The following is a 57,671-nucleotide window of genomic DNA, read 5'->3' on the forward strand; positions in this document are numbered from 1 at the left end:
TCAGAAACAGGCCTACCTGACCGCCGTCTGGTTCGCAGGCGAAGCTCATTTTCTCAGCGCTTAGTTCAAACGCGTTATCCACCATTTTGAAGGCAAAACGTTCAGGGTTCCCCATCCGTTGACGAAAGGCGACGACCTGATGGTATTGCAACTTCGGCGCACTAGCTGTGAGCTCCATCACCAGCGGAAAGTCATCGAGTGCGCCGTGGGCTGTAAAAATCATCTCCATAGGCTCATGTTCTGGTGAACCAGACATCTCTAGTGCAATGTCGGAAAAATAAGATTTCAGAACGTCATTGGCTTTATCAAAACGATCCCGGGTAGAGAGGCCTTTAAGAGAGGGTTCAAGCTGTACGAAGTCGCGCCAGAACTGGTTAACCGCGTCAATGTTATCCGTTATGCCTAATGCCATTTTTTAGTTTAACTCCATTTTTTAGAGCGCCCATCTCAGCGCCATTAACGCGACAAAGAATAATAACGAGAGGGTGCAATCTTCATCAACCGGATTTTGTCGGTTTTCTGTTATTTTGAAAGGAAAAAATGAGATGGATAGATAGTGTAAAGAGAACCGAAAGGCGAGGTGTATGGTTGAACATATTCCCGCCGTAGCGGGAGTGTTTTCGCTTGAGCCGCCAAAAAACACCAAAAAGGCGGCATTTCACCATTCCATGAACGCCGCCTTTATTGACTACTTATTGACTACTTATTGACTACTTAATTGATTACTTAATTGATTACTTAATTGATTACTTGTGCCTTTCCCTCAGTCGCCCAATTACCGCGCTTAGGTCCAGCTCCTGATCCTGTAGCAGAACCAGTAAGTGATACATTAAATCGGCGGCTTCATTAGTCAGCTCTTCGCGGTCGTGTACGGTCGCGGCCAGCGCGGTTTCGACGCCTTCTTCCCCCACTTTTTGCGCAATGCGCTTGGTGCCGCTGGCGTAGAGCCGAGCGGTGTAGGAGCTTTCCGGTGAGGCGCTCTTACGGGAGGCGAGAAGCTGCTCCAGCTTGTAGAGGAACGTCCAGTCCGGCTCTGCGGGGGCAAAGCAGCTGTCGGTACCGTTGTGACAGGTCGGACCCTGCGGATTCACCAGGATGAGTAGGGTATCGTTATCGCAGTCCGGCGTAATGCTGACAACGTTAAGAAAGTGGCCCGAGCTTTCACCCTTGGTCCACAGCCGCTGCTTAGTACGGGAAAAGAAGGTCACTTTTCCACTTTGCTCGGTAGTGTGGAGAGCCTCCTGATTCATATAGCCCATCATCAGAACTTCACCGGAGACAGCGTGCTGCACAATAGCGGGCATCATGCCTTCGGTTTTTTCCCAGTCGAGCTGCTGGCGCTGTTCCTGCGTTAATGGCGTTAACATAGACGAATCTCCACTTGCCTATCGGCCAGATAGCGCTTTAGCTCGCCGATATTGATAATCTGTTTGTGAAATACGGATGCTGCCAGCGCGCCGTCGACGTTGGCGTCGTGGAAGGCATCATAGAAATGCTCCATAGTACCCGCGCCGCCGGAGGCGATAAGTGGCACGCGGCATACGCTTCGCACCTGCTTTAGCTGCTTCAGGTCATAGCCGTTACGCACGCCGTCCTGATTCATCATATTTAGCACAATTTCGCCCGCGCCGCGCGACTGGACTTCCTGAACCCAGTCGAGAGTGTGCCAAGCGGTTGCCTTAGTGCGAGCTTCGTCGCCGGTGAACTGATAAACCTGATAGCTTTCCTGCTCGGCGTTGTACCAAGTATCGATGCCGACCACCACGCACTGAACGCCGAAGCGATCGGCAAGCTGAGTAATCAGCGACGGATTAGCCAGCGCCGGGGAGTTGATGGAAATTTTATCCGCACCGAAGGCGAGAATTTGCCCAGCGTCCTCAACGCTTTTGATACCGCCTGCAACGCAGAAGGGGATATCTATCACTTCTGCGACCTTGGAGACCCAGCTTTTGTCTACCACGCGCCCATCGGAGGAGGCGGTAATATCATAGAACACTAGCTCGTCGGCGCCTTCTTCTGCGTAGCGCTTGGCCAGCGGCACGATGTCGCCAATGATCTCGTGGTTGCGAAACTGGACGCCTTTTACGACTTGGCCGTCTCTAACGTCCAGACAGGGAATTATCCGTTTTGCCAGCATGCGATAGCCTCCTCTACGGTGAACTTGCCTTCCAGCAGAGCACGCCCGACGATGACTCCGGCCACGCCGCTGCCGCGAAGCGCGGCAATATCATCCAAGCCGCCGATGCCGCCGGAGGACTGAAAGGCAATGTCTGGGTAGCGGGCGCAGACTTCGCGATACAGCGCGACGTTAGAGCCTGCCAGCGTGCCGTCCCGTGAAATGTCGGTACACAGTACGTGCTTAAGCCCATAGGGGCGATAGCGTTCGATAACTTCTTCCAGCGTCTGGTCAGAATTTTCCTGCCAGCCGCTGACGGCAACGCGCTTTTTGCCGTCTTCACCGATGCGCACGTCCAGCGCCAGCACCAGTGCATCTGCGCCGAAGCGTTCAAACCAGCCGCTGACCAGCTCCGGCTGTTTCACTGCCGTGGAGCCAATAACGACGCGGGTGGCACCTGCATCAAGCAGAGCGCTGACATCTTCTTGGCTGCGAACGCCGCCGCCGACCTGTACAGGGACGCTGACGCCTGCCAGCAGCTTGCGCAGCAAGAGAATTTGCCGAGCCTGGGGATCTTTGGCACCGGTCAGATCGACTAAGTGAAGCAGTTCGGCGCCCTGTTGCTGATAGTTTTGCAGACGCGGCAGCGGATCGTTGCCGTAGTCGCGTTTCTGTCCGTAATCACCCTGATGCAGGCGCACAACGGTGCCGTCAATCAGGTCTAGTGCGGGTATGATCATTTGGGCTTACATCTCCAAAAAGTTTTTCAGCAGCTGAGCGCCTGCCTTACCGGAGCGCTCTGGGTGAAACTGAACGCCGAAGAAATTGTCCTGCTCGACGGCGGCGGTAAACGGGCTGCCGTAGTCGCTTTGTGCGATTGTCGCCGCGCAAATCGGCATGGCGAAGCTGTGGACGAAGTAAAAGTAGGCGTCGTCATCAATGCCGCGAAACAGGCGATGCCCTGCCAAAGGCGTCACTCGGTTCCAGCCCATGTGGGGCAGAGGAAGCTCGCCGGTCTTCATCTGGTTAATGGGCGCGTCGATAATGCCAAGGGTATCAACGTTGCCTTCTTCGCTGTGCTTTGCCAGCAGCTGCATGCCGAGACAGATACCCAATACAGGCTGAGTACAGGCCTTAATTAACGTAATCAAGTCACGTTCTTGCAGCATGTTCATGGCGGCAGGTGCAGAGCCAACGCCGGGAAGAAACAGCTTGTCGGCACGCAGAACAACCTCCGGTTCGCGGCTGACGACCGGCTCATAGCCCAGACGTTTGATGGCGTAGGCGACAGAAGCTAAGTTGGCGCAGCCGGTGTCCAGAATGGCAACGTTCATTACAGCACTCCTTTTGAACTCGGCAGCGTATTGCCTTCAATACGAATGGCTTGACGCAGTGTACGACCAAAGGCTTTGAACAGGCTTTCGACTCGATGATGGTCGTTTTTGCCTTTGGTTTTCAAGTGCAGCGTTACTGCCATGGAGTAGGCCAGCGAGTGGAAGAAGTGCTCGACCATCTCGGTACTCATATCGCCAACGCGCTGATGCTTAAACTCGGCGTTGTATTCCAGCCACGGGCGGCCGGAGATATCCAGCGCACAGCGCGCCAAGCACTCGTCCATAGGCAAGAAGAAGCCAAAACGGCCGATACCGCGCTTGTCGCCCAGCGCCTTTTTCAGCGCTTCGCCCAGCGCCAGGCCGGTATCCTCAATGGTGTGGTGATCGTCAATAATCAGGTCGCCCTTCACGTTGACGTTCATGCGAAATCCGCCGTGAGTGGCGATTTGATCCAGCATGTGGTCAAAGAAGCCGATACCGGTATTGATTTGGCTACCGCCTTCGCGGTCTAGCCACACTTCCACGTCAACCGAGGTTTCTTTGGTGGTGCGAATGACGTGGGCGTGGCGGTCTGGCTGGGTGAGCTGTGTGACGATCTGATTCCAGCCCATATCATCGCGCTGATAGCGAATGCCGCCAATGCCCATATTGGCAGCCAGCTGTAGGTCAGTTTCCCGATCGCCGATAACCCAGGAGTTGCTGTAGTCCATTACCGTGTCGTTTAGATATTTCTCAACCAGCTTGGTTTTAGGCTTGCGGCAGTCGCAGCCGTCGGCAGGCATGTGCGGGCAAATAAGCACGTCGTCAAAGCGGATGCCCTGTGACTCGAAGATTTGCATCATCAGGCTGTGGGGCGGCAGGAAGTCCTCTTTGGGGAAACTAGCAGTGCCAAGCCCGTCCTGATTGGTGATCATGACAAGCTGAAAGCCCGCTTCTTGCAGCTTCAGGAGAGCGGGAATGGCGAACGGTTCTAGAGCCAGCTTGTCCAGCCTGTCGACCTGAAAATCGACAGGGGGTTCGGCAATTAGCGTGCCGTCGCGGTCAATAAAAAGGAACTTTGTACTCATTGGCGCTTTTCCTTACAGGGCTTTCAGGGCGTCGATGACGGCGTCGCATTCAGGCTGCGTACCGATGGAGATGCGCAGGCATCCTTGCAGACCCGGCTGTTTGTTTTGATCTCTGAGTATAATCCCCTTATCCCATAGCGCTTTAAATGCGCGTTCGGAATCTGTGAGTTTAAACAGCAGATAGTTGGTTTCGCTGTTGTAGGTCGCTGTGACGATGGAGCATTCAGCGAGCTGTTGCACCAGCAGGTCACGTCGAGCGTTGAGAGACTCGACGCGCTTTCTCATGGTGGAAATACCCGCTTCGGTTAGCGCCTGTGCTGCGATGTCTGCCACCGGCGTGGAAAGCGGGTAGGGGGCAATAACTTTTTGCAGCAGGCCGATGACTTCTTCGCTTGCCAGCGTAAATCCACAGCGCAGTCCCGCAAGAGCAAAGGCCTTAGAGAGCGTACGCAGAACCACTAGGTTAGGATACTGTTTTAACCAGCTTACGACGCTGGCCTGTGGGCAGAACTCAATATAGGCCTCATCAACCACCACCAGTGCACGCCCAGAAGTCATATCCAGAAGCGTGCGAATATCGTCTGGATTGATCAGGTTGCCCGTCGGGTTGTTGGGGCTACAGACGTAAACCAGCTTCACACCGTCAAGGGAGCGCTCAATAGCCGGAATGTCTAGCTGCCAGTCTGTAGTCGCAGGCACAGTGCGGCGCTCGACGCCCAGCGTTTCTGCGCTGACGCTGTACATGCCGTAGGTCGGCGGGCAGTAGAGAACTGCGTCTTTCCCCGGCTCGCAGAAGGCGCGCATCAAAAGTTCGATCCCTTCGTCAGCGCCGCGGCTAACCAGCACCTGCTGTGGCTTAACGCCCGCATAGGCGGCATAGCGCTCAATCACTTTGACAGGCTGGCATTCAGGGTAGCGGTTAAGGGTTTGCTCTGTTAACTGATAGGATGTCGCTTCCGGGTATTCATTGGCGTTAAGCCACACGTCACCCTTACCGCCGATTCGACGAGCGGACTGATAGGGCGTCAGTTTTCTGACGTTATCGCGGGCCAGCTGTTCCACACTTATGGTGATAGTTTCAGTCATACTCACGGTTACGCCTCCTGATTAATCTGATTGAATTTTTCTACCCGCAGAGAAACGGCTCGGCGGTGGGCGGTAAGCTGTTCCGCCTGCGCTAGCGTTTCGATGGTCGGCGCCAGCGCCATCAGTCCGTCGGCAGTGAGCTGCTGAACGGTCATGCGCTTTTGAAAATCTGCCAGACCGAGGCTGGAATAGGTGGCGGTATAGCCATAAGTCGGCAGCACGTGGTTGGTGCCGGAAGCGTAGTCACCCGCAGATTCTGGCGACCAGTCGCCAAGAAATACCGAGCCTGCACTGGTGATGCGGTCGACCAGCGCTTCGGGATCGCGAGTTTGCAGAATAAGGTGCTCTGGCCCGTAGCGATTGCTGATGTCGACACACTGATCCAGACTGTCTGCCACGATAAGGCGGCTTTCCGCCAGTGCCTGAATAGCGATGTCTCTTCGTGACAGTGTAACCAATTGTTTGTCCAGCTCATCAGAAACCGCCTGCGCGATGCTTTCATCAGGCGTTAGCAGGATAACCTGTGAGTCTGCACCGTGTTCCGCCTGTGACAGCAAATCGGCAGCGATGAAAGAAGGGGTTGCGCCCGCGTCGGCAATCACCAGCACTTCCGACGGTCCGGCGGGCATATCGATAGCCGCGCCGCCGACGGCCTGACTGACCTGACGCTTGGCTTCGGTCACATAGGCGTTGCCGGGGCCGAAGATCTTGTCGACTTTCGGAACGCTTTCGCTGCCGAAGGCCATTGCAGCGATGGCCTGAGCGCCGCCGATCTGAAAGATGTTCTCAATGCCGCACAGCTTTGCCGCGTATAGGATTTCGTCGGCAATGGGTGGCGGCGAGCAGAGAACCACTTTACGGCAGCCCGCCAAGCGGGAAGGAATGCCGAGCATCAGTACGGTTGACAGCAGCGGAGCCGTGCCGCCGGGAATATATAGACCAACAGCGTCGATAGGGCGTGTCACCTGCCGGCAGCGCACGCCGGGCTGCGTTTCAACGGCAACTTCTGGCAGCGTCTGAGCGCGGTGAAAGGTGTCGATATTACGCGTCGCGATGGCCATCGCCTGCTTGATGTCGTCGCCGAGGCGCGCTGCGGCAGCGTCAATTTCTTCTGGGGTAATCTGCAGGCTGTCGATCTGTACTTTGTCGAAGCGGGCGCTCAGCTCGCGCAGGGCGCGATCGCCCCCGGCTCTGACCTGCTCAATGATGCCGCTGACGGCCTCATTGATGCGCGCTGACGCATTGACCGCCGGGCGTGACAGCAGCGTTTGCTGCTGCTGTGAACTGCACTGCTGCCAGTATGTCAGTTGCATATCGTTACTCCATCATCTTTTCGATTGGCAGCACCAGAATAGAGCTGGCGCCGAGGCTCTTCAGTCGTTCCATGGTCTCCCAGAACAGGGTTTCGCTGCTGACCATGTGCATCGCTACGCGGTTTTGGTCGCCTGCCAGCGGCAGAATGGTAGGGCGCTCGGCGCCGGGCAGCAGGGCGACGATTTCATCCAGACGATCGCTTGGCGCGTGCAGCATGATGTATTTAGACTCTCTGGCCTGAATAACGCCCTGAATGCGCGTCAGCAGCTTGTTAATCAGCTCCTGTTTGTCGCTGGACATTTCGCCGTCACGTTGGATGAGCGTTGCTTTAGAGCGATAGATAACCTCGACTTCACGCAGGCCGTTGGCTTCCAGCGTTGCGCCAGTAGACACCAGATCGCAGATGGCATCGGCTAGCCCAGCGCGCGGGGCAACTTCCACAGAACCGTTCAGCAAGCAGGACTTGAAGCGGACGTTTTGTTCATCCAGATAGCGCTTCATCAAGTGTGGGTAAGAGGTGGCGATACGCATATTTTGCAGGCTTTGCGGGCCGGTATATTCTGCGTCCAGCGGCATGGCGATAGAGAGACGGCAGCCGCCGAAGTCCAGACGGCGCAGAGTGTTGTAGCGAGGATCTTCACCCTGAGCGCGGCGGTCAAGCAGCTCTTCTTCCAGCACGTTCTCGCCGACGATCCCTAGGTCGACCACACCGTCCATCACCAGCCCGGGAATATCGTCATCGCGCACGCGGAGGATATCCATCGGCATATTTTCTGCAAAGGCGATCAGGCGCTGTTCCTGAAGGTTGATTTTGATACCGCAGTTGGCAAACAGCTTTTGTGATTCTTCGCTTAAGCGACCTGACTTCTGAATGGCTATCCGTAAACGACTTTTGTCTAACATGGTGATCCTCTTCTTCATTCTTTATTTGACGTTGCGATGTTAAAAACGGCGGACATAAAAAAACCCTCGGAAGGATTCTTCCGAGGGCTCTCTTTAATTAACGCTTTGTCCGCCGCTGGAAGAATCTAGACTGTCTTCCAGCACCAAGCGCCTGAAAGACTAGTCAGGGTGATGGTGATGATGGTGGTTGAACAAAACGTTAAACATAATTTGCTGCGCCTTTAAAAGTTATGACTGGGTTAATAATCATGCACTAGGAGTTAACCTACTCCATACTGACCCACAATGGCAACCGTTTTTTTCATTCTTTTTACTTTTTCCCGCGATTCTTAAAAGAGGGCAGAGGAAACGTTTGCGTCGCTTCCTGACAAAATGACAGTGTAAAACAGCTTTACGCTGTCACTCTGTTCTATATTGTAGGGGAGCAGACGCACAGTTTAGGTTAAAAATACGGTGGTCATACATAATGAAAAAGATTTCCATTGTTGGTTTGGGCTGGCTAGGCATGCCGCTGGCGCTTACGCTGCTGGGGCAAGGGTATCGAGTCGTTGGCAGCAAAACGACACAGGACGGCGTGGAGGCTGCGCGCCTGACCGGTATTGAAGCCTACCCGCTGGTGATGACTCCCCAACCTGAGTGCGAGGAAGAAGACTGGCAGCAGCTAACAGAATGCGATGTGCTTATCATTACGCTCCCCGCCGCCAGAGATGAGCTGGGGGCTGAACGCTACCGTCAGTCTGTTCAGCTGCTGGTGGACAGCGCACTGAGCAGCCGCGTAGGCAGAATTATTTTTATCAGTTCGACTTCGGTATACGGTCGTGACGAAGGTGAAGTCACAGAGACGTCACCGCGGCTACCACAAACGGCCAGTGGGCGAGTGCTGGTATCACTGGAGGATTGGCTGCACGATTTACCCCATACCTCCGTCGATATCCTTCGCCCTGCGGGACTAGTAGGGCCACAGCGCCATCCCGGACGATTTATGGCAGGCAAGCAGGAGCTGCCTGAAGGTAATTGTGGGGTAAATCTGGTGCATCAGGAAGACGTGATTGCGGCCATTAAGCTACTACTCAGTCAGGAACGCGGTGGGCGAATCTATAACCTTTGTGCGCCAGAGCACCCGCGCAAGCGTGACTTTTATCCTGCTGCGGCGCAAAGCATGGGGCTGGCAATGCCGACGTTTACACCGACGGACAGAGCCTCCCTTGGACGCATCGTTAATGGGCAGGCTATTTGCCGCGATCTGGGATTTGAATACCGCTTTACCGATCCGATGCGCATGCTGAGTATATGATTTTTGACGGTTAGCCAGTGAGGGTTAGCCAGTGAGGGTTAGCCAGAGAGTTGCCAGATAAGAAAAAGCCCGGCATAGCCGGGCTTAGTCGAATAAGTGGAAATGAAAATCAGCTATCTTTAACCTCTAATGGCCATGAACTAAACAAATAGCCGTCAAAGTTAATATCATCCACGTTGGACAGTTCCAGAAGTCGATTTTTTACATTTTCAAGATGCTGCCACATGGCCATTTTGGCTGCTTTGGCGTCTTTCTTAATCAGTGCGGCAAGAATAACTTTATGATCGACCAGCCACTCTTTTCGATACTGAGTGTCTTTTAAATGAGCGTGAAGCTGGATCCACATGGGATTGTTTACGCGCCATTGCCACGACTGTTTGAAAAGCTCAACGAGCATCGTGTTATGCGTCGCTTCTGCAACCGCAATATGGAATTCCATATCGCCTGTTTCATGGTTACCGGACTCCAGATCTTCTTCCTGCATGAGCAGTGCCCGGCGCATTTTAATAATGTCTTCACGCGTGGCCTGCAGGGCGGCAAATTCAGCAATGTTGCTTTCCAGTAGCTGGCGGGCTTGAAGGATCTCAAAAGGACCTGCGTCATTGTCTTCCATTGTCTCAATGACGTTGGATTTTACGGGTTCGTCGTACGGCATTTTCATCACAAAAATACCCGCACCTCTCCTCACTTCAAGGATACCTTCAATTTCAAGCATGATGAGAGCTTCGCGAATAACTGTACGGCTGACGTTCAGTATCTCTGCAATTTCTCTTTCAGGAGGTAAGCGCGTTCCTGCCGAGTATCCACGCTCGACAATTAATGAACGAAGCATCTTACCGACTTCCTGATATGGGCGCTGTTGCGAAGCTATCTCTTTCATGGAACTAGTGGTTTTCAACTGAGGATTTAAAGAAAGTCATATTATATCATAGTTTATGTATCGACCATACCTGCACCGCAGGGATTTGGATATGTTCAAATTATTCTTAAAAAAAACGGCTAAAAGTTAATTAGCCGTTTAAATATTTATATCGTTAATGAAGTTTAAGAATATTTAACCGAAAAACTGTCGGGCATTGTTATAGCAAATATCCTTGACCATATTGCCCAGCATGGTTTCATCGGCAGGGATTTCTCCATCTTCAGCCCATTGTCCAATCAGGTTACAAAGCAGGCGACGGAAATATTCATGCCTGGTATAAGACAAGAAGCTGCGGGAATCCGTTAACATGCCGACAAACTGGCTGAGAAGCCCCATTTGAGCATGCTGTTCGAGTTGCCGCAGCATGCCGTCTTTCTGATCGTTAAACCACCATCCTGAGCCAAACTGAACTTTCCCAGCGATACCGCCGCCTTGGAAATTTCCTATCATTGTTGCCAATACTTCGTTGTCCCTTGGATTCAGACAATAAAGGATAGTTTTCGGCAGTTCGTTGGTGATATCCATGCTGTCAAGCAGCCGTGAAAGCGCCCAACTAATGTTGTTATCGCCAATAGAGTCAAAGCCGCTATCCGGCCCCAGCAGACGGAACATCCGGGTATTGTTGTTACGGATGGCCCCAATATGAAGCTGCATGACCCAGCCTCGAGCGGCGTACTGTCGGCCTAGCCACACCAGTACGGCAGTGGAGAACTGTGCAATTTCCGTTTCGCTGAGTTCAGCGCCGTTGAGGCGCTTGCTCAGAATATTATCAAGCTGTTTATCATCTGGAACTGGGGCAAAGCGCAGGACTTCAATGCCGTGATCGGATGCGCGGCAGCCGTGAGCGGCAAAGTGATCGAGCCGACGGGTTAATGCAGTACGTAAGTCCTCGAAGCGAGAAATTGCGATGTCTGCTGCACCTTCCAGTTTCCGCAAATAATCGACAAATCCTTCCAGCTCGATTTTGAATACTTTATCGGGGCGCCAGCTGGGAGCTACTTCAATATCAAAGCTGCCGTCTTCGGCTATCTGGCGATGGTATTCCAGAGTATCAATAGGGTCATCTGTGGTGCCTACTGCTCTGACGTTCATCTGGCGCATAATGCCTCGTGCAGAAAATTCTGGCATAGCGAGTTTTTCATTACATTCTGCCCAGATTTTTTCTGCCGTTTTGGCGTTAAGCTGCACGTTGGCTATAGCAAACGGGCGACGCAGCTCCAGATGTGTCCAGTGATAGAGCGGATTACCGAGAGTTTTCGGTACGGTGTTTGCCCAGGCGACAAACTTCTCATAGTCGCTGGCATCGCCGGTAATTAACGTCTCGTCAACCCCTGCGGAGCGTAAAGCTCGCCATTTATAGTGGTCGCCTTCCAACCAGATTTTTGTCAGGTTCTCAAACTGCCGATTTTGGGCAATTTCTTTTGGATTCAGGTGACAGTGGAAATCATAGATGGGCATGTCGGCTGCCCAGCTGTGGTAGAGCTTACGTCCCATCTCATTTTTAAGTAAAAAATCTTCCGTCATAAATGCCGTCATTTCTCATCCCCTTAAGCGTTCAGCATGCTAATGGTCTTGCGAGCGCCATTTTCTATCAGTTGACTATAGGCAGTCGTTACTGTGTCCAGAAAGGCGGTATTCTCTGGTAAGTCATGACCAAAAATGGCGCTGAGACTCATCAACTGGCGAACGCGATCGGCTGGCTCCGTATATTCACGATGAATAGCCTGATACTGTGAAACCAACGGGTCAACCACATCAATCGCATTGCCTTTTTCATCGAGTCCGCCAACGTAGCGCATCCATCCTGCAATTCCCATCGCCAGATAGCGATAGCTATGCCCCTGAGCAAGATGCAAGCGAACAGGATCAAGCAGTCTCTGCGGAAGCTTTTGGCTGCCATCCATGGCAATTTGCCAAGTGCGGTGCTTTAACGAGGGATTACTGAAGCGTTCGATCAACAGCTGCGCATAGGCTTTCAGATCTGTGCCTTCAGGCATAGAAAGGGTAGGAGCTTGTTCATCAAGCATTAACGCTAGCGCAGCTGCACGATAGTCAGGGTTAGTCATGGTTTCAGCGATGGTGTCATAACCGCCGAGGTAGCCCAAGTAGGCCAGAAACGAGTGACTGCCGTTAAGCATACGCAGTTTCATCATTTCGAAAGGAACCACGTCTTCCACAAACTGAGCGCCAACTTTATCCCAGGCCGGTCGGCCGTTAACGAAATTGTCCTCAATGACCCACTGGCGGAATGGTTCACAGGCGATGGCACACGGGTCATACACGCCCAGTTGAGCGGCGATGTCCTGTAGTGTTTCAGGCGTGGCGGCAGGCACGATACGGTCAACCATTGTGCAGGGAAACGTCACATTGGCTTCAATCCACTGAGCCAGTTCAGGGTCGCGAGCCACAGCCAGATCCAGAACGGCAGCTTTTGCGACATGGCCATTCTCTCGCACGTTATCACAGGAAAGAACCGTAAAGCCCGGTAGCCCGAGCTGGCGACGCATGTTAAGCGCTTCGACAATATATCCCGGCGCTGATTTTGGCTGCTGTGGGTTTGCCAGATCGTTTTGAATCAGCGCATTGTTGATATCAAGCCGCCCCGTCGCCGCCTGCGTGCAGTAGCCTTTCTCGGTAATAGTCAGTGAGACAATAGCCGTTTCTGGGCGAGCCATCGCGTCAAGAATACCGGCAATGCCGTCAAATTCAGGGTGAAGCGCCTCTTTAACCGAGCCGATAATTTTGAGCTCTGTTGAGAGCGCACCGCGTTCCGCAACGGTATAAAGTAAATTCTGTTCTTTTAGGGACGAAATTAGTCGGGCATCGTTACCCGGCATCAGGTTGACTTCACAAATTCCCCAGTCACTGTCGCTGCATTCCAGCAGGTGGTGGGTAAACAGCGCCTGATGCGCTCGGTGGAATGCCCCACAGCCTAAATGCACAATACGTGACGTCAGGCGTGACGCGTTCCAGTTCGGTTTAGCGACCGTCACTGAACCTGTAGCAATATTTTTTTCCATAACCGTTTCCTGTTGTTTGGTACTACGGGCAGGTGCAGCCCATTATATTCATGAGACTGGTAAGCAGGTAATCAGCGGTATAATCGGCTTCAGGCTGTGGACATCCTCTAGAAGCCATGATGGCGGTTTTTACCCTCTCCATGTTAAGGAGAGGGTACCCGTCGCGCTTCGTTTAGCGTTGTCAGCAGTGTGAAGTGATATAAGCGACGCTATTTATTTGCTAAAGAAGGCTCGTTGGATAGCGACCTCAAGCCCTCTCACCTCTGCGAGTCCTTTCAGTCGACCAATGGCGGAATAGCCTGGGTTGGTTTTCTTTTTCAAGTCATCCAGCATCTGATGTCCATGATCTGGACGCATCGGTATCAGATCGCAACCACCTTCAGTCTCGCGTCGGTGCTCTTCTTCCACGATTGCTTTTACTACAGCGTACATATCTACATCGCCGTAAAGATGTGCGGCTTCATGGAAAGTCTTAGGATTTTCTTCACGCAGGGTTGAGCGCAGGTGAGTGAAATAGATGCGAGGAGCAAACTGCTTAATCATTGTCACCAGATCGTTATCGCCGCGCACGCCGTAAGAACCCGTACACATCGTAAAGCCATTCGCCATACTGTTGACGGTATCAACCATCCACTGCATGTCTTCGATAGTGGAAACAATCCGTGGTAGGCCGAGAATAGGGCGCGGCGGATCGTCCGGGTGTACCGCCATACGAACGCCCACTTCTTCGGCTACCGGAATGATGCCCCGTAGGAAGTATGCAAAGTTTTCACGCAGTCGGGCTTTATCAATATTGTCGTAAGTTGCTAAATGCGCTTTGAACTGCTCCAGAGTGTAACCTTCTTCCGCTCCCGGAAGACCCGCGATGATGTTGCGGGTCAAACGCGCTTTGTCTTCATCACTCATCGTTGAGAAACGTTCGTTTGCCTGAGCGATTTCTTCTGCGGTATATTCCGCTTCAGCGCCTGAGCGCTTGAGGATATGCAATTCAAACGCAGCAAATTCAATTTGATCGAAACGCAGTGCTTTTGAGCCGTCGGGGAGAACGTATTCTAGGTCAGTACGTGTCCAGTCCAATACCGGCATAAAGTTGTAACACACGGTTCTGATGCCGCATTGAGCTAGGTTTCTTAACGTTTGCTGATAGTTTTCGATCCACAGGTTATATTGGCCCGTATGTGTCTTGATATCCTCATGAATCGGCACGCTTTCCACGACAGACCACTCTAATCCGGCATCTTCAATTGTGGCCTTTCTTTTAAGGATTTCATCAATGGACCAGATTTCACCATTAGGGATATGGTGAAGTGCCGTTACTATGCCGGTTGCGCCCGCCTGGTGTATATCAGAAAGAGTCACAGGGTCGTTAGGGCCGTACCAGCGCCAAGTTTGCTTCATTTTCTCTCCTTGTGGTGACGATGGTTTCATTTAAATACACCATCAGGTCAACCAATTTATCTAATCAAACACATTCTCTGTTTTTCTTGAATGTGAAACCATCAACGTACGGACATATTGGCAAATAAAATTGAGAATTGATACACCTTGCTGTTATTTTGGTTAACCAAATCACATTTAAAACAATATATAGCTCAACCAATTTACTTTTTTTGATCAACCTCACATAAATTAATCAACCAGTATGCAAAATCGTTGAGGTTAGTTCAGTACGGTCAGAGACAAAATTTGAACGCTTTATATGGTGAGTCATTGGCAAGGAAGGAAAAGGCTTTGCCCAATATCCGCCTCTTAAAAAGATGCTATGTGCAAAACGTGCACTCAAAATAGGCAAAATATGAAAAAACTCAAAAACTTAAGATGGTATATGATACTTCTGGTTTGTTTCATTACTATCATCAACTATCTGGATAGAACCGCGCTTGGTGTTGCCGCACCAACCATTATGGAAACGACAGGAATCACTAAAGAACAGTATTCATGGATTGTGAGTGCCTTCCAATTGGCCTATACCGTTGGCCAACCGATTATGGGATTCTTTATTGATACTGTTGGACTGAAACTCGGATTTGCTATTTGTGCGGTTATCTGGGGCTTGGCTACGATGGGGCACGCGCTAACGGGCTCTTGGCAGGGATTGGCTGCTATGCGCGCCATTATGGGATTCAGTGAGGCTTCCGCTATTCCTGCCGGTGTAAAAACGGCTTCAATATGGTTCCCGGCAAAAGAGAGGGGTATTGCTGCCGGGGTCTTTAACATGGGGACATCGTTTGGCGCAATGCTTGCTCCGCCTCTGATCGCCTGGTGTATTCTCTTCCATAGCTGGCAGTTCGCTTTTATCGTTTCAGGTAGTCTTGCTTTGATTGCCGCCGTTATTTGGTATTTTTGCTACAAAGATCCAAAAGATGCTAAGCGTCTTTCAGAAGAAGAACGCATTTATATTGAATCTGGGCAGGAAACTCATCTAAAAGTAGAGAAGCGTGAAAAAACCTCCATCAAAAATATTCTTAAACAGCGTAATTTTTGGGGTGTAGGCATTGCGCGTTTTCTGGCTGATCCAGCATGGGGTACCATTAACTTCTGGGTTCCTATTTTCTTTGTTGAAACGCTTCATTTTAGCCTCAAGGAAATTGCCATGTTTGTCTGGCTGCCATTCCTGATGGCTGACTTAGGCTGTCTGGCAAGTGGATTTGTTGCGAAATTCTTTAACGACCGCGGTATCACGCTGATTAACTCACGAAGGATCACATTCACTATCGGTGCTGTCATTATGACCACGATAGGGTTTGTCAGCATTGTTGAAAATCCCTATGTTGCGGTTCTTTTGATTAGCATTGGTGGTTTTGCCCATCAGTTGCTCTCTACCGTTGCGTCAACGCTGGGTGCCGACCTGTTTAAAAAGAATGAAGTCGCTACCGCTGTTGGCATGGCTGGTGCTTGTGCCTGGACTGGACAGCTTATTTTTAACATCTTCATCGGGGCATTTGTTGGAATTATTGGATTTGGGCCTTTCTTTATCGCCCTGGCTGTTTTTGATTTGGTTGGTGCTATTGTGCTTTGGATATTCATTAAGGAAGATACTAATGAAATCAACAATGAGCCAGCGGCGTTAACCCACTAAAAAGAGAGTTCAACGCTCATTGTAAAACCACCTCCTAATGGAGGTGGTTGAGATTGCTGACAAAGGTCTTAAATAAAGTCTGCAAAGTCAAACGGAGGGAGAGTCTTCCGTTGGGGTCGACTTGGCGTAAGCCAACGAAGTGCCCGTAGGAAGGCTATGCCCGACGCACTCCCAAAGCTAATACAGGCGCCCTTCCGGCCGAGCACAATGGTGATATAAGTAAGTTGTATATACGGCCGGAATATCCTCAGAAGCTAATTAAGCGGGTTTGTCAGCAGTCTGAACCACCTCCTAATGGAGGTGGTTCTTTTTACGGATGAGACAGATAAGACAGGGGACTTCTTACTTAACGCTGTTCAAACGCCAGCGCCTTCTTCTCAACCATTCTCATCATCAGCGTCAGTAGGCCGTTGACGCACAGGTAGATAATCCCCGCCGCGCCGTAAACCATCACGTCGTAGGTGCGACCGTACATCAATTGGCTATAGCCCATCACGTCCATCATAGTAATGGTGAACGCTAGCGAGGTACTTTTAAACACTAACACTACTTCGTTAGAGTAGGACGACAGCGCACGCTTAAAGGCGTAAGGCAGCAGAATGCGCAGCGTTTGTCCTTGAGACATGCCGAGAGATTGGCACGACTGCCACTGACCGTCAGGAATCGCCTTAAGCGCTCCGTGAAACAGCAAGGTAGAATACGCTGCGCTGTTAAGAGCCAGCGCGGCGATCGCACAAAGCCAAGGCTGAGAGATCAGATTCCACAGCGCTGGGTATTTTTGCAGGCTTTCAAACTGGCCGGGGCCATAGTAAATCAGAAAGATCTGCACCAGCAGCGGAGTACCGGTAAACAGCGTAATATAGCCTTTCACCAGTTGGGTAATGACCGGCGTTTTCAGCGTGAGCACGACAGTGAACAGAAGCGCCAAAAACAGGGCAATAATTAATGAAATCAGCGTTAACAGCAGGCTGACGTGCAGCCCCTGCATCACATCGGGCAAGTAGTCCAGCACGATCATGCCCTCCGCTCAAAGCGGGTGATCCGCTGTTCGATATAGGCCAGCAGGCGCTGGCTTATCAGCGTGATAACCAGATAAATAAGCATCGCGATGATAAACCAGTTAAAAGGCTCCTGCGTGCGGATAGCAATGCTTTTAGTCTGCATCATCAGGTCGTTCACGCTGATAAGGGATACCAGAGCCGTATCTTTCAGCAGCACCAGCCACTGGTTGCCCAGTCCGGGCAGGGCGTGGCGCCACATTTGCGGCATAATCAGGCGAAAGAAGATCGCCGCTTTACCAAGACCAAGCGCTTGACCTGACTCCCATTGCCCGCGAGGAACGGCTTTCAGTGCGCCGCGTAGGGTCTGAGAGCCGTAGGCGGCGTACAGCAGGGAAAGGGCGATGACGCCGCACAGGAATGGACTGACATCGAAGTTTTCAATGTTAAGCTGAATGACAACGCCAAACAGGGTAAAGCCGTCAGCCAGCGTAATTAAAAGCTGTGAAGCGCCGAAGTAGATAAACAGCACCACTAGAATTTCTGGTAACCCCCGCAGCACGGTAACAACCAGCGTTCCAATAAACGCCACGGCGCGAAGGCGCACGGATTCCCAAACGGCGAACAGCATAGCCAGCACCAGCCCGAGAGCCAGTGAGCAAACGGCAAGGCTAACCGTCATCAGGGTAGCGCTTGCCAGAGGAAATATCTCATTCATCGATGGGTTTACTTACTTTTGAAACCACTTGTCATAAACGGCCTGATAGGCGCCGTTTTGCTTAATCTTTTCCAGCGCAGCGTTTAGCCTGTCGCGCAGATCGGTATTCTTTTGGTTGACCGCAATAGCGAAGCCGGTGCCGAAATAGGCATCGTCATTGATCTTGTCGCCAACAGTGGTCAAGTCGTCGTTTTTCTTCAGCCATTCAGCCACAACCGCGGTATCACCGAAGACGGCGTTAATGCGGCCGCTTTTCAGATCGAGGATCGCGTTCTGGTAGCTGTCATAGGCGACAGGCTTCATGTCTGCGTGCTTATCCAACAGGAACTTCTGGTGAGTAGTACCGTTTTGCATGCCGACACGCTGGCCTTTCAGAGCGTTAAGATCGGCAACTTTACCCTTGATAGCGATAAACTGGGCAGAGTTGTCGTAGTAGGTATTGGTAAAAGCAACCTGCTGCTGGCGCTCTGGCGTCACGTCCATCGCGGCGATAGCGGCATCAAAGCGGCGGAACTTCAGGCCGGGAACCAAACTGTCAAAGCCTTGGTGAGAGAAAGTACACTCGGCCTGCATCTCTTTACACAGTGCATTAGCCAAGTCGATATCAAAGCCCTGGATTTGGTTGTTAGCGTCCATAAACTCAAACGGAGGGTAGGAGGCTTCGGTCGCAAAGCGGATTTTTTCTGCCGCAGCGGCGGACAGGCTCATTCCGGCGATTAGCGAGGCGATCAGCAGTTTTTTCATAACGTGCTCCAGAGAATTTAGTGAGAAAGATAGCCGGCAAACGCTTCGGTTTGCGGCTGGGTAAACGCCTGAGCGTCGCCGTATTCGACGATGCGCCCCTGCTCCATATAAACGACGCGGCTGGCGGTTTTCTTAGCGAAGTCCACTTCGTGGGTCACGATAACCTGCGTAATGCCGGTATCGGCCAGCTCGCGAATAATGCCGACAACTTGGGCGGTGATTTCAGGATCCAGTGCAGCAGTCGGCTCATCAAACAGCAGAATTTGCGGTTCCATCATGAGCGCTCGGGCAATAGCCACCCGCTGCTGCTGCCCACCGGAAAGGTGCAGCGGATAGCGAGCGCTGAACTCACCCAGCCTCAGGCGCGCCAGCAGCTTTTCTGCACGGGCAACAGCCGCCTCTCTTGATAGACCAAGCACGCGACAGGGGGCTTCAGTCAGATTTTGCATTACCGTCAGATGAGGCCACAGGTTGTACTGTTGAAACACCATGCCAACGTTACGGCGTAACTCACGCACGGCCCCTTCGGAAGGGGGAACGCTAAAGTCAAAATTGTTACCGGCAATGGAAAGCTGGCCAGAACGCGGCATTTCCAGCAGGTTGAGCACCCGGATCAGTGAGCTTTTACCTGCGCCGCTGGGGCCCAGCAGCACCAGCGTCTCGCCGCTTGGGCAGTCCAGTGAGATATCAAACAGCGCCTGATGCGTGCCGTAAAAGCAGTTAATGTTTTTTAAGTGAATACTCATGCGACATTAATGAATAGTAATGAATGTTGTAATGGTATCGTTGACAGGGTGGGGATGCAATGCAAGCCGGAGAAATTTTATCTTTGTATGATGAAGTTTGAACAACGGTGGACAGTATCTGAGGTTTAGTTAAAGAGGAAAGTGGCAGTGAGAAAACGGCGGCCGATAGCACGGCCGCCGGGGAAATGCGTTACATAATCAAGCAGTGTATCTCATAGGCTACCCAACCCAGTACCGCGCCTGCGGGCAGGTCGAGAAGGTAGTGCTGCTTGGTAAAGGTACAGGAAAGGGCGATCAGTACAGGGAATAAGAAGACCCACGGGCCCAGAGTGCTGTAGGCCAACAGCGCTGTCAGCGTAGCGACAGAGACGTGCATGCTGGGGAAGCAGTTGGATGAATCATCAAACTTCTGTACAAATAGCAGGAATTTCTCAGACCAGCTCTTGCCCGTATTGATTGTCCGCCAGTGCTTAGGCGTGGAAACGGGGAACAGAGAGAAGAACGTCATTTGCATCACCAGAAGGATGATGTAGCTAAAGACGATCATGATGAAGTGGCGAGAGTCTTCCACAATCCAGTTGATGTACAGAATCGCCGGGTAGTAGAGAAAGCTGTAAATCCAAGACCACCATGGCCAAAAGGGGATTTTTTCGTCAATCGCCGAATTGAATTCGCGCGGTTTGACCAGCATGTGACGCTGGGTAAAAAAGTAGAACTGATAAACGCCAACAATAAGAATGCCGCTAAGAATCAGGTGAATAGCATAGTCAATGGGACTCACGGGTTATTCCTTTAACTTGAGGTGATTTATTATTACAAAGCCGAATTAGTCCACAGATGGTATAGAAAAGTTCGGGACTTGGGTATTAAAATCCCGTAAAGCGTTTAAGAAAGAAACTTATCATTTGTTTCAAAGTGTGAAAAATGTGTATCTTTACAATAAGTTAATTGTTTGTAAATGAATTGGACTCTGTGAGAACGTTTGTATGCCTATAGCGTAAAGCTTGTCTCGACGGTCTGGAGCGCAAAGGCTATGATATCTGTCACTTTATGGCCTTTCCCTCAGCGAGAGGAACGATATGCAGCGCATTACTATCTCTATAGACGACGATCTGATGGAAGAAATCGATAGTATTATCAAGAAGAAAAACTATCAGAATCGTTCCGAAGCCATTCGGGATTTGGCGCGGGCGGGCATTCAGAATTCGTCTTTTGCGGTAGAGGGAAATCCCCCCTGTGTAGGGGCTCTGGTTTATGTGTACGATCACGATTCCAGAGAGCTTTCCAAACGCCTGACGCGCACGTTTCACGAACAGCACGATCTGACATTGGCCAGCCTGCACGTACACCTCGATCACGGCAGCTGCATGGAAGTCTCTATGCTGAAAGGGGAGGCCGACAGGGTTAGCCAGCTGGCGGAACAGGTGATTACTGAGCGCGGCGTCAGGTACGGCAAGCTGATTTTGGTGCCGGATAATACCGCTGGCCACGACCATCACCACGAACATTCTCATCATCACGACGAGTCTGATTCTCACGACTAAACGGACTTTGCCGATTCTATAAGGACTGTAGACCCATGATGCTTTTCTCCTTTTTGACACCGCGCCGCATCGGGCGAGTAACGGCAGCTTTGACGCTGCTCAGTGCGTCGCTAAGCTTTTGCGCATTCGCAGAAGATTCCCTGAAAACTCTACAGCAGCAGGCTGAACAGGGCGATCCGGTGGCGCAGTATCAATTGGCGCTGAAGTATCGCCACGGCAAAGGCGTTGAACAAAATAATGCACGAGCCGTTGAGTGGTATCAGAAAGCGGCAGAGCAGGGAAATGTTAACGCACAGTATAATCTAGCCCTGATGTACCGTAAGGGGGCGGGCGTAGCGCAAAATGATGCGCTGGCAGTTCAGTGGTATCAGAAGGCGGCAGAACAGGGCGACTCAGGCGCGCAGAGCAACTTGGGCTTTATGTATCAGAACGGACTGGGCGTAGAGAAAGACGAGGCCCTCGCGGTGCAGTGGTACCTTAAAGGTGCGGAACAGGGTAATAAGGACGCTCAGTACAATCTCGGTACGCTTTACAGCAACAGCAAAGGTGCTTTACAAAACAGCGAGCTAGCAATGAGCTGGTATCTTAAAGCGGCAAATCAGGGCGATGCAGATGCCAGCTACAATATCGGCATTCTTTACTACAAAGGGAAAGGCGTGGTTAAAGACTACGGGCAGGCCTACGTCTGGTTTTCACGTGCGGAGCTGCGGGGTGACAAAGATGCCTTGGCGATGAAGCGCCTTTGTACAGAAAAAATGACCGCCAGCGAGCTGAAGAAGGCAAACGATGAGTTAGCCGCCGATAAGAGTCAGTTAGAAACGCCGCCAACTAGGTCTGAATGAGATACCATAAAAAAACCGCCGTCAGCGTTTACTCTGACGGTGGTTTTTTATTCTACGAAAAGGCTGTTAACGAGCCGCCTCATAAATCTTCCGGCTCTCTTCCAGCGTAATGTCGCGATGTTCACCGAGCTTAGTCATACCGTGTTCTTCCAGCTTTTTCACCAGCGCAGGGATGCTGCTGCCGTCTAGTCCATAGTCGGACAGGTGCGTTGGCGCGCCCATCTGTTGGAAGAAGTGCTCGGTGGCCTTAATGGCGGCTTCGATGCGTTCATCTTCGGTGCCGGTATCAATGCCCCAAACGCGCTCTGCGTACTGCAGCAGTTTCTCCCATTTCTGCGCTTTTCTGGCGCGCAGCATTGCGGGAAGCACTACAGCCAGCGTTTGTGCGTGATCGAGGCCGTGCATGGCGGTTAGCTCGTGGCCCAGCATATGGGTTGCCCAGTCTTGAGGAACGCCCGCGCCGATAAGCCCGTTTAGCGCCATGGTGGCGCTCCACATGATGTTAGCGCGCACGGCGTAGTTTTCCGGCTCTTTCAGCGCTTTCGGACCCTCTTCAATCAGCGTAAGCAACAGCCCTTCAGCAAAGCGATCCTGCACTTTGGCATCGACCGGATAGGTCAGGTACTGCTCGACAGTGTGGATAAAGGCATCGACTACGCCGTTGGCAACCTGACGCGGCGGCAGAGTGTAGGTAGTTAGCGGATCCAGAATGGCAAAGCGCGGCAGAACCAGAGGAGAATGGAACGCCTGCTTGTCCCCGGTTTCTCTTCGGCTGATGACCGCGCCGCTGTTCATTTCTGAACCGGTTGCAGGCAGCGTTAGCACACTGCCGATAGGCAGCGCGTCGGTGACTTTTTTGCCGCCGCTGCTAATGATGTCCCATGTATCGCCTGCGTACTTTGCTGCGGCGGCAATAAATTTAGTGCCGTCAAGCACCGAACCGCCGCCGACAGCCAGCAGGTAGTCCACTTTGTTGTTATGCACGGCTTCAACGGCTTTCATCAGCGTTTCATAGGCCGGGTTGGGTTCAATGCCGCCAAATTCAAACAGCGTATAGCCTGCGAGTGCGCTGTGTACCTGATCGAGGACACCGTTGCGCTTGATGCTGCCGCCGCCGTAGGTAATTAAAACGCGCGCGTCGGCGGGAATAAGGTTAGGAAGCTGGGAAATTTGCCCTTGGCCAAAAACGACTTTTGTGGCGAGGTGAAGCGTGAAGTTGTTCATAAGGATGAACCTCCGAAGGAGAAAAATGGAAGGACAGATGCCGCCTAGCGCAACGTGCGGGCGAATTTCGCTGAGGCACTCATGCCTTTGGTCGTACCTGAACTGATGCAAAGTATGGGGGGCGTAGAGGGGGATTTCAATGTAGGGGGCGATTTTTCCCTATAGAAATCGCACAGAACGTATGCAAACTTTTTTGGCTGAGCAATACTTTATAGATGAATAGCGCGTTTACGCTAAATCAGCAATAAGTCAGCAGGAGAAAACGACATGCCGAGTACGAACGTTAAAGAATGGGCAAAGGTACGTGAGACGTCGATTGAAATTGCGGAAGCTATTTTTGAACTGGCGAATAACGATGAAGTGAAAGCTCAGCAGATTTGGGATGAGGGGGTAGATGAAGTTCTGCCTCTGGCATTCAGCAAAACCAAGGCGGACGTGCTGTATTGGGGAGAGGAGTCCATTGAGCGTAAAAACGTGTAGTGCCTGAACGAATCAAGGGCCGTTAGCGTATTTGCCAACGGCCCTTTTTGTTTATTGAAAAGGCGATTCTACTAAAAACGGCGTCACTACAAACTACTCAGCCAGAGAAATGCTTACCGGCCGGAACTGCGTTACGTCAAACAGGCCGTTAGAGGTGAGCTTTAACTGTGGGATCACCGGCAGCGTCATAAACACTAGCGTCATCAGCGGCTGAATGGCATTGTTAATGCCAAACTCATTACCGGCAAGTTGCAGCATGTGTTCAATTTGCTCGGCCACTTCCTGTGCGCTCTTGTCTGACATCAGGCCGCCAACCGGCAGCGGCAGGTGGGCAAGGATTTTGCCTGCACGGCAAAGAGTAAAGCCGCCGCCCATAGACTCAACGTCTTTGACCGCCGCCAGCATATCGGCATCGTTGTCGCCAACGACCACAATGTTGTGAGAATCGTGCGCCACAGAAACCGCAATAGCGCCGTTTTTAAGGCCGTAGTCAGCCAGAATGCCCAGCCCCATATTGCCCGTCGCGTGGTGACGTTCAATCACTGCCAGCTTGTTAAGCCCGGGGTTAAGCTCGCAGGTAAACTGACTCTGTTCGTCAAGGTTGACGTCCATAGTCAGGCTTTTCGTCACAACGCTCTTAGGGATCACGCCGATAACGCGAGCCTGATTGCCGTTGAGGGTGAGCCTAAAGTCGTTTTCACAAAGTGGCGCCAGACGAACGGTATTGAGCACCGTGTCGGAAACGTAGGTGGGCAGGTCGACCAACATTTGACCGTCGCGGGCAATTTCTTTACCGGCAGTTAAAACGTGCTTAGCGCTAAAGTGCTTCAGGTCGTCAACAATTAGAATGTCTGCATCGTAGCCCGGTGCCAGCGCGCCTTTACCGCGCAGGCGGAAACACTCGGCGGCGTTAAGCGTGGCCATGGTGATAGCCAGCATAGGGTCTAAACCGGCTTCTACTGCTAGACGCAGGCTCTTATTGATGTGCCCGGTAGACAGAATGTCTGACGGCTCACGGTCGTCAGTACACATGACGCAGCGGCGAGCATTGGCTGGGGTGATTTCCGGCAGCAGGTTGAGCAGGTCTTTACAGGTCGAGCCTTCGCGCAGCAGGATGTACATTCCCAACCGCAGGCGAGTAAGCATATCTTCGCGGCGGCTGCACTCGTGGTCGGTCATAATGCCAGCCATAACGTAAGCCGTCAGGTCTTTACCCTTGACGCCGGGGCTGTGCCCGTCGATGACGCGATCGTGACGTTTGGCCATCATGATTTTTTCCATCATGGACGGCGCGTGGTTGATGACGCTAGGGTAGTCCATCACTTCACCGAGGCCCAGAATGCCTTCGTCATTAATGAGCTTAACCAGATCTTCCGCTTCAAGCACTGCGCCAGCCTGTTCAAACGGCGTAGCGGGAACGCAGGAGGGAAGCATCACCTTCACGTTAAGAGGAAGCTCACGGGAAGCGTCCAGCATGTAGCGAATGCCGTCCAGTCCGCATACGTTAGCGATTTCATGTGGATCGGCGATGATCGTCGTGGTGCCGTGGGGCAAAATACAGCGGGCAAACTGCGGCGGCGTCAGGGAGGAAGACTCGATGTGCACGTGGCCATCGATAAGCCCCGGCATCACGTAGCCGCCTTTGGCGTCCAGAATCTCTTTGGCTTCATAGTCGCCACAGCCGATGACTTTACCGCAGCCGATGGCCAGCGGGCCGTCCATCAGGGTTTGGTTAAACACGTCGACGACTTTACAGTTGATAATCAGCAAATCGGCGGGAATACGGCCTGCGGCCATGTCTATTAGCGTTGCCAGCTGGTCTTTATCGCTCACGGTTTACCTCAGGAATGCATGTGGAGTTTGCGACGCACCTTCGTGCGCCGCGGTTGAAACATAAAACGAGAAACATCAAACGAAAGAACTAAAACGACTAGTGCTTGTGCAGCTTGCCGTGACTACAGCCGCAGCGTAGAACCGGATCGAAGGTCTTCTGCTGGTGGAAGTCAATCACGCCCAGATCGGTAATGGCATAGTCTGGGATAGCTGTAATCTGTAAACAGCACATATAGAACAGTGGGTCAGGCAGATCGCAGCCCAGTTCACGGGCGATTTGCAACAGTTTTTCTTCTTCTGCCGCCATGACTTCCGGCTCAAGGTCGGAGACGATACCGCAGATTGGCAGCGGCAGGAAGCCTAAGATCTTGCCGTCGCGAACGATAACCTGACCGCCGCCGTTTTCTGCCAGATGGTTAATCGCCATCGCCATATCTTCAGAGTTAGTGCCAATACAGATGACGTTATTGTCGTCAGGCGCGCAGGAGCTGGCCATGGCGCCGGCTTTTAGCTTCCAGCCTGAGCAGAAACCAACCGCTGGTTTGGTCGTCGTTTTGCCAAAGCGCTCAACGACGGTGGCATACAGCACATCGTTGGCAACGTCTGGCAGGACGACGCCGTTGACCACGTCGAGTTCAACGTTGCGGCCTTTACGGACAAACGGCACGTTAAAGTCAACGTCCAGCGACAGGGCGTGAACGCGCGGTGCGTCGAGATCTGTGCGAACTTTCATATCGTCAGCGGTGACGGGCTTCAGCTTCATGCTCTGCAGCAGCGTTGCGCTGCGAACCGGAGGCTGTAGGTCATAGGCCATCTTGCCGCCTTCGACCGTCAGTTTGCCCTTGGCGATAACGGTATCGATGTTGAATTCACGCAGGTCTTCCACTAGTAGAATGTCGGCAAAGCGCCCCGGAGAGATAGAACCGACCAAGTGATCGATACGGTAGGCTTCCGCCGAGTTGATGGAGCCCATCTGGATCGCTGTGATAGGGTCTACGCCGCAGGAAATTGCCATGCGGATCAGCTTGTCCATGTGGCCGTTGGTCATGATGTCTGATGCGATGACGTCGTCGGTACAGAAGCTGACGCGGCGAGAAATGCGCGGGTTCAGGTGAGTAACGATCTTCATGTTTTCATGCATGAAGTGAGAAATAGACGATTCGCGGATCAGCACGTACATGCCTTTGCGCACTTTTTCCATCATTTCCTGATGGTCGTAGCTTTCGTGATCCAGACGCAGGCCGGCACACAGCACGGAGTTCAGCTTTTTGCCGCGGGTCATTGGCGCACAGCCAAACACCGGCAGGCGGTTTTCACGCGCCAGCTCAATAGCTTTCATCACGTCGTCGTGCTGGTTTTCCACGAATTCAGAAACGGTTTCCCACACGCCGAACACTTCTGGCCACTTTTGCACTTCGCGATGAGTTTCTGCCGTGACGTTAAAGCCGACGTTGCTCTGGGGCAGGGTATAAGGCGTGATAAACGGCAGACCCCAGAAAACCTTCAGCGGTCCCTGGTCGATTTCGTTAAGCACTTCGCGAATGCCTTCAAGCCCGGAAGTGACGATGTACTGATCCAGACCAGAGATAATGCTGGTGGTGCCGTGAGGCACGACCGCTTTGGCGAAGCTGGTCATAGAGAGTTTGCTGCACTCAATGTGCAGATGGCCGTCGATAAGACCGGGTACCAGATACTTGCCTTTGGCGTCGATACGCTGGGTATTCGGGCCGATATAGTCAGAGACATCGCCAGTGGCGACGATTTGTGAACGGTAAATAGCCACGTCGGCGGGATAGATTTCCGCAGAGTTTACGTTGACCAACTGGCCATTGCAGATAACCAGATCCGCGGCGCGCTTGGCGGCGCCGGCGTCGATCATTTCACGTAAGTCTTCTTGTAACATGCCTGATACTCCAGTTTTTATAAAAAGATATAGCGTCCTAAGAACAATACGGTCATCACTGCGGTGCAGGCGGAAATTTCACGCCAACGCCCAGTGCCGAGCTTCATAAACGAGTAAACAACAAAGCCTGCGGCGATCCCTTCGGTAATCGTGAAGCTAAACGGCATCATTACCGTTGCAACGAAGGCCGGAACGGATTCTGTAAGGTCGTTCCAGTCAATACGGGTTAGGTCGGCCATCATCAGTACGCCGATATAGATCAGCGCACCCGCGGTAGCATAGGCCGGCACCATTTCCGCCAGCGGCGAGAAGAAAATTGCCAGCAGGAACAGTACGCCAACGCCCACCGCCATCAGGCCGGTACGACCGCCGACTACGACGCCGGAGGTGCTCTCAATATAGGCAGTGACCGCCGAGGTGCCCATAAAGGCGCCGCCGACGGAGCTTAGGCTGTCAATACAGAGTGATTTTTGCTGGTTCGGATAGCAGCCTTTTTCATCGGCGAGTCCGGCTTTGTCGGTAACCGCGATCAGGGTACCGGACGATTCGAACAGGTTAATCAGCATCACAGAAATGATGATGCCCGCGAGTGTCATATTGAGCGCGCCGCTCAGATCAAGCTGGCCGACAACTGGGGAGATATCCGGTGGAATACTCATTACGCCTTTGTACTGCACATCGCCTAACAGCCAGCCGATAAGGGTAACAACGGCGAATGAAATCAGCACTGCTGCGTGCAGGCCGCGATAGGCCAGAATGGCGATCAGCAGGAAGCCCAGACTACCCAGTGCGAAGGGGATAGACTTGACGTTACCGATGGTGACCATGGTGTCTGGGTTGGCGACAATGATGCCTGCATTATGAAGCCCGATCAGCGCAATCAGCAGACCACACCCGCTGCCGATGCCGATGCGCAGAGAAAGGGGAATGTTCGATACCATCCAGTAGCGGACGCGGAAAATGGAAAGCAGGAAAAAGCCCACCGCGCCGAGGAAGACAATGGTCATGCCGGTTTGCCAGGCAAGCCCCATACCGGCAACCAGCACGTAGGCAAAGTAGGCGTTAATGCCCATGCCCGGCGCTACGGCAATCGGCAGGTTAGCGATAAGCCCCATTAGGATACAGCCGACGGCAGTGATAAGCGCGGTGGTGACGAACACCGCTTTCATGTCCATACCGGCGGCGCCTAGGATCTGTGGGTTAACGAAAATCACGTATACCATCGTGATAAAGGTAGTAAAGCTGGCGATAAGCTCCGTTCTTACCGTTGTGCCATGCTCTTCAAGTTTGAACAGGCGTTGCAACAGGGAACGCTTGGGCTTGGTCATGGAAACGCTGCTTGCGACATCGGCCACTTTTTTTCTCCGTAGGCTTGAACCAGGGTTAACTAACGCTACCTTCCTGATTCAGGGGGCCAAAAAGTAAAAATGCCGCTACACAAAGTGTAGCGGCACGACCGTAAATCAGAGAGGTTAAATTTTATGTAGTGAACGCGCGTTTTTAGCATTCTTTGGCGTTCTGCGAGTAGAATAGCAAACGTTTTCGTTGAAATGCAATCGTTTGCTTACTCTTTTTGAGACGACACCTTCGATGTAAAATAAACTTATTGATTCATAAGGTATTATTTTATTTCCGATAGTGAATTTCAGCCAGGAAAGGGGGATGTCGACTCACTTCATGATGAGCACATAAAAGCGTTTTACAGTGGGGTTCTCTCACCGGCTAATGGACTAACCGTAATGCGTCGACCACTCTCTTCCTATCATCCTGCTCTTTACTGGCTGCGGGTGACCCAGCGCAGACTGCTTCGGCGATTGAGCTGGCGTTTTTCCTCTCGCCGCTATGCAAACTTACTCACTTCCGCAAGGCTTGAGTATCGCTTTATCAAGCACACCTCGAAGCTTATCCGCAAGCTGGGGAACAGCGACATGGCTCTACAGCACAACAAGGTGATCAACCTGCGTCTGGCGACGGCGGCAACCAGCGGTATTGTCATTGGCCCCGGCGAATACTTTTCTTTCTGCAAGCTAGTGGGGAAGCCCAGCCGTAGCCGGGGCTTTGTTGAGGGGATGGAACTGTCGTTCGGTGAGGCAAGGAGCGGCGTAGGAGGCGGTATCTGTCAGCTCAGTAATCTTATTCACTGGATGGCGCTGCACTCGCCGTTGAAAGTGGTGGAAAGGGCGAACCATAGCTTTGACCCATTCCCCGATGAAGGGCGCATTCTGCCGTTTGGCTCTGGAGCGGCTATTTTTTATAACTACATCGATCTGGTACTTTATAACCCAACAGAAGAAACCTTCCAGCTGGTGTTTAACGTTGCCGAGCACCAGTTGGAAGGGGAATTGCTGTGTACAGCGCCGCGCGAAGTGAAGTATCACGTTTATCAAAAAGCACATCGGTTTGTTCGCGAAGGAAGGGCGGTGTATCGCCATAACGAGATCTGGCGAGACGTCTCCACAAAAGGGCAAAACGCTCAGGTTTTACAGTCAGAGCGGCTTTATCACAATCGAGTGATAGTTAAGTATTCTGTTGATGAGGCAATGATTTCCTAAAAATAATTGTTTTTCACGCTGCGTATAGCGTTGTATGATAACTATTACCCTGAAATTAGCATTAAATATAAATAGTTATCATGGGTTATGAATAGTCTATTACTCTTTTTTGCAGCGGTATTCTGGGGCGGTAACTACGTTGTTGGCGGTGTGCTCGTCAAAAGCGTTAACCCCATGCTGCTGTCAGAACTGCGCTGGCTGTTTACCGCACTGCTGCTGTTAGTCATTTATCGTAGCGCGTTCAGGCAAAACCTGAGCCTGCTGTGGGGAAGTCGACGATCGGTGACGGCTCTGGCCATTCTGGGGCAGGTTCTGTTTCCTCTGACGCTCTATATTGGCCTTCAGTACACCTCGTCACTGAACGCAGCGGTGTATATGTCAGCCACGCCCTGTGTGGTCTTAACCATCAATCGGCTGGTTTTTCGCGATCGCATTACCTCCTCTAACGTCGTCGGCGTGCTTATCAGCACTCTGGGTGTGATCTATCTTCTGTTTAAGGGAAACCTGCTCGATCTGGAACGAGTCTCTGCCAGCGTAAACCGGGGCGACCTTTGGGCTATCGGTTCTGCACTAAGCTGGGCGCTATACTGCTCTTTTTTGAGAGTGAAAGACGGGCGCATCAGCGGCTATGCCTTTGTCACCGCCTCTTCGATAATCGGTGCTCTGATTATGCTGCCGATATGCGCACTGTTTTACCTGTTTGCTTCTGATAGCACTCTGGGGCAGGACTTAACGTCACTGTTTAGCCGAGTAGACGTCACTGCGGGGTTGATTTATCTGGTGCTGTTTCCCTCTTGGCTGTCCTATCTGTTCTGGAACCGAGGGATCATGGCGCTGGGGGCAACCAAGGGAGAGATATTTACCCACGTGATCCCACTCTCTGGCGGCCTGATGAGCATTCTCTTTTTGAACGTGGAGGTGGGTATGTACCACTTAGTTAGCGCACTGTGCATTCTCGGCGGCATTTACCTCTGTTCGATAAAAAAGGCTCGCGTTGAAAAGTAGCGGGCGGCCTTGTTTATGCCCTTATAAAGCTCATTGGTAGTGTAAGTTGAGCTAGAGTGCTAAAAAACGGTATCCTTGCGCCAACGCGTTTACTGTTGACGCTGCGCAAAGGTAACCATTTGCTATGTCCTTATCCATCATGCTACAGGGAACGGCGTCAGACGTCGGAAAAAGCGTCCTGACTGCTGGGCTGTGCCGCATATTTCGACAGGATGGCCGCCGCGTCGCGCCGTTTAAATCACAAAATATGGCTCTTAACTCGGGTATCGCAGCTGACGGTGCAGAGATGGGGCGTGCGCAAATCTTTCAGGCTGAAGCAGCGGGCATTGCCCCCGACGTTCGCATGAATCCCATTTTGCTGAAGCCGACCAGCGACTGCCGAGCGCAGGTTGTCCTGATGGGGAAACCCCTTAGCGATATGGAGGCTCAGCACTACCATCAGCATAAGCCTCGTCTGCTGGAAACCGTTGAGCGCGCTTACCGAAGCCTAGCGAACGACTTCGATACGATAGTTATTGAGGGGGCGGGTAGTCCGGCGGAAATTAATCTGCGTGAAGGTGACCTGGTCAATATGGGGCTCGCGGAGCGCATTGATGCGCCGGTGATTCTCGTGGCTGATATCGATCGCGGCGGCGTTTTTGCCGCAATTTATGGCACGCTGGCGCTGTTGCCGCAGGAAGAAAGGGATCGGATAAAAGGCGTCATCATCAATAAGTTCAGGGGCGATATCGCGCTACTGGCGCCCGGCATTGACATGATAGAGAAACTGACGAATGTGCCGGTGCTGGGCGTGATGCCCTTTATGACGCTTGAGCTAGAAGATGAAGACAGCGTTGGCCTTAGCCAAAATAAATACCGGCGCGAACGCTTTGCCAGAGGCGACGCGTTGGATATTGCCGTTTTGCATCTGCCGTACATGTCTAACTTTACCGATTTTAACGCGCTGGCCGCTCAACCAGACGTTTGCCTGCGCTATGTGATGCGGGGTGAATCAATAGGCCATCCGGATCTGCTGATTATTCCCGGCAGTAAAAATACCGTTGGTGACTTGCAGGCGCTTCATGACAGCGGATTGGCGAATGAAATTCGCCGGCTTTCTGCTCTTGGCACGCCGATAATGGGTATTTGCGGTGGCTACCAAATGTTGGGGAACGAGATTGTTGACGGCGTTGAGTCTGGCATTGCGCGCTGCGAAGGGCTCGGGCTGTTGCCGGTGAATACGCGGTTCTACCCGCATAAAACCACCACGCAGGCGTCGGCGAAGGTCAACACGCCTGAGGGGGAAGGGCTCTTTTCTGCGCTTGATGGGGTTAACGTCACGGGGTACGAAATCCACATGGGGCAAACGACGCTGAACGCGCCGCTGGCGTCCTTTTGTCGTCTGCTGTTTCGTAACGGTGAAGCGGTTGACGAAGCCGACGGTGCAATCAGCGAGGACGGTAACGTGATGGGCAGTTATCTTCACGGCCTGTTTGATGAAGGGCCGTTTGCCAGAACCCTGCTGAACAGGCTTCGCCAGCGTAAGGGGCTGGATCCTCTGGAACAGGACAGCGGCTTTAAGGCTTTTAAAGAGCGTGAATACAATAGGCTAGCGGCGCAGATGCGCGCCAGTATCGATATTGATCGGGTCTATCGCATTATGCAGCAGCATCACGGAGAACAGTCGCAATGATTTTGATTACCGGCGGAGCCAGAAGCGGCAAGAGCAGAGCGGCGGAGCGGCTGGCTAACGAAGCGGCGGCAACCCTTGGCGGCAGTGTGCTTTATATCGCGACGGCCTTACCAACCGATGATGAAATGGTCGAGCGTATCGCTCGCCACAGAGAGTCCAGACCTCAGCACTGGCATACTTACGAGGGGTATCAACAGCTGAGTGAAACAGTGCGAGCGCAGAGCCGTACGCATTCCGTTATTCTACTGGAGTGTATAACTACGATGCTGACTAACTTGCTGTTTGATTGGGCCGACGGCCGCGATCCGCAAACGCTGGATTATGACGCACTGGAACAGTGGCTATATCAGCAGGTTGACGCGCTGTTGGCGGCCTTTGGCAGTGTAAGTGTAGAGAGTGAGGTCATTGTGGTCACTAACGAGCTGGGATGGGGCATCGTTCCTGATAATACGCTGTCCCGACGCTTTGTTGACATTGCCGGGCGGGTGAATCAAACGCTAGCCAGACGGGCGGATAGCGTCTATATGACGGTGTCCGGCATTGAGTTAAAAATAAAAGGTTAATTGCCATGATCGCGTTTTTCAGACTGTTTCTACTTTCACTCCAGTTTCTTACCCGTATCCCCGTTCCCGGGCGCTATACCGACCCGATCCCGCTTGCCGACTATCGACAAATGGTCAGGGCTTTTCCTCTGGTTGGGCTGGTGGTTGGTCTGATCAGCGCCATGGTGTTTACTCTTACCCAGCTTTGGTGGGGAAATCTGCTGGCGTCAGCCTTTGCCGTGCTGACTATCGCTATGATCACTGGCGGCTTTCACCTAGACGGCTTGGCCGATACCGCAGACGGTATTTTTTCCTCTCGCCCTAGAGAACGCATGCTGGAGATTATGCGCGATAGCCGTATTGGCACGCAGGGGGCGCTGGCGCTTATTTTTAAAATAATACTACACGTTCTGGTGATTTATCAGATTGCCGAACATAAACCTTCAGTGATTGGGCTGTTGATTGTCGCTCCGGTCGTTGGGCGGGCTCTAGGATCGCTATTAATGTATCGCCAGCCCTATGCGCGGGAAAGCGGCATGGGAAACCTGTTTATTGGCAATATTGGCGCGAGTGAGTTCTATACTGCGCTTATTCTTGGCGCCATGTTGACCTTTCTCTTTACCGGCGGCTATGGCGTGCTGATGGCTGCCGCCAGCGGCGTTTTTCTACTGCTGTATCGGGCAATGATCCAAAACAAACTGGGTGGGCAGACCGGCGATACCGTTGGTGCTGGCATCGAGATTGCAGAGCTGGTCTTCCTTCTCTTAATGGCGCACTAAGAGATGCGTATTTACTTTGTTCGGCACGGTGAAACCTCTGTAAACCAGCGCGGGGTTTATGCCGGGCTGACTGACTATGGTCTTAACGAGCAGGGCATCGCTCAGGGCGAGCGCTTGGCCAGCGCCATTGGTCAACAGCCGTTTGATGTGGCTGTAGCGAGTGGACTTTGCCGCACTCAACAAACCGTTGAGCTAATATCTCCGGGGCTTCGCTGTGAATCGATTGAGGCGCTTAATGAAATCGACTTTGGCGAGTGGGAAGACCGCCACTATCAGGAAATCGCTCTTAACGATGCAGAGAACTACGAAAAATGGTGTGCTGACTGGCTGAGTGTCGCTCCACCTGCGGGGGAGAGCTTTGAGCATTTTTCTGCCCGGGTTTCGACCGCTTTCAACGATTGGCTAGTTCAGGCAGAGAGGCAGTCGCTGCAAACTGTTCTGTTTGTCGGCCATCAGGGGACTCTGCGCTGTATCTTGCTGTCGCTACTGAACATGCCGCCAAAGGCGTTTTGGCACTTTACCTTCTCTCACGGCGCTTACAGCGTGGTGGATATTCATCAGGGGCACGCGGTGATCCGTCAGCTAAACGTTGACGCTTAACCGAGCGCCTTGGCTCGACGTCTTGGAAATTAATATGAAAACCCTCACTCGAATTATTAATGCGATTGGCTCACCGGATGAACAGTGTCAAAGACATATGGCGCTGCATCTTGATGGTTTGGTTAAGCCGATTGGAAGCTTGGGAAGGCTGGAATTGCTAGCGGTTCAGCTCAGTGGGATATCGCATACTCTTGAGCCAGCCTATCCACGCAAACTGATTGTGGTTACCGCTGCGGATCACGGAGTTTACGATGAGGACGTTTCCAGCGCGCCGCAAATCGTGACTCATATGCAGATGATTAACATGGTTGAGGGAAAAGCGGGCGTTAACGTGCTGGCCAAGCAGGCGGGCGCAGAGGTTTTGCTGGTGGATACGGGCATAAAAGGTGACGTTATCCCCGGTGTAGTCGATTTCCGGGTTCGTCAGGGCAGCGACAATATCGCTCAGGGCCCGGCGATGCGCCACGATGAGGCGTATCACCTTATTGAGCGGTGCGCCAATTTGGCGATGCAGCAGGTCGAAAAGGGTGTAAATCTTATTGGTGTGGGGGAGTTGGGGATGGCGAATACCACACCGGCAGCGGCGGTTGTTAGCGTCATGTGCCGCGCGTCTCCAGCGTTAACCGTAGGCACTGGCGCTAACTTTCCCGCTCCGCGTCTACAGCATAAGGTTGATGTGGTAAGTCGCGCTATTGCGATTAACCGTCCTGATGCAGAAGACGGTATCGATGTGCTGGCGAAAGTGGGGGGATTCGATCTCTGCGGCATGGCGGGGACAATAATTGGTGCGGCGGCAGCGGGAATACCGGTGGTTCTCGATGGCTTTCTATCCTATGCATCAGCTATCGCGGCGATGAAGATTGCGCCCTCGATTCGACCCTATTTGATTCCGTCTCACCGTTCGGCTGAAAAAGGAACGCAAACGGCACTGACCTTTTTGGCGTTAAGTCCTGTATTGGATATGGATATGAGGTTAGGGGAGGGAAGCGGTGCTGCACTGATGTTCCCGCTGATCGATGCAGCCTGTGCGATCCCTGCGCAAATGGGAACTTTGGCCTCTGGCAGCATTGTGTTAACGAAGTCGTAATCATCGGCCCGCAGGCGTTTTTGCGGGCTAAATACCCCTGATGTGTCTTGCTGTTTTTACAGATAATTTTAGTAAATTTATTGATTTTAATGACTTATTCGATCGATAAGATCGTTATTCTACACTTAAAAGAGTATTATTCTGTGTAATTGGGTGGGGCAAACGCAATTAACAGGAAACTTTTTATTCCCGATAATAGAAAAGAGTTTCTCTTTTTTAGATATTAAATAATCTAGAAAAGATTGAGTACTAACGCCTTCACTGCGGCAGCAGTTTTATTGGAAACAGAAAGTTTCTTGATAATATTATTTATATGGAAATTAACCGTTCTATCGCTGATAGACATAACGATAGCAATTTCATTCGACGTTTTGCCTTCGGCAGTCCATCGAAGAATATCTTTTTCTCGCTTTGTTAGCTGAAAGTCGGCTTCAGTTCCTTCTTGCGGAATTAAGTATTCTGACAGTCTCGCGTGGGCAATTTGGGAGAGCCAAATAAGAGAAGGTGCATGGACGATCAGGCTTTTGTCATCCAGATTATTGTTCGCGCTGGCAAAGGAAAGCATGCCTATACGCCCCTGAGCGTCCTTTTGTGCCTGAGACATACCGTAGTTGATGCCAAAGGACTTTGCCTCTTCCCAAAAGAAAGATGACTCTTGATGAATACTCTCTTCCCAGATAAAAGCCTGCGTTGAGCGTAGCCCGTGATGAACAGTAGGATCGATTTCGAAGTAGTTATTTAACTGGTACTTTAGGTTCCAGTCATCTGGATAATTGTTGATGACGTGTGTTTTGCTCGATGAAACGGGATACGTTGACCGCACTCCATAAGCACAATATTCAAAGCCAAGATTCTTGGCGGCTTTTTGAAGCGTAGCGAAGAACGTATCCTTGTTTTTGGACTTTGATAAACTTTCATAGGTCTTATATAAATTGATTTTCAATATCAGTCCTTTTTTAATGGCATAGCGACAGACTAAAAATGAAGACGCCAAACGCTATTATAGTATAACCGATATAGCCAATGTGTTACTTACTCTATTGGTAGTATAGGTGTTGTGAAAATGCACAAAAAGTAGCCTTACATATTCGCATAATGTTGGCGTGATTAAGTAACATATTAAGGTTACTAGCATACTAATATCATAATTGAGTGCTGTAAACGAAGGAAGCTACAATAGTCACATTTCTTGTTTGAAAGCAGTAGAACAAAAAGAGAGGGGGTATTCATTAGTGAGTCAGGTTGAAATGGCCCACAGCGGGCGCGACATGGACTATCGCGTGTATCTCAGCGTGAATGACTTTTACGACGTCCAGCTTTCCCATTTGTATTCCGCCGCCTATGAAGAGCCTGAATGGCTGCGAACCGGTGGCAGTATCGCTACGACTATCAGCGGCTATACCGAATGGGTGAGCGGTACTTCTCCCACAGTTTCTCTCGGCTGGGACTGGGAGCTACGCTATGAAAATGCAAGCTGCCGCTTTGTAAAAACCGGGCCGATTTTCAGCAATATAGCGTTTAAAAGCACAGAGGGCAGTGAGCTTATTTTGTGTGATGAAGCGCATCTTCAGCAGGTGCTTAGTGACAAAATAGGCTCTATAAAATGGGAGCACGAGATCCTTCATCATATCACCTAAAAAGAGTGATTTATAGCTGGTAAAACTGTCAGGTTACCATCAGTAATCCGATGTTATTAATATGTTTTTTTCTCACTGTTAATAATATTGGAGTATACACAATGGAATTTTTAACCGGTTCTACAAGCACACTTCCCCGCGGTTTAGAACGTGAGCTTGCTGCCTACAGGTATCGCGTTTTTGTTGAAAAACTGGGCTGGGAACTGGATACCCCGGTCGGATACGAAAGAGATCAGTTCGACAAGCCCGATACCGTTTACGTTGTTGCTAGAAATGAGAAAAAAGAGATCGTCGGCTGTTCGAGACTCTTACCTACCAGCGAGCCCTACCTTCTTAGTGAGGTATTCCCACAGCTGCTAAACGGCAACCCTCCGCCGCACTCGCCGTTTATCTGGGAAATTTCACGCTTTTCAGCGTTAGATTTGAATGCCTCAAGTCTGGAAAAACAGAAGGGGAGTCTTTCTTCTACAGTAGCGGCAGGGCTGCTTAAGTCCTCTGTGGACTATTTAGCGCAGTTTAACGTAAATACCATCATTACTGTCTCACCTCTGGCGGTAGAGCGGCTTATTCGAGGGCTGGGCTATCGGGTTCACCGTGGCGGGGCGCCAATCAAGGTGGATGGTCAACCGGTGATCGCCTGTATTATTAATTTAGACCGCTAAGGCACAGCCTAGGGTGTGTACGATAGTCAGCAGTGGCGCAGATTGCGGCACCGCTGGCGCTCGTTCACCCCTCATTTCACCTCCCGCTACCAGTCGATGCCTTGACGAGCCTGAAGGCCCTTGTCAAAGGCGTGTTTTACCGGGCGCATTTCGCTGACGGTATCTGCCATATCAAGCAGCTCTCGATGGCAGCCGCGGCCAGTAATAATGACTGTTTGTTCCGGCGGACGATGACTAAGTGCGTCTGTAACTTCCTGTAGGTCAACGTAGTCGTAGGCAATCATGTAAGTCAGTTCATCCAAAAGCACCAGGTCGAGGGTCGGATCCTTCAACATACGCTTAGCGTGCTGCCAAACGGCCTGGGCGGCTAGTCTGTCAGTGTCCTTATTCTGCGTTTCCCAGGTAAAACCGGTAGACATTACCTGAAACTCTACGCCGCACTTTGTCAGCAGATCGCGTTCACCGCAGGCCCATTCACCTTTAATAAACTGGATGACTCCCGCTTTCTGTCCGTGCCCAACGGCCCGGGTAACGGTGCCGAAAGCTGCGGTGCTTTTCCCTTTACCGTTGCCGGTAAAAACAATCAGCAGTCCGCGTGACACTGTCGCGTTAGCAATTCGCTGGTCGACTTGGTCTTTAAGTTTTTGCTGTCGGGCGCGGTGGCGCTGCTGGGGCTGTGTTTCCATAGAACAATGAATTCCGATATTTTATTTATGCTAAGAGTAGCAGCGCGCAGAGGAAAGCGAAACGCTTTCTACCTTTATCAGCGGCTGGACTATCGCTTTGGTGGGGGAGTTATGGTATTAAAATGGAACGCGTTTTACACGGGTAACGGCCTAAAAGAGCAAAAGCGGCACACATGAGCCGATAGATACTGATGATAAGGGGTAAGGAATGTTTGAACACGTTAATGCGTATGCCGGAGACCCAATTCTGTCTCTGATGGAAGCGTTTTCCAAAGATGAGCGTCCAAATAAGGTTAATCTGAGTATTGGTCTCTACTATGACGATCAGGGCAGAGTGCCGGTACTGCGCCCTGTGGCTGAGGCGAGAGAGCGTTTGTTTAAACATCGAGACACTCCTTTGCTCTATTTACCAATGGACGGTATGCCCGCCTATCAGTCTGTAACGCAGCGCCTTCTATTAGGGGATAGTCATCCAGCTCTTGAGGCCAAGCGGGTGGCGACAATTCAAACGCTGGGGGGATCGGGAGCGTTAAAGATCGGCGCAGACTTTTTGAAAGCCTATTTTCCTGACTCTCAAGTGTGGGTAAGCAACCCCACCTGGGACAATCACGTGGCGATTTTTGAAGGAGCAGGGATCAAGGTCAACCGCTACCCTTATTTTGATGAAAAAACCGGCGGCGTTGATTTTGAAGCGATGCTGGCAACGCTGAAAACTCTGCCACCGAAGAGTATCGTTTTGCTTCACCCCTGCTGCCATAATCCCACCGGTGCAGACCTTTCCGCCGAGCAGTGGGATCGCGTTATCGCCGTACTGAGGGAGCGCGATCTGCTTCCGTTTATGGATATTGCCTATCAGGGATTCAGCCAAGGGCTGGATCAGGACGCATACGCGATCCGTGCAGTAGCCAGCGCAGGGCTACCGGCTCTGCTGTCTAACTCTTACTCTAAAAACTTTTCGCTTTACGGCGAGCGCTGCGGCGGCCTGTCAGTATTCTGCACAAACGCTGATGAAGCGGTCAGGGTTCAAGGTCAGCTCAAAGCGACGGTTCGCCGTAACTATTCCAGTCCGCCCCTTAACGGTGCACAAATCGTGGCCACTGTGCTTTCAGATCCTGAATTGAAGGCGCTGTGGGTAGACGAAGTTGCACAGATGCGCACCCGCATTCTGGCCATGCGCCAAAGAATGGTTGACGTGATGGCGCAAAATCTGCCGGATTTTGATGCCTCATACTTAGTGAAGCAGACCGGGATGTTCAGCTATACGGGTCTGTCTCCTCAGCAGGTCGACCGCCTGAAGGAAGAGTACGCCATTTATCTGGTGAGAAACGGGCGGATGTGTTTGACGGGATTAAACGAACGTAACGTTGACCGAGTGGCTAAAGCGTTTGCCGCTGTGATGGCATAGTCGCGTTTTTCAATCTTCGAAACGGCCTAGTCTCAACGCTAGGCCGTTTTTTTATGCTCTGTTTAATAAATATTCGAATGAGTTAAGTTTTATTAAAAATGAATTTATATTCAAAATTTGCCGTGATATAAACATAAAAAATCGTTGGTGAGTGTGCTGATATCTCAGTACTTCACTGATAAAAATGTAATAACGACGTGGAGAGTAAAGTCAGTGAAAATGCATAAATTAGCGGTAGCTCCGCTATTGCTGGGGCTTAGTTTTTCTTCTTTTGCTGCGCTGAACGCAGAGCAGGTGAAAAAGGCTGTGGGGGACGCGTTCCCTGCCTACTTGGTGGATCATAAAACGATTACAGAAATTGAGTCGCCGACCGGAAATCTGGAAGGCAGTAAGAAAATGGCAGAATGGGTTAAATCGCAGTTTGAAGCGTTAGGCTATAGCGTCGAATTTCGCCAAAACGAACAGGGAACTCACGTTATCGCCAGCGTGAAGGGAAACGGCAAGCTGCGCATACTGCTGCTGGGCCATACTGATACCGTACAGCCAATTGGTAGTTTGGCGAAGCAGCCATACAGCTACGATGAATCAACCGGACTGGTGAAAGGCCCCGGCGCTGGGGATAGTAAGGCCTCTGTTGCTCAACTGGTTCATTTTGCCAAGACGCTCAAGCAGCTAGATTTTAACAATTTTGCCGAGATGACCTTCTACTTTGACGCTGAAGAGGAAACGGGTTCTGCAACAGAAGACCAAATTCTTGAAGAGCTGGCTCAGCGCCACGATCTGACGCTTTCTGTAGACTCTTCTCCGACAGGCTGGGGAATGAACACTCAGCGTAAGTGGGTTGTGAACTATGAAATCAACATTGAAGGCCTGACTGGGCACGCGGGCAACAGCGCTCAGTCCAGCGCTAGCGCGACCGTTGAGCTTGCTAACCAGATTACCCGCCTTATGAAGCTGGCTACGCCGCTGCCGGGAAATCCTGCCGACTATACAGCCGAAGCGTTGAAAAAGCGCAATATCGTCGATCACGGCCAGTTCCTACCGGAAATTACCATTAACGTTGGCGTCATTAAAACGGGTAACACCAAGGTTAACGCCATTCCGAAAGATGCCTATGCCAAGCTAGACGTGCGCGGATTTAAGAGTGCAGATCGTGACCGTATCGACGCTGAGCTGAAAAAAATTGCCGCTTCACCGACAGTAAAGGGGACAAAAGTCACGCTAGTAGGGCCGTTAAACTCGATGCCTGCAATGGAGAAAACGCCACAGGCGACCAAGCTTGCCGATATCTATAAAAGCATTGCCCATAAAGAGTACGGCGCTAACGTGGTTGAATGGGCAACAGGGGGCGTTTCCATTGGTAACTTCACCTCTCGCTATATTCCGACTATCGACGGTTTAGGGGTTGAAACCAGCAACGCTCACGATTTGGAAAACGAGCGCGCTGACGTGCGCACTTTTGTTCCTCGCACCGTTGTGATGATCATGACCTTGGATAAAGTGGTTGAAGAGGGTGTGATTGCTCCGGCGAAATAGACCATTAGCCCTATTTTGGGTACTAGCATGTAGACGATAAAAAACCGCCCCTTTAGTGAACGAAGGGGCGGTTTTCTCTTTCTGAACGATAGAACGCGATTAGGCGCAGTAAACCGTCTTCCCGCCAACGACGGTGCGTAGCACTTTCACGTTTTCAATATCAGCGGCCGGAATGTCGAACACGTTGCGATCGAGCACGATCATATCGGCAAACTTGCCCGGCTCCAGCGAGCCGATAACATCCTCTCTGTGCTGTGCGTAGGCCGAGTCAATCGTGGCTGAACGCAGGACTTCCGTCACGGTCAGATTGCGATCGTTGTCCAGACGCGGCGGCGTAACGCCGTCTACGGTGCGGCCTTGGCGAGTCGCGGCAACCTTTAAGTCGTACCATTCGTCCAGTGCATCTATGGGCCAGTCGCTGCCAAAGGCAACCACGGCACCTGCGTCAATAAACTTGGCAATAGGCTCGAGGTTTTCCATGCGCTTGGCGCCCAGCATCATGGTTTCTGCGGCAATAAGCTCTGTGGTTGGCGCAGCCCATTGGAAAGACAGGCAGGCAATAACGCCTAGGTGGGCAAATCGGGCGTAGTCCTTTTCGTGAACCAGCTCGTTGTGAGCTAAACCTGGGCGGATATCTTTACCTGGGTGAGCTGCCCGCATTTTTTCAATGGCGTCTAGCGCAATGGATACAGCCCCTTCACCAACGGTATGAAGATGAGGATCAAAACCGGCGGCAGCAATTTTCTCCATCAGCTCATCAAGGATTTCTGCCGTAAAGTAAAGATCGCCGTAGCGCTCAGTGACCTGCCAGTTCGGGGCAGCTTCGGTGCCGACGTTGATGGTATAGGGCTCAAGCAGTGAGGCTGTCATGGTCGGCGGCTGAAGCACGCCGTCGACAAACATTTTGATATTGTGCAGGCCAATGCCCGGCTCCGGCGTCCACTGAGCCTGATGATAGCGGTTAGCAAAAGCCACGGCATTTTCTACCGCTTTACCGACTGCCTCAACGCTGTGTGCATCGTCTGGCGTGATCTCTTTGGCCGCTTGGAAGCGAACAGTCAGCTCGCCGGACTTCTGGAGCTTGCTAAATGCGTCTAGCTGAAGAGGGGATACTCGCGCATCCATCACGGCGGTAACGCCCTGTTTGTTCAGCTCGTGCTGCACCATAGCGGCAACCTTAACGGCCTGTTCGGCGTTAAGAGATGGAATGCTGTCGGCCGCGCGCATGGCTGGGGCGTCTTCCAGAATGCCGTTGAGTTCACCGTCTTGGTCTTTACCGATTTTGCCATCGCTCGGCTCTGGGGCATATTTATCAATGCCGAACAGTTCCAGCGCCCGGCTGTTGGCCAGTAAAGTATGGCAGTCGTTAGAAAATAGAATGACAGGGCGCTTGGTGTTAAGGCGGTCCATATCTGAACGGTACATATCGACACCGGCGGGCAACATGCCCTGACGGAGCCAGGCCGTGACTTTTAGCCAGTCGTTCTCGCCTTTTAGGATGTCTTTGTCCAAGTGCTGCTGTACGCGCTCAAGAATTTGTTCGATGGTCAGCGATTCGTAGTTTAAATGGCAGCCGGAGAGCTGCTCTCCACCCCAGAACGGATGCATATGGCCGTCGATGATGCCGGGCATCATCATTTTTCCCTGCAGGTCAATCTGCTCAGTATGCGGGTGAGCATGCTGCTTAAGCTCTTCGACGCTGCCGCAGGCAAGCACCTTGCCATTGGCGATGGCAATGGCGTTGACAACGCGATTTTGTGCATCGGCAGTGTAGATATAGCCATTGTAGTAAATGACGTCGGCCGCTGTTTTCGTCATCGTTGGAATTCCCTTTATATCAAGGTGGATACCCATCGACAGAGAGCCCTGTCGATACTGTGCATTTCTTCCCGTAAAGCGCGGGGATAAAAATAAATAAAACGGGAGGAAACTAAATTCCTCCCGTCAGGGGTTCACAGGCAAACTGTTTTGGCCGCTTACCCAATAATCAGGTCGACTTCTTCGGCGGAGATTGACGGTGGCGTTTTACGGAAACCACGCGTAATAAACGTAAGATACGCTGCCCCTACAGTGAGCCAGATTATCCCTACCGTCAGCGCTTCTTTATCCAGACTGGTCCATAGCCACAGCGTGAGCAGCACGCCGATGGACGGCAGCACCAGACAGGTAAACAGCTTTTTCGCACCGAGGCGCTCTTTGCTATCAATAACGAAGTGCTTAATCACCGACAGGTTAACGAAGGTAAAGGCAATCAGAGCACCAAAGCTAATCATTGAAGCAACCATGCCTAGCGACAGCACTAGTGAGAACAGCGACACCAGACCGACGAAAATAATCGACAGGACAGGGGTCTGCAGGCGTGGATGAATATAGGCAAAGACTGACTTCGGCAGCACGCCCTCGCGGCCCATGGCGTAGAAAATCCGCACAATGCTGGCCTGAGAGGTCATCGCCGAGGCGAAAACGCCAATGACATAGGCCATGATAAAGCTGAACGCTAGCATTGTTCCGCCCACGCGCTTCATGACTTCAATACTCGCAGTATCGGCGTTTGGAATGAAGTCCTGCCACGCTGGATAGGTCAGGTGGGCGAAGTAGGAAATGATGATAAACAGCGTGCCGGCAATAAACACGGTGTACATGATCGCGCGCGGCAGGGCTTTCTTGGCATCTTTGGTTTCTTCCGCCATGGTAGAAATGGCGTCAAAGCCCAGAAAGGCAAGGCAAAGCACGGCAGCTCCGGCAAATATCCCAGAGATCTGATCGGATGCAAACAGGATTGGCCGCAGCAGCACTTCCGGATCGAAAGTAAACGACGTTTTTATGCAAAGATATAAAAGGATGGCGATAAAAATCAGCTGCATCACGATGATCAGCATGTTCATCATGGTGACGAGTCGAATGCCGAGAATGTTTAGCATCGTGACGATAAAAATCGTACAGCAGATAATCACGCTCATCGGGATCGAGGGGAAAGCCTCGTGCATATAGATGCCGATAGCGATGTAGTTGATGATGGGTAAAAACAGGTAGTCAAGCAGCTGAGTCCAGCCGACCAGAAAACCGAGATTGCCACCAAAGGTTTTTTGTACGTAGGAGTAGGCCGAACCCGATAGAGGGAGGGCGCTGGTCATACGACAGTAGCTTAACGCTGTAAACAGAACCGCAGCGAGCGTGATGACGTATGCTACAGGTAGGTGACCCTCGCTAAGTACGGTTACTTGGCCGTAGGTAGTGAAGATACCGAGAGGAACCATATAGGCCAGACCAAAGAATACCAGCGCAGGGGCGGTGAGCACTCTTTTCATTCGTACCGCATTTTGTTGCATTATTTTCCAAGCCCTTCCCAAAAGCCCTATTCAATGTGAATAATCCAGTCAATGACCGATACCCACACCTGAAATAATCAATTTTGCGTTCATTTTCAGAGAACCTCCGAACGATTGACGCCAAAAGGTCGTCAATAGAACATGCTTCAATGAAACGTCGGCGACAGAGAACCTGTCAGCCATCCGCTGGGGTAAACGCAGGGGGCGTACCTTATAGCACTTACTGTAGTTTGGCAATCCTTCACGGCAGCAAAATTTATCAACCCCAGAGGTAATCGCTCTGAAGCCAGATACAGCAAGGGTTTACGGATAATTTATTTTGTAAAAAAATACTGCCCCTATAGAACAAAATCTTGTTTGAACCGCGACTTTGCCGCGCATTCTATTTTCGATAAAGAAAACGCCGCGCTATAGGCCATAAAGGCTATAGCACGGCGAAGTTTTTGACGTAATACTCACGCTATGGCGTCACTGTTTGGCCTGTTTTCTGCCTTGACGGCGCTTCAGCGCGTTTATCCTCTTTGACGATTTCTATTTCATGATGACGATGGTAACCGTCGATCATGGAGTGGAACGAGGTCGTTGGCGTATCGCCCGTGGTGCAGAGATACAGGTGACCCAGCATGAACATCAGGCCGGCCAGCGCCAGCAGGAAGTGGAGCTTCAGCGCCCAGAAGCCCATACCAGCCTCAAGACCTAGCGAAGGATATTGGCAGAGAAAGCCCGTCAGCAGCAGTGCCGGAACCAGAAGATACATTATGGCGACATAGGCCGCCTGTTGTAGAGGATTAAACTTATTTTCCTCGTTAGATTCGAAAGGGTGCGGTTCTCCTTTCATAATGCCAAAAAGGTAAAATCTGGCCTGTTTTATGGCACGAGCAATGTATCCTTTGAAGCGAATAATATAGTGGTGCCCATTTCCGCCGTAGGCGTTAATCAACACAAAGCCTACCCAGCTTATCAGTAGCAGATATCCGGCTATTTTATGCACTTGAACCAGCGTTGCCATCATTTGATGAGGGCCAACCGCGAAGTGATTAAGCAGGCCGCTAGTCAGAAGCGTAATAAACAACGCAGCGTTGCTCCAGTGCCAGGCTCTGACGCCAATAGGATAAAGGTAGTTTTTATGCTGATGCCCCAGCTTGATTTTAGGGGCGAGTCGATAGCGTAAAAAGGCGTGCAAACCCAAAACGGCCAGCATGCCGACGATAGCCAGCGCAATGAGAATAAGCCAAGTGGGCCAGTAGTCGGGCGTGTAAACCTTTACCTGAGAGGCTAACTGAGACTGAAACTGTTCAGCGTTCCATGAGTGACTCATCGTTTTCCTCCTTCCTTATAGAGAGACAATGCGGTAGATGTGAGGTTGACCCACATTCTTTAACCGATGAACGTAATAATGGCCTGAGTGCAGGTGATACTGCATCTCTGCACTCTCTTCTTCGCCGAAGAACAGTGCGTTTTTAGGGCAAATGCGAACGCACACCGGCATAAAGCCCTGACTTAGGCGCTTTTCACTGCAAAAGTCGCATTTGTCGGCAATGTGTTTAGTGGGGTGAATATAGCGGACGTCGTAAGGGCAGGCAGAAACGCAGTAGTCACAGCCGAGACACAGGGCTTTATTGATCTGCACAATGCCATTTTCATCCATATAGGATGCGCCGGTAGGACAAACATCGATGCAGGGAGCATCGTCACACTGCTGGCAGGAATGACGGAAAAAACGCTCTTCATTATCGTATTGGGCGCTTTTAGGCAGTGGGATCATGCTTAGCCGCGAATAGCCAATGGGGACATCGTTAGCCTTGGCGCAGGCAACGGCGCATTCGTTACAGCCAATGCAGCGCGTTTCGTCATGGATCAGCACATAGCGCTTTCCCTTTTTCGTTACAGCGTTAGCGATGACTTTTCCTGAACCGATCCCAAGCAGCGCGGCCGAACCGACGGCAAATAAAAAACGGCGGCGGGAATGACTCATAGCGAACCCCTTTTGGCAAAGCCGACGTTTTCTTTCGTCAACACATGTGTCAGCGAAGGGGGAGTGAAGGGGCATATCGACCGTGGTCGCTTAAACCAAAAAACGGCACTCATTGTTTTTTCCTCTCAGCACGGTTCCAGTCTGTATTTTTAATTTTTATTAAACGGCTAGATAAAAGCCCTATTCTTTAGAAGAATAGAAAATTCGTTATGCGGATAATCATTTTCCGATTTTTAGATAATGGCTCTTTTTGTTCTTGGGTATTAAAAGCCAGTTAGTACTTTAGAGTTATTCATGGCAATTTTGATTGATCTATCTCAATTTCATATTTGGTAGAAAAATAATCCGAGCCAGATAGAGAATAAAATTTTTATTATTTGATGTGGAGCAACAAAGAGAAATAATGCAGTTTAAGGGATTAATCTTTGTCGCTACTATCTGTGAGGTAATTCAATATATGAGAAAAAGTGGTTAGCATTATCTATTTCTCCGAAGTTTGATGCCAGACGTATAGAAATAACCAGAAAATAAAATATACAAGAGCGACTTTTTTTATATAAATACTTTTTGTAAAGGAAGCGATAGATGAAGCACACGGTGTACGTTCGTTTTGGCAAAAAGCGTTTCGGTAGAAAACGTGTTAGGTTAGAGAGAGGTTTGCCATGATCCCTGAAATTGGTCACTTCTTTCTCACGCTTTCACTGGCTTTGGCGGTTATGCTTAGCATTTATCCGCTTATTGGCACCTATCGTCAAAGTAGCCAAATGATGAAAATGGCGCGACCGCTGAGCTATGCGCTGTTCACGTTTACTCTGCTTTCCTTTCTTTGCTTGATTTATTCGCTGATTATCAATGATTTCTCCGTTGTGTATGTGGCGAATAACTCAAATAATTCACTGCCAGTTTATTACCGCATTGCGGCAGCCTGGGGGGCTCACGAAGGCTCTTTGCTGCTGTGGGTGGTATTGCTGGCATCCTGGACGCTGGCTGTGGCGCTGTTTAGCCGACGTATGCCGCTAGAGGCGGTTGCCAGAGTGCTTTCCGTGATGGGGATGATCAGCGTCGGCTTTTTGCTGTTCGTTACTCTGACTTCAAACCCGTTTGAGCGCCTGCTGCCGTTCTTCCCCATTGACGGGCATGACCTGAACCCGCTGCTGCAGGATGTCGGGCTGATATTTCACCCTCCGCTGCTTTATATGGGATATGTCGGTTTCTCCGTTGCCTTTGCCTTCGCCATTGCGTCACTGATGAGCGGGAAGCTTGATACTGCCTGGGCACGCTGGTCAAGGCCGTGGACGCTGGCCGCTTGGATATTTCTGACGCTGGGTATCGTTCTGGGGTCTTTTTGGGCCTATTACGAACTGGGATGGGGCGGCTGGTGGTTCTGGGATCCGGTGGAGAACGCCTCACTGATGCCGTGGATTTCCGGTACTGCGCTGCTGCACTCTCTTGCTGTCACAGAAAAGCGCGGCACCTTTAAGGCCTGGACTGTGCTGCTGGCCATTGTGTCGTTCTCTCTGTGTCTGTTGGGAACGTTTCTGGTGCGTTCGGGCATTCTTGTTTCGGTTCACGCCTTCGCTTCTGATCCAACGCGCGGGATGTTTATTTTGGGCTTCCTAGTGCTGGTCATTGGCGGCTCTCTGTTGCTGTACGCCTTTAAGGGCGGGCAGGTGAATAAAAACCGCGTTGGCTATGAGCTGTTTTCCCGAGAAACGATGCTGCTGGCGAATAACATTTTACTGACGGCGGCCATGCTGGTTGTGCTGCTGGGCACGCTGCTGCCGTTGGTACACAAACAGCTGGGGCTAGGCTCTATCTCTATCGGTGAGCCATTTTTCAACACCATGTTTGTTTGGATTATGGTGCCGTTTGCCGTGCTGTTAGGGATTGGCCCTATGGTGCGCTGGCGCAGAGACTCTCTGTCTCCGCTGATGAAAAGGCTCATCATTGGGCTGCTGCTGACTGTGGGCGTATCCTGGGGGCTATTGCTGACTGAGTCCCGCTTTTCTCTGATGGCGTTTCTCGGGCTGACGATGGCGATATGGGTTATCACGCTAGGCTGCTTTGCATTCTATGAGCGAATAACCTATCGGCACAGTTTTGGGCAAGGGATTCGTCGACTGTCGGCAGGCCAGTGGGGCATGTTTTTAGCGCACATGGGGTTGGCAGTAACGGTTATCGGCATTGCATTTAGTCAGAACTACAGCATTGAACGGGACGTTCGTATGAGCCCCGGAGACAGCGTCGTGCTTGAGGGGTACAGCTTTAAATTGGCAGAGGTCAAGCTGATTGATGGGCCGAACTATACGGCAGATATCGGTACGCTGATCGTGACGAAAGGCGATCGTGAAGTGGCGACGCTAAGGCCTGAAAAGCGCTACTACACAACAACAAAAATGGTCATGACTGAAGCGGCGATAGACGCAGGCATTGGGCGAGATCTTTACGGAGCGCTAGGGGAAAACCTCAGTGCAGGGCAGTGGTCAGTCCGGCTGTACTATAAGCCCTTCATGCGCTGGATCTGGTTTGGTGGTCTGTTTATGGCTCTAGGAGGCTTCCTGTGCATGCTGGATGCGCGCTATCGGCCTTTTAACGCGGCAAAAAGAGAGGTAACTCCGTCATGACGCTATTAATTCTCTCTGCGGTGCTGGCGCTGATGGCTAGCCTGTTTGCCTTTGTCTGGCCGCTTTATCGTCAGCGGGGAAAGGCTGAAAAAACGTCAGGACGAGACGACCTGAATAAGCGCTACTACCAGCAGCGGCTGGACGAGCTGGCTCGCGAAGAAGGGCAAGGGCTGGTGACGGAATCTGCGCCGATGGTGCAGGAGCTGCAGTACAACCTTTTAGACGACGTTCCTAACAGCAAAGCGAAAGCTGAATCCAAGCCGCTTTCATCATCAGGGCGGATGATGCTGGTTGCTTCGGGTACGCTTATTTTGCTGGCGGTTTCTGTCGGCGTGTACGGATTAAACGGCAGTTATGAGAAAGTGGACGACTGGCAGCGGGGCATCAGCCAGACCGATGCTCTGCGCCAAAAGCTCAACGAGTCTGGGGTTGAAAGCCTAGATCAGCAGCAGATAGCCATTCTGGCCGTTGGGTTGCGTAGTCAGCTGGTTAATAACCCTGAGCGAATCGACGACTGGGTCATGCTGGGGCGGCTAGGACTATATATGCGAGATATGACCACCGGCATTGGGGCGTTTGCTGAGGCCAGCCGCAGGGCGCCGGAGAATATGGACATTCAGTTGGGATATGCTGAGCTGCTGGTGCGTTCCGAGGAGCGTAACGATAACATCCGCGCCAGCGAAGTGCTGGTAGGCGTGCTCAATCGGGAAAGCGATAACATTCAGGCGCTCAGTCTGTTCGGCTACAACGCCTATGAGCTACAGGACTATGCTCAGGCTATCCGCGCCTGGAAGCGCCTGCTGTACCTGCTACCGCCAAACGACAAGCGCGTGAGTGCGTTAGAAGAAAGCATTCGACTGGCGGAGTCGGGAGGAAAGTAGTTTACCGAACGATGAGGTAGCGCGTTATCAAAGGCCGTTCACGAGAAGTGGGCGGCCTTTTTGCTAGGCGTCGTAAGAAAGCGGGGCTGAGAGGAAAACATCTGTTGGTGCTAAGTGAGCGGGGGAGTTATGGGGGAGAAGATAAAGCTGCTCTAGAAGGCAGAAGAAACTCGCGTAACGATGTGCGATCAAAACGACACGAGGCAGTATGTCGAACACTGATGGGATTGAGCTGAGATAGAAAATACAAAGCGTATATTAGGCGTTAAAAAGGGCGCTGATGCGCCCGTTGAACGATCCCATAGGGAAGAGGAGGGGATTAACTTTTCCCCGGCGTAAAGTCCTTTTCCTCTATTTTTCCACGCTCTAAATCTTTGCCCGACTCCATCCAGCCAAAAATGCCGTCCGGCATGGTGTATACGTGGGCATATCCCAGTTTTTTGGCCTCTCTGGCAGCGTCGGTGCTAGCGGTACAAAGCTTATTCATGCAGTAGAAAATAAGCGCTGCGCCCTTGTCCTTTGGCAGCAGGGCTTGCCAGTTTTCTTGATTGAGATGAGTGGCGCCGGGAATGTGCCCCTGGTTCCAGATTTCATCAGGATTAACGTCAAAAAAGTGGACGTTTTTCTGCCCGTGCATCTCTTCAGCCTGATTTAGCGTGATATGCATCGGCGTATATTCATCAATAACGCGCTCGGGAGCCTCCATGCCGCCGGCATAAGAGAACGGAGAAAGGGCTAGAGCCCCTAGAAGCGTCAGTGCGGGAATACATGTGCGTCGAATTAACATAGAACGTCCTTACCGGTTGAATATGACGGCGCCCCGAAGGGCGCCGTTGGTGTCGCTCACTGAGCAACGGTGCTGAATCAGATTTTGCCTTTATTCTTACGCGCTTCACCACTCAGGATGGCCTGCGCTTGTTGGATATAGGCTTGACCTTCTTCAATCCGGCTCTTGGTAAAGTGCGGGCCGTGAACGCCCCATGAACCGTCTTTCTTAACCGCATCGGCGATTTCTCTAGCCTGCTTGGCAAGCAGCTGTACCTGAACTTTTTCGTCCAGACTCAGGCCGCTCTTAGGCAGTTTTTTGTCGATGAGCTTCAGGCCGTTTTCGATTTCGGCATAGCCCGTTTTAACCGGAGTTTGCCACTCAACGACTTTGCCGTAGATGGTTTCCTGGTCCTTAAACTGCAGTCTTTCAGACAGGACAGTTTGAACTGGGCTGTGGCAGCCGCCGCCTTCTGCAACGTCAATGTCGCTGAAGCTGGTGCGTCCGCAGGACCACATCAGGTCAACATAGCCTTTTCCGTCCTGCTTGGCGATACTCCAGCCTTTGACGCTAGAGTCACGCGGTTTACCTTCAGGCGGGTTAAGGGTTTTTGCCTTCTCGTCAACTTTGATTTTCCAGATATGAGATTTACGGACGTTGTCGAAACCGGCCATATCAGGGAACTGGATTGCCGCAAAGTTTTCACAGCTGCCCATGTTAGGCATGTGGCAGGCAGTACAGTTGTTCTTGCTGTGAGTATCCCCTTGAGCCATAAACTCTTTTTGCTGTTGGTGGCAGTCCGTACACTGCTTTTTCAAGTTAGTGCGGGTAAAGCCAGACTTCCAGTCATTAGAGGTGACTTCATGCGGATCGTGACAGGTAGAACAGCGCATCCCTTTTTCATAGTGGGACGTGTTGAACATCTGTGAACCTTCAGTACCGCAAGACGGACAGGCTGATTTGAAGTACGAGTTGAAGGGGTTCTTCGGATTGGCTTCAGCCTCTTTCGGATCGTAGGCAAAGCGCTGGTGGCAGCGTTCACAGTTAGACGGCATACCTGCACCGCGTGCACCGTACAGGTGAGCACCTGCACCGTGACACTCTTCACAGGCGATACCTTTACTGATGGTATGCTTTCTCAGCTCTTCTGGCTTGCCCAGCGCGGCGAAGAATTCATTCGAGTTCTTAAAGTCGAACTTGAACGTGTGACAAACTTCGCAGTAGGAGCTGGCGGGCTGGAACAGGAAGTTTTTCCTGTCTGACGCGCCGTAGGAAGTCATACCCCACACTTCAGAACCGCGAATGCCAAACTCGTCTGCCTTGGTCGGGAAACCAGGAACGTAGCTGGCGATCCTTTTCACCATATCCGGTGTTAAAGATTCTGCCCAACCGCGTGAGAACTGGTTACCGCCCGCGACCAGCGTACCAGTACCGTCTTTTAACAGACCGTCCTTAACGTGATATGTACCGCGGACCAGGAAGCTATCGACAAAGCCGTACTTGGTGCGCGGCGTACCGATAATGGCGTAGATGGCATCGTGTGTGATGCCCTGAGGCAGAATGGAGGCTTTACCGCCATACATACCTTTGTGGAAATCCTTGTCTGGAACTTCATCCATTTCGCTAGGGAAGCGAATGGTTTTAGCGTGGCGTGAACGCTCCCATCTTTCATACTGGGCTGGGTGACATTCACCGCACTTGGCCGGACCGACGAACTTGTTGGGCAGGTCCAGGAAGGATTCTGCACCCAGACGGTAGGTCATGGCGGTAGGACGTCCGTGCTTCTCTGCGTAGGCTTTACCGCCGCCGAATTCCACAAACTCCTCACCGCGGTCGCTCAGCTGGGGTTCACCCACTATGCGCCCTGCGGCCTGGTATTTGAAGACGGGATGGTTTTTAAGCAGATAATCCCAGTAGTCCTTTTCTTGAACCACATATCCTTCCAGCGTGCGGGGAGGATAGGGTTCAACTGGCGGTGTCGTCGCCTGCGATGCCCCTGCGGTAGCGGCGGGCGCGGTAGGTTGCGCTTGAGCTACAGTAGGGGGCAACAGTACTCCTAGTGAGAGTAACAGCGCACAGGAAAGCGATCGTCGACGTATGCTCATTGTGGGCCCCTTGGTATAAGAATAAATGCATTGCTTCTTGGGTGTGTACACCCTTTGTTGGTTATTTTCATGAGCCAACCTCCACCGCGGGCGCGATGGAGGCTGAGAGTGATCCTTGCCTTAAAAATTAATCACAAAGAGGTATCACTGAAGCATAAGATAACCATAACCAGAGTATGGTTTTTGATTTTAGTCATTAAATTTAAGTAGATAAGCGTTGCAAGGAGCACGGCTATAAAGTGTATGGGGGGTTGGATCCCTATATTTTTTAACAATTCATTCATTTTCCGAAAAGTGGAAAAGAACTATTCAATAATCATAAGATCTATTTCGCTATTAAATGCTGATTAATGAAGATGACTGAGATCGTTTCAGATATTTTTTTATATATCGTTATTGCAGGTATCATCTATTTGTTTTTCTTGTATTCATTATTTTTTCATTTTTATTACATTTTCACATAGTGCTTTTATTTATATTTTTGTGATCTGCATCATTATTTATTTTACAGTTCTTTACGATTTAAAGAGGTATTTTTGAATGCTAATTTATCTTGGTGATTAGTTTTTAAGATTAGCGTTAACAGTAAAGATAATATAAATAATCAAAGATGAGAATGACTATTGTTTTTATTTTTCTATATGGATAATTATTCGGTAAGGCAAATCAATAAACATAATAAGAAAGAGATTCTGGAGGACTTTTTTGATAAATGCCTAGCTAATATATTGTCGTTCATACCGACTCGACTATTTATGCCGACTATTCACCTGTGCTGTTTAGCGTTACCATAGCGGCCTGATTGATGAATAACGAGAGTGATGTTTATGGCCTACATTCCTAAAAACTATACAAAGCTGGAAAGCGGCTACCGTGAAAAAGCGCTGAAGCTTTTTCCCTGGGTGTGCGGGCGCTGCGCTCGCGAGTTTACTTATTCGAATCTGCGTGAGTTAACGGTTCACCACATCGACCACGACCATTCGAATAACCCAGAGGACGGGAGTAACTGGGAAATGCTTTGTCTGTTTTGTCACGATCATGAACACTCGAAGTATACCGAAGCCGATCAATTCGGTTCGACGGTGATCGCTGGTGAAGACGCACAAAAGGATGTTGGTGCGGCAACCTATAGCCCGTTCGCCAACCTGAAAGACTTAATGAAAAAGTAGCTGACTGCGCTCGCGCCCCTTCGGCGCAGCGCGTTAGTTTTGACTGCCAGACTCTCGCTCCAGCCTTTCATACACCTCAGTAAACGCGGCGGCGTTTTTCATCATGCTCTTTTGAAGAGTATGTTTGCTGTGTGACGTGGTTATCGCAATGGCCTCATTGAACTGCGCGTTAACGCACTCGACGCTGAGGATATCGTGATAGGGAATAACAATAGCTTTAGGAAAGACGTGGCCTTTGGGATAGCTAATAGCCGTATCGCTAAAGGTAATAGCGCAGCGAGAGGAAAACAGGCTATTTGCTAGAGTAATCAGAGACATCACTGTTAATAGTGCGAATACTGCGGTTGTTGCTGCCAACAGTAGTTGAGTTTGCTCTATGGACAGCGTTGAAGAGCGACCAACTTCCAGCCAGTTTTCCGTTTCGCCTATTTGCTGATAGGAAAATCCCGTAAACCAGCCAAAAAACAGGATCCCCAGTAGAATGACGCCGCGCTTTAATCGATAGGGGTACTTTATCTCACTCACAATGCCACTCACGGTTTCCTCTCCCTTTGTCATAAACATGTGTTAATTGTCTATGTTAGCAAAAGGGAGAGGTTAAAGCGCAGACAGTACCGACTTTTTCAGTGTTCTAGTAAAACAGGACAGCTACCAGCCGGTAATGCGCGTCCAGACTTCTCGCGTTCCTTCTTGTTCATCTATTGCCTGATACTGTAGGTGCATTGCCGTTGTTGCACAGGCGTGATTGGGGAGAATGCGTAGGCGGCTGCCGATGGGGAAATCCGCCAGTAAATAGGGGCTGTCAGCGGGCAAAACGACCACACCGTGTTCCTGATTGGCAGAGCTAACCTTAACGCCAGCCAAAACAGTACCCGACATATCGCACACTTGGCCGTACAGGTAGTCGCATTTTTGTGAGGCGGTTCCCCGATCGCGAGACAGCGCCATCCAGCCTGCATCAATAAACAGTGTATTGCGCTGTGCGTTGTGGCCAATAACCGTGGCAACAATGGAAACGGCAATATCGTCCATATTGCAGACGCCAACGTTGTGCATAAAAAGGTCGAAGAGTGAAAAAACGCCAGCCCTGACTTCAGAGATCCCCGTTAAGTCCTCGGCAAAGTGGGCGGTTGGCGTAGAGCCCACGCTGAGGACTGGGCAGTCGATGCCTTCACGCTGCAGCAGAGCAGCGGTTTTTCTCAGCGCGTCACATTCCTGACGCGCCGCTGCGCGAATGCACTCATCAGTCGTACAGGAGTAGGACTCTCCCGCATGGGTTAAAAGCCCTTGGAACCGCGCGCCGGGGTCTGATAGGCGGCGAGCGATATTTATAACCTGCGGGGACGACTCAGGAAGACCGCCTCGGTGACCGTCACAGTCGATTTCAATAAACGCGCTAAACGTTACACCGTGAGCGAGGCCATAGTCAGCAACGGCATCGGCCTGTTCCAGACTGTCGAGCAGAATGTGAAGATTGATTCCGCGGCGCAGCAGCTCCGCGACTCTTGCCAGTTTGTTCGTGGAAATGCCTACGGCGTACAGCAGGTTGTCGTAGCCTGCGTTGGCCAGCGCCTCTGCTTCTGCCAGCGTAGAAACTGTCGCCGGAGCGCTGAGCTCTGGCAGAATAAGCGCAGTAGCTTCGATAGACCGCACGGTTTTTAAGTGGGGGCGTAACACCGCACCAAGATTTTCGATGCGGGACTGTAGGCGATGAACGTTTGTCCGCAGTTTGTTTTTATCAATCAGTAAAAAAGGCGTCTGGAGCCCGTCGGTGAGCTGGTCTGCGTTCATATCTTTTCTCCTCTAAAAAGAGTGTATATTTTTTCACTATTTTCATAAGATGGAAATAAACGATAGGTTAGTTATAGATTAAGGTAAAGCTTAATGATTAGCAGTGACGATCTCCGCTTTATGCGAGAGTTAGCCTCTCATTCCAGCCTGGCGAATGCCGCGAGGTATCTCGGCGTGTCGGCTGCGTCGGTAACCCTTAGGGTCAAAGCATTGGAAAAGCGCCTAGGCGTTCAACTTATTCAGCGCCCGGCGCGAGGGCTGCGCTTTAGTGAAGAGGGCAGGCTGTTGCTTGAGCGAGCCGATAGCATTTTGAACGATATGGAGGAGCTACAGTCGCTGTTGGACGATCGCTCTCGCAAAGTGTGCGGTACGCTGCGCGTTCTGGCTCCGCTAGGATTTGGCAATCGCTACGTTGCGCCGCTGTTGGCAGAGTTTAGTCGAAAGCACCCGGCGCTTCGCGTTGAACTGACACTTTCTGATGCGCCGGACTGGTCAACGGCTCAGGCTTGGGACATCGTTATCTATATTGGCGAGCTGAAAGACTCTTCACTCAGACGGATCCTGTTGGCGAAAAACGCACGCTACCTGTGCGCATCACCGGAATACGTTGGCCGAATGGGAATGCCGCTGTCGCCGGATGAACTTCATCGTCATCACTGCATTGCGCTGAGGGAAAACAGCGAGGACGTTACGCTGTGGCGCTTTACTGAACGGGAGACCGGAAAGACGATGGCTAAGCGCATCCGTCCGCTGATGGCAAGCAACGATGGGCAGGTAGTGAAACAGTGGGGATTAGCGGGGGAAGGTATTATCGTTCGCTCTGCGTGGGATGTGGAACACGAGGTAGCTTCAGGAGGGTTAGTCAAGCTGCTAACACAGTACGAGCTGCCCGATGCGGACATTGTGGCGTTGGTAGCCGGAGAGCGACTGCATAGTTCTCCCAGAGTGGATGGATTTATTACTCTGTTAAAAGAGCGGCTTTCAAAACGCCCGTGGGAAAAATAAAAAAAAGCCCGCGCGCAAGCGAGGGCTATCACCTTGGTATAGCTGTCAATTATTATTATGAACGCAGAGATAGAATTACGCTGCTGAATTTAAAGTGTCATAGGTAGGGGGTTGGCGACAAATTAATAATAGTGATGAGACGGCGTTTTCATTAAGCAGCGCTTAAGTGCGGTATATAAAAGAAAGAAACTCTGTGTTGTCAGCATCATGGTGCGCCTTGAGGGCAATTGCTAGATGAATGTGGCGAAGAGCGAGCAACAGAGAGCGTATATTTTTTTCACTTTTGGTGAGTTTGTGCCCTTTGTTCACAGAAAAAGTAGTCCATAATGAATAAAGTTAATAGGAAAGTATCTTTTCATATTTGAAATGGGGTCAGATCTCAATAGAGGAGAGTGCACTATGTACCGGTCTATTTTAGTCCCTGTGGATATTCTAGAAGAAGAACTTACCAACAACGCAATTAAACACGCGGTTTATTTGGCAAAGCTGACAAATGCTCGCGTTCATTTGCTACACGTTTTGCCTATTTCAACCGCCATCATTAACTCCTATGCCCTAGGCTATCTGGAATTTAAGGACAAAGCCTCTGTTAAGGCCGAAGAGGATCTTAAAGCGCTAGCTGATGGGTTGGATTTACCTTCAGAATCCGTTTCTTACTCTTTAGCCTTTGGCTCGCCGAGAGATGAAATCGCTATA

At 51.2% G+C, this 57,671-nt stretch carries 53 protein-coding genes, 1 pseudogene and 1 other annotated feature (2 of these 55 only partly in view); of the genes and pseudogenes, 22 read left to right on the top strand and 32 right to left on the bottom strand.

Annotated features, from left to right (window positions below):
- On the bottom strand, positions 1-412 hold the 5' end (the start) of the coding sequence (locus DQM29_RS07585) for a DUF695 domain-containing protein (RefSeq protein WP_111740119.1). Its footprint begins 638 nt before the window's first position; 412 of the gene's 1,050 nt are visible here — the first part of the coding sequence; it begins with the start codon at positions 410-412; the stop codon falls past the left edge of the window.
- Between the two features lie 172 nt (positions 413-584).
- Between DQM29_RS07585 and DQM29_RS18565 the strand changes: the two genes are divergently transcribed.
- Complete coding sequence (locus DQM29_RS18565; RefSeq protein ID WP_269472288.1) at positions 585-710, top strand: hypothetical protein; 126 nt, start codon at positions 585-587, stop codon at positions 708-710.
- A gap of 36 nt (positions 711-746) precedes the next feature.
- Here the strand turns inward: DQM29_RS18565 and hisIE are convergent, their stop codons facing one another.
- Genes hisIE through hisG form a run of 8 tightly spaced genes read right to left on the bottom strand, consistent with a single transcriptional unit; the run spans position 747 to position 7,820 of the window.
- Positions 747-1,367 (bottom strand): bifunctional phosphoribosyl-AMP cyclohydrolase/phosphoribosyl-ATP diphosphatase HisIE, encoded by a 621-nt coding sequence (hisIE, locus tag DQM29_RS07590; RefSeq protein WP_111740120.1) that lies wholly within the window; start codon positions 1,365-1,367, stop codon positions 747-749.
- Positions 1,361-2,137, bottom strand: a complete 777-nt coding sequence (gene hisF, locus DQM29_RS07595; protein WP_111740121.1) for an imidazole glycerol phosphate synthase subunit HisF — start codon at positions 2,135-2,137, stop codon at positions 1,361-1,363. The genes hisIE and hisF overlap by 7 nt, the downstream gene beginning before the upstream one ends.
- Positions 2,119-2,856 carry a 1-(5-phosphoribosyl)-5-[(5-phosphoribosylamino)methylideneamino]imidazole-4-carboxamide isomerase gene (gene hisA, locus DQM29_RS07600; RefSeq protein WP_111740122.1) on the bottom strand — a complete coding sequence of 246 codons (738 nt, stop codon included), beginning with the start codon at positions 2,854-2,856 and terminating at the stop codon, positions 2,119-2,121. The genes hisF and hisA overlap by 19 nt, the downstream gene beginning before the upstream one ends.
- 6 nt (positions 2,857-2,862) lie before the next feature.
- Complete coding sequence (hisH, locus tag DQM29_RS07605) at positions 2,863-3,450, bottom strand: imidazole glycerol phosphate synthase subunit HisH (RefSeq protein WP_111740123.1); 588 nt, start codon at positions 3,448-3,450, stop codon at positions 2,863-2,865.
- The gene (hisB, locus tag DQM29_RS07610; RefSeq protein ID WP_111740124.1) at positions 3,450-4,517 is read right to left on the bottom strand and encodes a bifunctional histidinol-phosphatase/imidazoleglycerol-phosphate dehydratase HisB; all 1,068 of its coding nucleotides are present in this window, start codon (positions 4,515-4,517) and stop codon (positions 3,450-3,452) included. Before hisB ends, hisH begins: the two co-directional genes overlap by 1 nt.
- 12 nt (positions 4,518-4,529) lie before the next feature.
- Positions 4,530-5,585 carry a histidinol-phosphate transaminase gene (gene hisC, locus DQM29_RS07615; RefSeq protein WP_111742032.1) on the bottom strand — a complete coding sequence of 352 codons (1,056 nt, stop codon included), beginning with the start codon at positions 5,583-5,585 and terminating at the stop codon, positions 4,530-4,532.
- A 26-nt stretch (positions 5,586-5,611) separates the two neighbouring features.
- Positions 5,612-6,916 (bottom strand): histidinol dehydrogenase, encoded by a 1,305-nt coding sequence (gene hisD, locus DQM29_RS07620; protein WP_111740125.1) that lies wholly within the window; start codon positions 6,914-6,916, stop codon positions 5,612-5,614.
- Between the two features lie 4 nt (positions 6,917-6,920).
- Positions 6,921-7,820: an ATP phosphoribosyltransferase gene (gene hisG / locus DQM29_RS07625; RefSeq protein WP_111740126.1), complete on the bottom strand. Its 900-nt coding sequence runs from the start codon at positions 7,818-7,820 to the stop codon at positions 6,921-6,923.
- A gap of 54 nt (positions 7,821-7,874) precedes the next feature.
- Positions 7,875-8,004 (bottom strand) — a sequence feature (His leader region).
- A 282-nt stretch (positions 8,005-8,286) separates the two neighbouring features.
- On the opposite strand from hisG, the gene DQM29_RS07630 reads away from it, so the two are divergent.
- Complete coding sequence (locus DQM29_RS07630; protein WP_111740127.1) at positions 8,287-9,114, top strand: SDR family oxidoreductase; 828 nt, start codon at positions 8,287-8,289, stop codon at positions 9,112-9,114.
- A 109-nt stretch (positions 9,115-9,223) separates the two neighbouring features.
- Here the strand turns inward: DQM29_RS07630 and uxuR are convergent, their stop codons facing one another.
- The 4 genes from uxuR to uxuA all read right to left on the bottom strand — a co-directional run bounded on the left by uxuR (position 9,224) and on the right by uxuA (position 14,454).
- A complete protein-coding gene (uxuR, locus tag DQM29_RS07635) occupies positions 9,224-9,994 on the bottom strand; it encodes a Uxu operon transcriptional regulator (protein ID WP_111740128.1) in 771 nt (256 codons plus the stop codon).
- Between the two features lie 174 nt (positions 9,995-10,168).
- Entirely contained in the window at positions 10,169-11,572 is a 1,404-nt protein-coding gene (gene uxaC / locus DQM29_RS07640) for a glucuronate isomerase (protein ID WP_111740129.1), read from the bottom strand.
- An 11-nt stretch (positions 11,573-11,583) separates the two neighbouring features.
- Entirely contained in the window at positions 11,584-13,056 is a 1,473-nt protein-coding gene (locus DQM29_RS07645) for a fructuronate reductase (protein WP_111740130.1), read from the bottom strand.
- 213 nt (positions 13,057-13,269) lie between these two features.
- Complete coding sequence (uxuA, locus tag DQM29_RS07650) at positions 13,270-14,454, bottom strand: mannonate dehydratase (protein ID WP_111740131.1); 1,185 nt, start codon at positions 14,452-14,454, stop codon at positions 13,270-13,272.
- 397 nt (positions 14,455-14,851) lie between these two features.
- Between uxuA and DQM29_RS07655 the strand changes: the two genes are divergently transcribed.
- Positions 14,852-16,135 carry an MFS transporter gene (locus tag DQM29_RS07655; protein ID WP_111740132.1) on the top strand — a complete coding sequence of 428 codons (1,284 nt, stop codon included), beginning with the start codon at positions 14,852-14,854 and terminating at the stop codon, positions 16,133-16,135.
- A gap of 346 nt (positions 16,136-16,481) precedes the next feature.
- Here DQM29_RS07655 and artM read toward each other — a convergent pair whose 3' ends face one another.
- The 5 genes from artM to DQM29_RS07680 all read right to left on the bottom strand — a co-directional run bounded on the left by artM (position 16,482) and on the right by DQM29_RS07680 (position 20,122).
- Positions 16,482-17,147 (bottom strand): arginine ABC transporter permease ArtM, encoded by a 666-nt coding sequence (gene artM, locus DQM29_RS07660; protein WP_111742033.1) that lies wholly within the window; start codon positions 17,145-17,147, stop codon positions 16,482-16,484.
- Positions 17,148-17,149: 2 nt separating this feature from the next.
- Entirely contained in the window at positions 17,150-17,851 is a 702-nt protein-coding gene (artQ, locus tag DQM29_RS07665) for an arginine ABC transporter permease ArtQ (protein ID WP_111740133.1), read from the bottom strand.
- Positions 17,852-17,863: 12 nt separating this feature from the next.
- Positions 17,864-18,595 (bottom strand): arginine ABC transporter substrate-binding protein, encoded by a 732-nt coding sequence (gene artJ / locus DQM29_RS07670; RefSeq protein WP_111740134.1) that lies wholly within the window; start codon positions 18,593-18,595, stop codon positions 17,864-17,866.
- A 17-nt stretch (positions 18,596-18,612) separates the two neighbouring features.
- The gene (gene artP / locus DQM29_RS07675) at positions 18,613-19,341 is read right to left on the bottom strand and encodes an arginine ABC transporter ATP-binding protein ArtP (RefSeq protein ID WP_111740135.1); all 729 of its coding nucleotides are present in this window, start codon (positions 19,339-19,341) and stop codon (positions 18,613-18,615) included.
- 190 nt (positions 19,342-19,531) lie between these two features.
- Positions 19,532-20,122 (bottom strand): phosphatase PAP2 family protein, encoded by a 591-nt coding sequence (locus DQM29_RS07680; protein WP_111740136.1) that lies wholly within the window; start codon positions 20,120-20,122, stop codon positions 19,532-19,534.
- Between the two features lie 298 nt (positions 20,123-20,420).
- On the opposite strand from DQM29_RS07680, the gene nikR reads away from it, so the two are divergent.
- Both nikR and DQM29_RS07690 read left to right on the top strand, forming a co-directional pair.
- Positions 20,421-20,885: a nickel-responsive transcriptional regulator NikR gene (gene nikR / locus DQM29_RS07685; protein WP_111740137.1), complete on the top strand. Its 465-nt coding sequence runs from the start codon at positions 20,421-20,423 to the stop codon at positions 20,883-20,885.
- Positions 20,886-20,920: 35 nt separating this feature from the next.
- Positions 20,921-21,727, top strand: coding sequence for a tetratricopeptide repeat protein (locus tag DQM29_RS07690; RefSeq protein WP_111740138.1), 807 nt, complete (start codon positions 20,921-20,923; stop codon positions 21,725-21,727).
- A 66-nt stretch (positions 21,728-21,793) separates the two neighbouring features.
- Here the strand turns inward: DQM29_RS07690 and yqhD are convergent, their stop codons facing one another.
- Positions 21,794-22,951, bottom strand: coding sequence for an alcohol dehydrogenase (yqhD, locus tag DQM29_RS07695; protein WP_111740139.1), 1,158 nt, complete (start codon positions 22,949-22,951; stop codon positions 21,794-21,796).
- A gap of 267 nt (positions 22,952-23,218) precedes the next feature.
- Between yqhD and DQM29_RS07700 the strand changes: the two genes are divergently transcribed.
- The gene (locus DQM29_RS07700; protein ID WP_111740140.1) at positions 23,219-23,431 is read left to right on the top strand and encodes a YccJ family protein; all 213 of its coding nucleotides are present in this window, start codon (positions 23,219-23,221) and stop codon (positions 23,429-23,431) included.
- A 93-nt stretch (positions 23,432-23,524) separates the two neighbouring features.
- Here the strand turns inward: DQM29_RS07700 and ade are convergent, their stop codons facing one another.
- From ade to DQM29_RS07715, 3 genes are all read right to left on the bottom strand, one after another.
- Positions 23,525-25,264: an adenine deaminase gene (gene ade, locus DQM29_RS07705; protein ID WP_111740141.1), complete on the bottom strand. Its 1,740-nt coding sequence runs from the start codon at positions 25,262-25,264 to the stop codon at positions 23,525-23,527.
- Positions 25,265-25,361: 97 nt separating this feature from the next.
- Positions 25,362-27,167 (bottom strand): adenine deaminase, encoded by a 1,806-nt coding sequence (locus tag DQM29_RS07710; RefSeq protein ID WP_111740142.1) that lies wholly within the window; start codon positions 27,165-27,167, stop codon positions 25,362-25,364.
- Between the two features lie 17 nt (positions 27,168-27,184).
- A complete protein-coding gene (locus tag DQM29_RS07715) occupies positions 27,185-28,495 on the bottom strand; it encodes an NCS2 family permease (RefSeq protein ID WP_111742034.1) in 1,311 nt (436 codons plus the stop codon).
- Positions 28,496-28,906: 411 nt separating this feature from the next.
- On the opposite strand from DQM29_RS07715, the gene DQM29_RS07720 reads away from it, so the two are divergent.
- From DQM29_RS07720 to cobT, 7 genes are all read left to right on the top strand, one after another.
- Complete coding sequence (locus DQM29_RS07720; protein ID WP_111740143.1) at positions 28,907-29,719, top strand: VanW family protein; 813 nt, start codon at positions 28,907-28,909, stop codon at positions 29,717-29,719.
- A gap of 87 nt (positions 29,720-29,806) precedes the next feature.
- The gene (locus DQM29_RS07725) at positions 29,807-30,724 is read left to right on the top strand and encodes a DMT family transporter (protein WP_111740144.1); all 918 of its coding nucleotides are present in this window, start codon (positions 29,807-29,809) and stop codon (positions 30,722-30,724) included.
- A 124-nt stretch (positions 30,725-30,848) separates the two neighbouring features.
- A complete protein-coding gene (locus DQM29_RS07730; protein ID WP_111740145.1) occupies positions 30,849-32,396 on the top strand; it encodes a cobyric acid synthase in 1,548 nt (515 codons plus the stop codon).
- Positions 32,393-32,959 carry a bifunctional adenosylcobinamide kinase/adenosylcobinamide-phosphate guanylyltransferase gene (cobU, locus tag DQM29_RS07735; RefSeq protein ID WP_111740146.1) on the top strand — a complete coding sequence of 189 codons (567 nt, stop codon included), beginning with the start codon at positions 32,393-32,395 and terminating at the stop codon, positions 32,957-32,959. The genes DQM29_RS07730 and cobU overlap by 4 nt, the downstream gene beginning before the upstream one ends.
- Before the next feature lie 5 nt (positions 32,960-32,964).
- A complete protein-coding gene (cobS, locus tag DQM29_RS07740; protein ID WP_111740147.1) occupies positions 32,965-33,717 on the top strand; it encodes an adenosylcobinamide-GDP ribazoletransferase in 753 nt (250 codons plus the stop codon).
- Positions 33,718-33,720: 3 nt separating this feature from the next.
- A complete protein-coding gene (locus DQM29_RS07745) occupies positions 33,721-34,317 on the top strand; it encodes a histidine phosphatase family protein (RefSeq protein WP_111740148.1) in 597 nt (198 codons plus the stop codon).
- A 34-nt stretch (positions 34,318-34,351) separates the two neighbouring features.
- Positions 34,352-35,404, top strand: coding sequence for a nicotinate-nucleotide--dimethylbenzimidazole phosphoribosyltransferase (gene cobT / locus DQM29_RS07750; RefSeq protein WP_111740149.1), 1,053 nt, complete (start codon positions 34,352-34,354; stop codon positions 35,402-35,404).
- A 232-nt stretch (positions 35,405-35,636) separates the two neighbouring features.
- On the opposite strand, the gene DQM29_RS07755 is transcribed toward cobT, so the two are convergent.
- Complete coding sequence (locus DQM29_RS07755; protein WP_170126508.1) at positions 35,637-36,347, bottom strand: LuxR family transcriptional regulator; 711 nt, start codon at positions 36,345-36,347, stop codon at positions 35,637-35,639.
- A 289-nt stretch (positions 36,348-36,636) separates the two neighbouring features.
- Here DQM29_RS07755 and DQM29_RS07760 point away from each other — a divergent pair, with 289 nt between their 5' ends.
- Positions 36,637-37,041, top strand: a complete 405-nt coding sequence (locus DQM29_RS07760) for a DUF4902 domain-containing protein (protein ID WP_145960347.1) — start codon at positions 36,637-36,639, stop codon at positions 37,039-37,041.
- A gap of 101 nt (positions 37,042-37,142) precedes the next feature.
- Positions 37,143-37,703: an acyl-homoserine-lactone synthase gene (locus tag DQM29_RS07765; protein WP_111740152.1), complete on the top strand. Its 561-nt coding sequence runs from the start codon at positions 37,143-37,145 to the stop codon at positions 37,701-37,703.
- Between the two features lie 86 nt (positions 37,704-37,789).
- Here the strand turns inward: DQM29_RS07765 and cobO are convergent, their stop codons facing one another.
- Entirely contained in the window at positions 37,790-38,389 is a 600-nt protein-coding gene (cobO, locus tag DQM29_RS07770; RefSeq protein WP_111740153.1) for a cob(I)yrinic acid a,c-diamide adenosyltransferase, read from the bottom strand.
- A gap of 208 nt (positions 38,390-38,597) precedes the next feature.
- Between cobO and DQM29_RS07775 the strand changes: the two genes are divergently transcribed.
- Both DQM29_RS07775 and DQM29_RS07780 read left to right on the top strand, forming a co-directional pair.
- Positions 38,598-39,794 carry an amino acid aminotransferase gene (locus DQM29_RS07775; protein ID WP_111740154.1) on the top strand — a complete coding sequence of 399 codons (1,197 nt, stop codon included), beginning with the start codon at positions 38,598-38,600 and terminating at the stop codon, positions 39,792-39,794.
- A 219-nt stretch (positions 39,795-40,013) separates the two neighbouring features.
- Entirely contained in the window at positions 40,014-41,330 is a 1,317-nt protein-coding gene (locus DQM29_RS07780; protein ID WP_111740155.1) for a M20/M25/M40 family metallo-hydrolase, read from the top strand.
- Positions 41,331-41,429: 99 nt separating this feature from the next.
- Here DQM29_RS07780 and DQM29_RS07785 read toward each other — a convergent pair whose 3' ends face one another.
- From DQM29_RS07785 to DQM29_RS07800, 4 genes and pseudogenes are all read right to left on the bottom strand, one after another.
- A complete protein-coding gene (locus tag DQM29_RS07785) occupies positions 41,430-43,148 on the bottom strand; it encodes an amidohydrolase (protein WP_111740156.1) in 1,719 nt (572 codons plus the stop codon).
- A 158-nt stretch (positions 43,149-43,306) separates the two neighbouring features.
- On the bottom strand, positions 43,307-44,659 hold the full coding sequence (locus DQM29_RS07790; RefSeq protein WP_111740157.1) for an APC family permease: 1,353 nt from the start codon (positions 44,657-44,659) through the stop codon (positions 43,307-43,309).
- 541 nt (positions 44,660-45,200) lie between these two features.
- Positions 45,201-45,977, bottom strand: a pseudogene (gene phsC / locus DQM29_RS07795) (thiosulfate reductase cytochrome B subunit); the annotation flags it as partial.
- Positions 45,978-45,992: 15 nt separating this feature from the next.
- A complete protein-coding gene (locus tag DQM29_RS07800; RefSeq protein ID WP_111740159.1) occupies positions 45,993-46,634 on the bottom strand; it encodes a 4Fe-4S dicluster domain-containing protein in 642 nt (213 codons plus the stop codon).
- A gap of 662 nt (positions 46,635-47,296) precedes the next feature.
- On the opposite strand from DQM29_RS07800, the gene DQM29_RS07805 reads away from it, so the two are divergent.
- Together DQM29_RS07805 and ccmI are read left to right on the top strand one after the other, a co-directional pair.
- Positions 47,297-49,258, top strand: coding sequence for a heme lyase CcmF/NrfE family subunit (locus tag DQM29_RS07805; protein WP_111740160.1), 1,962 nt, complete (start codon positions 47,297-47,299; stop codon positions 49,256-49,258).
- The gene (gene ccmI / locus DQM29_RS07810; RefSeq protein ID WP_111740161.1) at positions 49,255-50,139 is read left to right on the top strand and encodes a c-type cytochrome biogenesis protein CcmI; all 885 of its coding nucleotides are present in this window, start codon (positions 49,255-49,257) and stop codon (positions 50,137-50,139) included. The genes DQM29_RS07805 and ccmI overlap by 4 nt, the downstream gene beginning before the upstream one ends.
- 319 nt (positions 50,140-50,458) lie before the next feature.
- On the opposite strand, the gene DQM29_RS07815 is transcribed toward ccmI, so the two are convergent.
- A complete protein-coding gene (locus DQM29_RS07815) occupies positions 50,459-50,926 on the bottom strand; it encodes a rhodanese-like domain-containing protein (RefSeq protein WP_111740162.1) in 468 nt (155 codons plus the stop codon).
- Between the two features lie 77 nt (positions 50,927-51,003).
- Positions 51,004-53,010 carry a cytochrome c3 family protein gene (locus DQM29_RS07820; RefSeq protein ID WP_111740163.1) on the bottom strand — a complete coding sequence of 669 codons (2,007 nt, stop codon included), beginning with the start codon at positions 53,008-53,010 and terminating at the stop codon, positions 51,004-51,006.
- A gap of 827 nt (positions 53,011-53,837) precedes the next feature.
- Between DQM29_RS07820 and yajD the strand changes: the two genes are divergently transcribed.
- Positions 53,838-54,179 (top strand): HNH nuclease YajD, encoded by a 342-nt coding sequence (gene yajD, locus DQM29_RS07825; protein WP_111742035.1) that lies wholly within the window; start codon positions 53,838-53,840, stop codon positions 54,177-54,179.
- A 33-nt stretch (positions 54,180-54,212) separates the two neighbouring features.
- Here the strand turns inward: yajD and DQM29_RS07830 are convergent, their stop codons facing one another.
- On the bottom strand, positions 54,213-54,716 hold the full coding sequence (locus DQM29_RS07830; RefSeq protein ID WP_145960349.1) for a hypothetical protein: 504 nt from the start codon (positions 54,714-54,716) through the stop codon (positions 54,213-54,215).
- A 111-nt stretch (positions 54,717-54,827) separates the two neighbouring features.
- Positions 54,828-55,970 (bottom strand): alanine racemase, encoded by a 1,143-nt coding sequence (locus DQM29_RS07835; protein WP_111740165.1) that lies wholly within the window; start codon positions 55,968-55,970, stop codon positions 54,828-54,830.
- A gap of 93 nt (positions 55,971-56,063) precedes the next feature.
- Between DQM29_RS07835 and DQM29_RS07840 the strand changes: the two genes are divergently transcribed.
- Positions 56,064-56,975: a LysR substrate-binding domain-containing protein gene (locus DQM29_RS07840; RefSeq protein ID WP_111740166.1), complete on the top strand. Its 912-nt coding sequence runs from the start codon at positions 56,064-56,066 to the stop codon at positions 56,973-56,975.
- Between the two features lie 399 nt (positions 56,976-57,374).
- Positions 57,375-57,671, top strand: the 5' portion of a protein-coding gene (locus tag DQM29_RS07845) for a universal stress protein (RefSeq protein WP_111740167.1). Its footprint extends 132 nt past the window's final position; only the first 297 of its 429 coding nucleotides appear in the window; it begins with the start codon at positions 57,375-57,377; its stop codon lies beyond the right edge, outside the window.

Source organism: Leminorella richardii (genome assembly GCF_900478135.1).
Lineage (GTDB): Bacteria > Pseudomonadota > Gammaproteobacteria > Enterobacterales > Enterobacteriaceae > Leminorella > Leminorella richardii.

Bases quoted from the DNA above. Each gene is read 5' to 3' on its own strand.
- DQM29_RS18565 (WP_269472288.1), top strand. From the start codon at position 585: ATGGTTGAACATATTCCCGCCGTAGCGGGAGTGTTTTCGCTTGAGCCG.
- hisIE (WP_111740120.1), bottom strand. From the start codon at position 1,367: ATGTTAACGCCATTAACGCAGGAACAGCGCCAGCAGCTCGACTGGGAA.
- hisF (WP_111740121.1), bottom strand. From the start codon at position 2,137: ATGCTGGCAAAACGGATAATTCCCTGTCTGGACGTTAGAGACGGCCAA.
- hisA (WP_111740122.1), bottom strand. From the start codon at position 2,856: ATGATCATACCCGCACTAGACCTGATTGACGGCACCGTTGTGCGCCTG.
- hisH (WP_111740123.1), bottom strand. From the start codon at position 3,450: ATGAACGTTGCCATTCTGGACACCGGCTGCGCCAACTTAGCTTCTGTC.
- hisB (WP_111740124.1), bottom strand. From the start codon at position 4,517: ATGAGTACAAAGTTCCTTTTTATTGACCGCGACGGCACGCTAATTGCC.
- hisD (WP_111740125.1), bottom strand. From the start codon at position 6,916: ATGCAACTGACATACTGGCAGCAGTGCAGTTCACAGCAGCAGCAAACG.
- hisG (WP_111740126.1), bottom strand. From the start codon at position 7,820: ATGTTAGACAAAAGTCGTTTACGGATAGCCATTCAGAAGTCAGGTCGC.
- DQM29_RS07630 (WP_111740127.1), top strand. From the start codon at position 8,287: ATGAAAAAGATTTCCATTGTTGGTTTGGGCTGGCTAGGCATGCCGCTG.
- uxuR (WP_111740128.1), bottom strand. From the start codon at position 9,994: ATGAAAGAGATAGCTTCGCAACAGCGCCCATATCAGGAAGTCGGTAAG.
- uxaC (WP_111740129.1), bottom strand. From the start codon at position 11,572: ATGACGGCATTTATGACGGAAGATTTTTTACTTAAAAATGAGATGGGA.
- DQM29_RS07645 (WP_111740130.1), bottom strand. From the start codon at position 13,056: ATGGAAAAAAATATTGCTACAGGTTCAGTGACGGTCGCTAAACCGAAC.
- uxuA (WP_111740131.1), bottom strand. From the start codon at position 14,454: ATGAAGCAAACTTGGCGCTGGTACGGCCCTAACGACCCTGTGACTCTT.
- DQM29_RS07655 (WP_111740132.1), top strand. From the start codon at position 14,852: ATGAAAAAACTCAAAAACTTAAGATGGTATATGATACTTCTGGTTTGT.
- artQ (WP_111740133.1), bottom strand. From the start codon at position 17,851: ATGAATGAGATATTTCCTCTGGCAAGCGCTACCCTGATGACGGTTAGC.
- artJ (WP_111740134.1), bottom strand. From the start codon at position 18,595: ATGAAAAAACTGCTGATCGCCTCGCTAATCGCCGGAATGAGCCTGTCC.
- artP (WP_111740135.1), bottom strand. From the start codon at position 19,341: ATGAGTATTCACTTAAAAAACATTAACTGCTTTTACGGCACGCATCAG.
- nikR (WP_111740137.1), top strand. From the start codon at position 20,421: ATGCAGCGCATTACTATCTCTATAGACGACGATCTGATGGAAGAAATC.
- DQM29_RS07690 (WP_111740138.1), top strand. From the start codon at position 20,921: ATGATGCTTTTCTCCTTTTTGACACCGCGCCGCATCGGGCGAGTAACG.
- yqhD (WP_111740139.1), bottom strand. From the start codon at position 22,951: ATGAACAACTTCACGCTTCACCTCGCCACAAAAGTCGTTTTTGGCCAA.
- DQM29_RS07700 (WP_111740140.1), top strand. From the start codon at position 23,219: ATGCCGAGTACGAACGTTAAAGAATGGGCAAAGGTACGTGAGACGTCG.
- DQM29_RS07710 (WP_111740142.1), bottom strand. From the start codon at position 27,167: ATGTTACAAGAAGACTTACGTGAAATGATCGACGCCGGCGCCGCCAAG.
- DQM29_RS07715 (WP_111742034.1), bottom strand. From the start codon at position 28,495: ATGACCAAGCCCAAGCGTTCCCTGTTGCAACGCCTGTTCAAACTTGAA.
- DQM29_RS07720 (WP_111740143.1), top strand. From the start codon at position 28,907: ATGCGTCGACCACTCTCTTCCTATCATCCTGCTCTTTACTGGCTGCGG.
- DQM29_RS07725 (WP_111740144.1), top strand. From the start codon at position 29,807: ATGAATAGTCTATTACTCTTTTTTGCAGCGGTATTCTGGGGCGGTAAC.
- DQM29_RS07730 (WP_111740145.1), top strand. From the start codon at position 30,849: ATGTCCTTATCCATCATGCTACAGGGAACGGCGTCAGACGTCGGAAAA.
- cobU (WP_111740146.1), top strand. From the start codon at position 32,393: ATGATTTTGATTACCGGCGGAGCCAGAAGCGGCAAGAGCAGAGCGGCG.
- cobS (WP_111740147.1), top strand. From the start codon at position 32,965: ATGATCGCGTTTTTCAGACTGTTTCTACTTTCACTCCAGTTTCTTACC.
- DQM29_RS07745 (WP_111740148.1), top strand. From the start codon at position 33,721: ATGCGTATTTACTTTGTTCGGCACGGTGAAACCTCTGTAAACCAGCGC.
- cobT (WP_111740149.1), top strand. From the start codon at position 34,352: ATGAAAACCCTCACTCGAATTATTAATGCGATTGGCTCACCGGATGAA.
- DQM29_RS07765 (WP_111740152.1), top strand. From the start codon at position 37,143: ATGGAATTTTTAACCGGTTCTACAAGCACACTTCCCCGCGGTTTAGAA.
- cobO (WP_111740153.1), bottom strand. From the start codon at position 38,389: ATGGAAACACAGCCCCAGCAGCGCCACCGCGCCCGACAGCAAAAACTT.
- DQM29_RS07775 (WP_111740154.1), top strand. From the start codon at position 38,598: ATGTTTGAACACGTTAATGCGTATGCCGGAGACCCAATTCTGTCTCTG.
- DQM29_RS07780 (WP_111740155.1), top strand. From the start codon at position 40,014: ATGCATAAATTAGCGGTAGCTCCGCTATTGCTGGGGCTTAGTTTTTCT.
- DQM29_RS07785 (WP_111740156.1), bottom strand. From the start codon at position 43,148: ATGACGAAAACAGCGGCCGACGTCATTTACTACAATGGCTATATCTAC.
- DQM29_RS07790 (WP_111740157.1), bottom strand. From the start codon at position 44,659: ATGCAACAAAATGCGGTACGAATGAAAAGAGTGCTCACCGCCCCTGCG.
- DQM29_RS07800 (WP_111740159.1), bottom strand. From the start codon at position 46,634: ATGAGTCATTCCCGCCGCCGTTTTTTATTTGCCGTCGGTTCGGCCGCG.
- DQM29_RS07805 (WP_111740160.1), top strand. From the start codon at position 47,297: ATGATCCCTGAAATTGGTCACTTCTTTCTCACGCTTTCACTGGCTTTG.
- ccmI (WP_111740161.1), top strand. From the start codon at position 49,255: ATGACGCTATTAATTCTCTCTGCGGTGCTGGCGCTGATGGCTAGCCTG.
- DQM29_RS07815 (WP_111740162.1), bottom strand. From the start codon at position 50,926: ATGTTAATTCGACGCACATGTATTCCCGCACTGACGCTTCTAGGGGCT.
- DQM29_RS07820 (WP_111740163.1), bottom strand. From the start codon at position 53,010: ATGAGCATACGTCGACGATCGCTTTCCTGTGCGCTGTTACTCTCACTA.
- yajD (WP_111742035.1), top strand. From the start codon at position 53,838: ATGGCCTACATTCCTAAAAACTATACAAAGCTGGAAAGCGGCTACCGT.
- DQM29_RS07835 (WP_111740165.1), bottom strand. From the start codon at position 55,970: ATGAACGCAGACCAGCTCACCGACGGGCTCCAGACGCCTTTTTTACTG.
- DQM29_RS07840 (WP_111740166.1), top strand. From the start codon at position 56,064: ATGATTAGCAGTGACGATCTCCGCTTTATGCGAGAGTTAGCCTCTCAT.